Source organism: Brevibacterium salitolerans (genome assembly GCF_039531405.1).
GTDB lineage: Bacteria > Actinomycetota > Actinomycetes > Actinomycetales > Brevibacteriaceae > Brevibacterium > Brevibacterium salitolerans.
Map to the genome: position 1 here is coordinate 158,145 of NZ_BAAAPZ010000019.1, position 57,671 is coordinate 215,815.

Sequence of the window (57,671 nt, forward strand, 5' to 3'; positions counted from 1 at the left end):
CGGGCGCCTCGCGCTGCGCCTGCAGCCGGCGCGAGCGCTCAGACGGCGGGCCACACCGGGTGGATCGGACGGTCCACGGCGCCTGCGCAGTCGTCCTCGGCCCCGGAGCCGGAACCGGGGACCAGCGGACCCTCCGGCGTCACGGCGGGAGCCTCGACGTCCTCGCCGCGCACCTGCGCCGCCCGCTCGAGCGCAAGGTCGACGAGACCGCGGACGAAGACGGGACGGGTGCCCACGGACCCGGCGCGCACGAAGCCCAGGCCCAGACGCTCGGCGGTGGCCCGCGCCTCGGTGTCGAGGTCGAACGCGACCTCCATGTGGTCGGAGACGAAGCCGATCGGCACGAGCATGACGGACGTCACGCCCTCGGCGGCGAGCTCCTCCATCCTGTCGTTGACATCAGGCTCCGACCACGGGACGTGCGGAGCACCGGACCGGGAGCAGAAGACGAGTTCGTGCGGGAGCACGTCGCGCTCACCCAGCTGAGCGGAGACCCAGTCGATGAGCTGGCGGTGCTGTGCCTCGTAGCCGAGCGTGCGCTTCTCCGACGCCCGCTGCATGGCCTCCGGGATGGAGTGGGTGACGTAGAGGATACGCTGCGTCCGCGGATCGAGGCCGCCGGTGAGCTCCTCGAGCTCGTCGAGGCCCTCGCGCACGCACTCCAGCTCGGCCTCCGCGAAGCCGGGATGGTTGTAGTACTGCCGCACCTTCTCGAAGCTGACGTCCAGCCCCTCCGCACCCAGCTCCGTGCGGACCCTCGCGAAGTCCTCCCGGTACTGACGGTCGGAGGAGTACGAGGAGTAGGCGGAGGTGACGATCGCCAGGAGGCGCGAGGATCCGCTCTCCGCCGCCGTCTCCCGCGCCACGTCGCTGAGGAACGGCCGCCAGTTGCGGTTGCCCCAGAGGACGGGGGTGCTGATCCCCCGCGCGCGCAGCTCCGCTTCCAGGGCGGAGCGCAGAGCGCGGTTCTGGTCGTTGATGGGGGACCTCCCGCCGAACCCGTAGTAGTGCTCACCCACCTCCACGAGCCGCTCGTCCGGGATGCCGCGGCCGGCCGTCACGTTCTGGAGGAAGGGGAGCACGTCCTCGTCTTTCTCGGGTCCGCCGAAGGACATGAGGAGGAGGGCGTCGAAGGGTGCAAGCTCTGAAGTCACGCCCTCCAGGGTATCGGCTCGCCCGGCCGGGCCCTGCGGGGCACCCGTGTGGCAGGAGCCGCGGTCTCACTCTGCGATCGCGATTTACGCGACTCGCCCGGAGATGTGCCGCGGACTCGCACCGGGACGTGACACGATCGTACGAGATGTCTCTCGAGGAGGAAGCCCTGATGACCGAGCTGAGCCTGCGCGGCCTGGAGGAGGACGAGTCGGCACTGGTCCTCGAGGATGCCACGGGGTCCGCGTACCGCCTCCCCATCGACGACGCGCTCGTCGTGGCCGTCCGCGGCGCCCACCGCCGGCAGGCCTCGACCGTGCGCAGCGACGAGCCCCTGCGCCCCCGCGACATCCAGGCCATGATCCGGCAGGGGATGACCGCCCAGGAGATCGCGCAGGAGACGGGCGAGGATCTCGAGCACATCCGGGTCTACGAGGGCCCGGTCCTGGCCGAGCGCGGGCACATCGCCCATCAGGCCGGTCGCGTGCTCGTCCGGCCGGAGACGGACGCCGCTGCGCCGACCCCGCTCGCGGACCTCGCCCTGGAGCGCCTCAAGCTGCGCGAGGTGGACCCGGAGACGCTGAGCTGGGACGCATGGCGGCGCGCGGACGGAACCTGGCAGGTCGAGCTCTCCTTCGAGGCGGGCTCGCGCCTGCGCACCGCCAGCTGGTCGTACTCCCGCGGGTCCGTGCACGCCCTCGACGACGAGGCGCGCTGGCTCTCGGACGCGGGCCCGACCGACTCCGGCCCCATCCCCGGCTACGGCACCGGCGAGGAGCGCAAGGCACGCGCGGCCGAACCCGCGCCGGCCGCACCCGCACGCGACCACCAGACGGAGACGGGGCGCATCCTTGAGAGCCTGCGCCGCCGCAGGGGCGTGACGGCCTCGCAGCACACCGGCGAGATTCCCCTGCCCGGACGCGGCGGCCCGGACGAGGCCGCCCCGCACGGCCGCCGCAGGCAGACAGGCCACCTCACCGCACACGACGGAGAGGCGGCACCGCACGGTGCTGATTCCGGGCCCGCCGCGGACGCAGGACCCACTCCGGGCGGAGGCGGCCTCAGACTCGTGGGCGACGACCGCGACCAGTCCATCGACGGCGCGCACTCGGCCCCCAGCGCGCCCGGCGAGGCGCTCGACGCGGAGATCGTGGCCGTCCCGGCCCCGCACGGCGCACGCACCCCCGGACAGCGTCATCCCGATCAGCACACGGCCCCCATCGGCACGCCGGATTTCGACGACCCGGAGTACGCAGGCACCCTCCCGCCCGCACCGGTGCCCGGATCCGGAGACACGGCCCCGCACGGCGGGGACGCGGTCGAGGCCGGGCCCGGACCCGACCATCCTTCACTGCTCGAGGTGGACGAGGTGGAGCCCGCCGCGGAGCCGGACCCGGCGGACGCCGGTGACGCTCACGACCCGGCCTCGCTGTTCCCCGCTCCCGGGGGCGAGGAAACTCCCTCCCCCAGGCCCGCGCCGGAGTCCGGCGGCAGGCGCCGCGGCCGCGCCTCGGTGCCCAGCTGGGACGAGATCATGTTCGGCGGTCGCGGCAAGGACTGAGACGCCTCCTCGCCGGCTCGCACCGGCACAGCAGGAGTCGCCTGCGCGAGCAGCCGCTACAGCCGCACGCGCACGTCGTCCTCGCGGACGAGGCCCTCGTCATGGGTGACGAGCACCATCCCGCGGTCCGCGAGGGCGTCGTCCAGATCACGCATGACGGCGCGTGCCGTGGGCTTGTCGAGGTGGGCGGTGGGCTCGTCGAGGATCACCACGTCCGCGCCCACCAGGAGCGTGCGCGCCACGGCGAGCCGTTGCCGCTGACCGCCGGAGAGACGTGCGCCGCCCGCTCCCACCTGCGCGTCCAGACCCGCATCGGCCAGCAGCTCCCCCAGGCCCGCGCGCCGCAGCGCGGCCTCCATCTCCGCGTCCGCCGGAGCGTCGTCGCGGTCACGGGCGATGAGCAGGTTCCCGCGCAGGGTGGAGTCGAAGACGTGGGCCTCCTGCGGGCACCACGCCAGCCGTCCCGCCAGATCCTGCGGGCCCAGCGGCGCGGCATCCGCCCCGTTGACGCGCACCCGCCCGCTCACCGGGTCGAGGAACCGCATGAGCGCGCTCACGAGCGTCGTCTTGCCGGAGCCCGAGGCCCCGGTGACCGCGGTCCGGCCCGGCACCGGGAAGTCCGCGGTGAGTGCCAACACCGCCGGCTCCGCCGCTCCCGGCCAGCGGAGGGTGAGCGCCTCGACGGAGAGCGCGCGGATCTCGGCCGGGGCCTCTGCGGCGGGGCGGGACGGCCCCGCGGCGTCGACGGACTCGGGAGCGGCGAGGTCGTCCTCGTGCATGCCTGCGAGCACCGTCCGCAGCGCCGGCCACTGCTGGACGGCGCTGAGCGCGTCCAGCAGGGCGTCGATGAGGCCGAGCGGGAGCAGCACCGCCACGGCGAGCAGCTCGCCGCTCAGAGCCCCGCTTCCCGTGGACGGGGCGAGCGCGGCCACGGAGAGGACCGCGGCGGCGATCATCACGGCGGTGACGACGGCCTCGCCCGCACCGCGGGCACGGAGGGCACCGCGCTCGGCGCGGGCCGCCGCCTCGTCCGCCTCCGCGAGCTCCTGCGCGGGCGCGCGCCAGGCCCCGTCCGGCAGAAGGTCCTCGCGTGCGCCCAGCAGCGCGGAGAGCCGGGCGAGCACCGTGCTGCGCGCACCGACGCGCACGGAGCTAGCCCGCCTGTCGGACAGCAGCGTCACGCCCGCACCCGCCACCAGGGCCGTGAGCACCGCTGACAGCGTGATCGAGCCGGCGGCGGGATGGAGGGAGAAGAGCACCGCGACGGCTGCCGTGCTCACCACGACCGCGACGAGAGGCGGCAGGACGACGCGCGGCACGAGGTCGCGCACGTCGTCGACGTCCGCGATGAGCGAGCGGAGGGCACCCTCGCCGCGGGACACCCGGCGGTCCGCCACTCCCCTGCGGGCCAGTCCCTGCCAGAGCCGCACACGCAGGCGGGTGAGGGCGCTCAGCACGGCGTCGTGCAGGCACAGGCGCTGGGCGTAGGCGAGGACGGCGCGGGAGAGCCCGAAGAACCGCACGCCCACGATCGCCACGAGCAGGTACATGATGGGAGGCTGCGAGGCCGCCCGCACGATCAGCCACGCGGAGACGCCGGTGAGCGCGGCCCCCGCCGCCACGGAGGCCGCCCCGAGCAGCACGGCGAGGAGGAACCGCGGGGAGAGGGGGTCCACCGCCTGCACCAGGCGGCGCAGCACCGTGCGGAGGGGAACCGGGGGCGCGCTCTCGCCCTCCCGCTCCGCCTCCGCCTGCGGGGACGGAGCGGCGTCTGCGGCCGGGGCGGCATCATCGGCCACACCCTCAGCCGCGCTCTCGGTCACCGCCGCTACGTCTCCGCCCGCAGCAGGGCGCTCCGCCCCGAGCACGCCGTCCTCCAGGTGCACCCGGTCCTCGGCCAGCGCCGTGAGACCGGCGTCATGCGTGGCGACGACGACGGCGACCTCGCGAGCCAGCGCACCGATCTCCGCCCGGACCCGCGTGGCACGCGCGGCGTCGAGATGGGCCGTGGGCTCGTCGAGGAGGACCAGGCGCGCCCCGGCCATGACGGCGGCGCGCGCACGGGCGAGGGCCAGCCGACGCTGCTCGCCGGGGCTCAGGGCCTCGCAGGCCCGTGTCCCCTGCCCGCCGTGCAGGTCCTCGAGGCAGGCGAAGCGCAGGCACTCCTCCACCGCGTCCCGGCGCAGACGCGGGTCCTCGCGCAGACGGGCGGGCAGGTGCATCGCCACCTCCGCCTCCACCGTCTCCGCCGCGAAGGCCGGGCGCTGCGGGGCGAAGGCCACGGGGCGCACCGCCTCGACCTCGCCGCTCACCCGGGTCCCGTCCTCGGCGCGCACCAGACCGGCGAGGAGGCCGAGCACCGTGGACTTGCCGGAGCCCGAGGCTCCCGTCACCGCCAGCAGGCCGGTCGCGCCCCAGCTGAGGGAGGTCCCGCGCAGCGTCGGCGCACCGCGGCCGGGGTGGGCGACGGTGACGTCTCCGAGCCGCAGGGTCAGCCCCTCCGGCGGCGCGGCCGGTCCCGGCGCGGTCGGGGCGTCGAGGAGCGTGCGGACGCGGTCGTATGCGGCGAGCCCGTTCTCCGTGGAGTGGAAGGCCGCGCCCAGGCGGCGGAGGGGAAGGTAGCACTCGGGCGCGAGGATGAGCGCGAGGAGTCCCGCCTCCAGGTCCAGGGACCCGTGCACCAGGCGCACTCCCACGAACACCGCGACGAGGGCGACGGAGAGCGTGGCGATGAGTTCGAGGGCGAGCGCGGAGAGGAAGGCCGTGCGCAGGGTCGTCATGGTGGTGTCCCGGTAGCGCTGCGACACCTCCCGCAGGGCCCGCGTCTGTGCGGGCAGCCGGCCCAGCCCCACGAGCACCGGCACGCCGCGCGCCAGTTCGACGAGGTGTCCGGAGAAGCGGTCGAGCGCGGCGGTGGCGGCACCGATCCGCTCCGCGGTGTGCTGGCCGATGAGGATCATGAACACGGGCACGAGCGGGATCGTGAGGACGATGACGAGTGCGCTCACCCAGTCGGCGGCCAGTATCCGCGCTCCCACGAGCAGCGGCACCACCGCGCTGGCCGTGAGGGCGGGCACGACCGCCGTGAAGTAGTCGTCGATCTCGTCGAGGGAGCGCGTGGCGGTGAGGGCGAGCGCGCCCTGCGTGCCCGGCAGATCGCGGCCCGAGCCGGCGAACGCGCGCATGACGAACAGGCTGCGCAGCCGGGTCTTCGCGCCCACCGAGCTCCGCGCGCCGGCCCACTGGCCCGCCCACGCCGCCAGGGCCTGGCAGAGCGCTCCGGCCAGACCTGTGAGCACGGCGCTGCGCACCTCCGCCCCCTGCATCGCCGCGACGATCCCGCGGGCCACGCCGTCGGCCACGAGCACCAGGCCCGCGGCGCGCAGGGCGGCGACCGCGCAGGATGCCCACAGGCCCCACCGGCCGGCAGCGGTGGCCAGGGCCGGGCGCAGCGGACTCCGCTGCGCCCGGGTGGGCTCCTGCTCAGGAGCAGTGCGCATCAGGAGACGCGACCGCGGATCGCGACCGGCACCTCGTGCGCGGGCGGGATGTGCTCGACCGTGAGCCTCCGCGCCCAGACGGTGTAGCTCCAGATCTGGTACGCAAGCACCACGGGCACGGCCACTGCGGCGACCCAGAACATCACCCCAAGGGTGTAGCCCGAGGACGAGGCCGTGTGGATCGTGAGATCGTGCGCCGGATCGAGGGTCGAGGGCAGCACCACGGGGAAGACCGCGGCGAAGATCGCGCTCACACCGGCGGCGAGGAAGAGGCCCTGTGCCACGAAGGCAGGCTTCTCCGCCCCACGGCGCAGCTGCACCCACGAGACGACGGCGGCGAGGACGGCGGCCGCGGTGCACACCCAGCTGAGCGCGTCACCGCGCTCGGCCTGCACCAGCAGCACCCAGGCGACCAGGGGCAGGAGCAGGAGCGGACCGGCGACCACGGCGGTGCGGCGGGCACGGGCACGCACCGGCCCGTCCGTCTTGAGGGTGAGGTAGAGCAGACCGTGGAGGAGCGAGAAGCCCACGACCGCCAGACCGCCCACCACCGCGGGGACCGTGAGCCAGGCGAAGGCCCCGCCCACGTTGTCGCCGTTGGCGTTGAGCGGCAGGCCCGTGGTCGTGAGCGCCAGCATCGCCCCCACGCAGAACGCGGCCACGAGCGAACCGAGGGACAGCGCCCAGGTCCAGCCGTCGACCCAGCGCTGGGAGTGCCCGCCCTTGCCGCGGTACTCGATCGCCACGGCGCGGAAGATCAGCCCCAGCAGCGCCAGCGTGAGCGGCAGGTAGAGCGCGGAGAAGAGGCTCGCGTACCAGAGAGGGAACGCCGCGAAGGTCGCGCCGCCCGCGGTGAGCAGCCACACCTCGTTGCCGTCCCACACGGGGCCGATCGTGTTGAGCAGGAGCCTGCGCTCCTTCTCGTTCCTGGCGAACCCCTTCATGAGCATGCCCACGCCCAGGTCGAAGCCCTCGAGGAAGAGGTAGCCGAGCCAGAGGACGGCGATGAGGACGAACCAGATCACCGGAAGCGCTTCAGTCATGTCAGTGCCTTTCCACTCTCACTCGTCGCAGTCAGTACGCGAACGCCAGGACGTCCGAGTCCTCGTCGTCCGCGCCGCCGGAGAGGCGGGCCCGGGAATCGGTGCGCCGGCTGCCCAGCTCCGGCATCGCGGACACCACTCCCCCGCGGGCGTAGCGGATGATGAGCCTGAGCTCGAACACCATGAGGACGCCGTAGACCAGGGTGAGGCTGATGAGCGAGAACAGCAGCTCGCCAGGGCTCACCGAGGGCGAGACGGCCGCGGCGGTGTAGAGGAACACCCCGTCGATGCCGCTGGCGTCCGGATTGGGGGCGACCACGAAGGGCTGCCTGCCCATCTCCGTGAAGATCCAGCCCGCGGAGTTCGCGATGAAGGGCGCCGCGATCCCCCAGAGGGCCAGCCGGGAGAGGAAGGCCGACCGCGGCACCGTCCCCTTCCGGGTGACCACGAGCGCGAAGGCCGCGGCCGCCGCCGCGAGCGCGCCGAACCCGATCATGAGCCGGAAGCCCCAGTACGTGACGAACATGGACGGCTGGTAGTCGATCTCCGCGCCGGAGCGGTCGCCGTACATCTCACCTTCCGGCAGATGCGTGCCGTACTTCTCCTGGTACTCGGGGATGAGGGAGTTCACACCCGGGACCTCGGTGGAGAAGTCGCCCTTCGCGAGGAACGAGAGGACGCCCGGGACCTCGATGACGGGGGTGACGTCCGCGCAGTCGTTCGAGTCGAGATTGCCCACCGTGAGGACGGAGAACTCGGTGCCGTCGTGGCAGGCCGCCTCGGCCGAGGCCATCTTCATGGGCTGCTGCTCGTACATGAGCTTGGCCTGGATGTCGCCGGTGACCGCCACCGCGGCGAAGGCGAACACCGCGAACCAGGCGCCCAGCCGCAGCGACCGGAACCACACGGTGTGGTCCGCCTCGTCACGGCCCGGCACATCCGGCGCGGTGCCGACGATCACCCGGCCGTTCTCGTCGACCGTGTCGATGCCGTCCTTCCGCCGCCGCCACAGGTGGTGCCAGGCGATCCCGAGGAGGAACGCCGCCCCCACGGACACCGCGCCTGCGAGGGTGTGCCCGTAGGCGGCCAGCGCCGTGTTGTTGGTGAGAACGGCCCACACGTCCGTCATCACCGGCCGGCCGTCGACGAGCTCCACACCCACCGGATGCTGCATCCAGGAGTTGGCGACGATGATGAAGTACGCGGAGAACCAGGAGCCCACGACGGCGGCCCACAGCACGCCCAGATGGAGCCTGGGCCGCAGCCGGTCCCAGCCGAAGATCCACAGGCCGAGGAAGGTCGACTCGAGGAAGAAGGCGAGCAGGGCCTCCATCGCCAGCGGCGCGCCGAACACGTCGCCCACGAAGCGGGAGTACTCGCTCCAGGCCATGCCGAACTGGAACTCCTGGACGATGCCGGTGGCGACGCCCATGATGAAGTTGATGAGGTAGAGCTTGCCCCAGAACTTGGTGGCCCGCAGCCATGCCTCGTTCCCGGTGCGCATCCACAGCGTCTGCATGACCGCGACGAGCAGCCCGAGCCCCAGTGTGAGCGGGACCATCCAGAAGTGGTAGACGGTGGTGATGCCGAACTGCCAGCGGGCTATCAGCACAGGGTCGAACTCCACATCGACCTCCTAGCTCTTCAGCGCGGCGCGCGCCGCGGCGGATGGGTTTCTACGCTCCGTAGAATACGCCTCGCGAAGGAAAGTCCGACCCCCTCCGCGCTTTCGATACGGAGCCGTCTCAGCAGGCGGACGCACAGCCGTCCGCGGTTCCGCCCGCGTCTCACTACGACTGGTAGAATCCGCAGGAGATCGATTCGCCACCCTCAAGAGGAGAACGTGTTGGAGAGTTTGGGAGAGCTGGAGCGGGACGTCATGGACGCCCTCTGGTCGGCCGCTGACGGCGGCCTCTCCGCAGCCGGCCTCAGGGACGTGCTCGCCGATCGCGGGCTCGCGCTGACCACCGTGCACACCGTGCTCACCCGCCTGGAGAAGAAGGGCTTCGTCAACCGCGACCGCGGCACGCGCCCGCACCTCTACTCCGCGGCGTCGAGCAAGGAGGAGCACGTCACGGACCTCCTCTCCGAGGTCCTCGACCAGGCCGGCGACCGCCGCGCCGTGCTCGCGCGGTTCCTGGGCACGGTCTCGCTCTCGGACAGCGCGTTCCTCCGCGGGGTCCTCGACAGCCGCCTCCGCGGCACCCGCTGAGAGCCTCGGGCACGGCAGGCACTGAGCCGCCGTGCCTGCGCTCCCCATGGCTGCGGAGATCCCATGACAGCGATCGGAATCGCAATGGCGGCGCTCGCCGTGCTGCTGGCGTGGCCCGCGCCCACCGCGCTCGCCCGTCGCCAGAGCGGCCGCGCGGACGTGGATCCGGTCGCCTCCATCCTCCTCTGGCAGGCGATCGGGCTCGCCGGCGGCCTCTCCCTCATCTCGTCCTGCCTGGCCTTCGCCCTCGCCCCGCTCGTGGGTGACGCGGAGACTGGACCGGACGCACTCGACTGGTGGCGCTGGCCCCTGCTCGCCGTGGGGGTGATCCTCCTCTGCGCGCTGCTCCTCTCCCTTCTCCGGGAGGCGCGCGCCGCCGTGCGCGCGCGGGTGCGCCACCGCGACATGCTCGCTCTGGTCTCGGAGTCGAGCCCCGGGGAACCCGGCATGCGCATCATCGACACGGACCACGCCGTCGCCTACTGCCTCGCCGGGCGCGGGGGCACCACCGTCGTGTCCACCGGCCTCATCCAGCTCCTCGACGCGGACGAGCGGGCAGCGGTGATCGCCCATGAGCGCGAGCACCTGCGCGTGCGGCACGACCTCCTCGCGCTGCCCTTCGCCTCGTGGAACCGCATGCTGCCGTTCCTGCCCGTCACCCGGACCGCACTGGAGTCCGTGAGCTCGCTCATCGAGATCATGGCCGACGACGCCGCACGGGCCGAGGTCTCCGCCGACGCCCTGCGCACCGCGCTGGCCAAGACCGCGGACAGTGCCGACGCCCCCGCCGGCCGCGCGCCGATGACCGGGCACGACCCACGTCTCACCGCGGTGCGGGAGCAGCGCCTGCGCCTGGACGCCTCCGCACTCCCGGACCCCCGGAGGCTGCGGGTGAAGGCCGCCGTGATCGCCTCCTCCATGCTGCTCGTGCCGCCGGCCGTGCTGGTGGGCACCGTCGTCTACAGCTGAGCCCGGTCCTCCCGGCGCGCTGTCCCGGTGCTCAGGCGTCGATGCGCTCCACGTCGAGTTCGGCGGCCCCGTTGATGAGGAACTCCTTGCGCGGGGCCACCTCGGATCCCATGAGCAGGGCGAAGGTCTGCTCGGCGCGCTCCGCGTCCGCCATCGTCACCCGGCGCAGGGTCCGCATCCCGGGGTCCATCGTCGTCTCCGCGAGCTGGTCCGCGTCCATCTCCCCCAGTCCCTTGTAGCGCTGCGGCTCCCTGTACGTCTTCTTCTGCTTCGTCAGCTTCTTCAGCAGTGCGGTGAGCTCCGCCTCGGTGTAGGTGTAGGTGACGTCGTTGGGCTTGCCGCGGTTGACCACCTCCACGCGGTGCAGCGGCGGCACGGCGGCGAACACCCTGCCGGCCTCCACGAGCGGGCGCATGTAGCGGAAGAAGAGGGTGAGGAGCAGCGTGCGGATGTGCGCGCCGTCCACGTCCGCGTCCGTCATGATGATGACCTTGCCGTAGCGCACGGACTCGAGGTCGAAGCTGCGCCCCGAGCCCGCGCCGATCACCTGTGTGAGAGCCGCGCACTCCGCGTTCGCGAGCATGTCCGCCACCGAGGCCTTCTGGACGTTGAGGATCTTGCCCCGGATGGGCAGGAGCGCCTGGTACTCGGAGTCCCGCGCCGCCTTGGCGGTGCCCATCGCGGAGTCCCCCTCGACGATGAACAGCTCCGTGGACTCCGGTTCGCTCACGCGGCAGTCGTAGAGCTTGGCGGGCAGGGAGGAGGATTCCAGCGCGGTCTTGCGCCGCTGGTTCTCGCGATGCGTCCGGGCGCTGATCCGCGCCTTCATCTCGGAGACGACCTTCTCCAGCAGCTGCGCCGCCTGGCCCTTGACCGGACGCTGGGTCGACTCCAGGAGCGCGGTGAGCTCGCGGTCGACGGTCTTCGCCACGATCTGCCGCACCGCCGCGGTCCCCAGCACCTCCTTCGTCTGGCCCTCGAACTGCGGCTCGGCGAGACGCACCGTCACCACCGCCGTGAGGCCGGAGAGCACATCGTCCTTCTCGACCTTGTCCTTGCCCGCCTTGAGCTTGCGCGCGTTCGCCTCCACCGCCTTGCGGAGGGTGCGCAGCAGCGACTGCTCGAACCCGGTGACGTGGGTGCCGCCCTTGGGCGTGGCGATGATGTTGACGAAGCTGCGGACCTTCGTCTCGTAGCCGGTCCCCCAGCGCAGGGCGATGTCCACGCCCACCCTGCGCTCGACGTCCTCGGACACCATGCGGCCGTCCGCACCCAGCACCGGCACCGTCTCCGTGAAGGTGCCCTCGCCCGCCAGCCGCCACACGTCCGTGATCTGCGGGTCGACGGCCAGGTGGTCGACGAACTCGGAGATGCCGCCGGCGTAGCGGAACTCCTCGGTCCGCTCCGGGATCGGCTCACCGGCCTCGTCGCGCGCCACGCCCCTGCGATCACGGATCGTGAGCCCGAGGCCGGGGACGAGGAACGCGGTCTGCCGCGCACGGTCCACGAGGTCCGTGTAGGAGAACTGCGCCTCCGGGAGGAAGATCTGCTCATCCGCCCAGTACTGGACCCGGGTGCCGGTGAGGCCCCGCTTGGCCTTGCCGACCACCTCGGGGGCGGTGGGTTCGGTGAAGGGGGTGAACGGGCTGTGCGGGCCCGTGCCCGCACTGTCGTCGAAGCGTCCCGGCTCGCCGCGCCGGAAGGACATGCGGTGCACCTTGCCCCCGCGGGTCACCTCCACGTCCAGGCGTGCGGAGAGGGCGTTGACGACGGAGGCGCCCACGCCGTGGAGTCCGCCCGAGGCCGCATAGGAGCCGCCGCCGAACTTGCCGCCGGCGTGGAGCTTCGTCATGACGACCTCCACACCGGACAGGCCCGTCTTGGGCTCCACGTCGACGGGGATGCCGCGGCCGGAGTCCGTGACGGCCACGGAGCCGTCGGCCTCCAGCACGATCTCGATGGAGTCGCCGTAGCCGCCCAGCGCCTCGTCGACGGAGTTGTCGATGATCTCCCACAGACAGTGCATGAGGCCGCGGGAGTCCGTGGAGCCGATGTACATGCCGGGACGCTTGCGGACCGCCTCGAGCCCCGAGAGCACGGAGAGGTGCCTGGCGTCGTAGCTCTCATCGTTCTTTCCTGCCACGGATGCTCCTTCTCGACGGTGATCCGACGCGTCATTCTATTCCTCCTCCGTCCATCCACCGGTCTCCCACGCCGTGAGCACGGCCATCCGGCGCCTTCGCCTAAGCTGGCACTGTGACTCCGCACTCCCCCGCCTCCGGACCGCGCACGCGCACACCCGCGCGCAGATGCCGAACTGCACTGGGCGCCGCGGCCGCGGCCCTGGCCTTCGGGCTGGCGGGATGCGGGACCTCCGGCGGCGAGGACTCCTCCGCCGCACCTGCTCCCACGGCGGAAGCGGCCGGGACCTCGCCCGGCACGGAAGGGACGGCTCCCGGTCCGGCGGACGCCTCGCCGAGCACCGCCGCGGAGGAGTTCTCCGGGCTCATCGTCGCCGTCGATCCCGGGCACAACGGCGGGAACGCCGAGGACGCCGCGACCATCGGCGCACAGGTGCCGGACGGGCGCGGCGGGACGAAGGCCTGCAACACGGTGGGCACCTCGACGGACGACGGCTACGCCGAGCACCGCTTCACCTGGGAGCTCGCCACGGTGCTCACGGAGCGGCTGGAGGACGCCGGGGCGGAGGTCGTGCTGAGCCGGGACTCCGACGACGGGGTGGGCCCCTGCGTGGACGAGCGCGGCGCGTTCGCGGCAGAGGAGGAGGCCGACGTGCTCGTGAGCCTCCACGCCAACGGTTCGGAGGATCGCAGCGCGTCCGGCTTCCACGTCATCGCCGCCGCGGACGGTGCCGCGGCGGACGACGAGGCCGTCGCGGCCTCCCAGGACCTCGCCGGCTCGCTCGTCACGGAGCTGGAGCAGCAGGGGCTGGACCGGAACCCCGCCTACGGCCGCGTGGTGGAGCGGTCCGACCTCGCCACCCTCAACCACGCCGCAGTGCCGGCGGTGATGCTGGAGGCCGGTGAGATGCGCAATGCGGACGACGCGGAGCTGCTGGCCTCGTCCGAGGGACAGGACCGGATCGCCGAGGCGATCGTGCGGACCGTGAGCCGGCTCGGCTGAGGCACGAGACGTCCCGGCCGGGGCACGGCCGTTCCCCGCTCGCGTGCCGGAGCGGTGCTCACGTAGGCTCGGAGCCCTCATCCCCCAGTCGTCCGAGAGGTGCCCCATGTCCGCTCAGTTCTCCGTCCCCCAGGCAGGCGCACCCTGCTGGTTCGACCTCACCACCCCGGACCTGGAGGCCTCCTCCGCCTTCTACTCCGCGCTGCTGGGCTGGGAGTTCTCCGGGACCGGTCCGATGGGCATGGGCAGCGCCGCCGTGCGCGACGGCGCCCGGGTGGCGGGCCTGAGCCCGCAGCCGGAGGGGCAGAGCGCCCCGGCCTTCTGGACGCTCTACTTCCGCATCGGGGACTTCGAGGACTTCATGGAGGGCCTCGAGTCCGCCGGCGGCCGCCCGCTCATGGCGATCCCGGAGTTCGACGAGGACGCGAGCGTGGCACTCGCCGTCGATCCCGCCGGCACCGCCTTCGGCGTCCTGGAGTACGCGGACGCACGCGGGATGGGGGCCTACGGCGTCCCCGGGGCGGTGGGCTGGGCCGAGCTCTTCACCAAGGACGCGGCCGCCGTGGACTTCTACCGGACGGTCTTCGGCTGGCGGGTGAGCGCCCTGTCGCAGACCGAGGAACAGGACTACCGCGCCTTCGGTCTGGGCGCCGCCGGTGGAGAGGACTCCCCGCTCCCCGCCGAGGCGCGGCTGGGCGGCATCCTCGACGCCTCGGCGCTGGAAGTGCCTGCCCACTGGGAGGCCCACTTCGTCGTCCAGGACGTCGACGCGGCCGCCGAGCGCGTCGTGGAGCTGGGAGGCGATGTGCTCGCCGCCCCGCACGACTCCCTCCACGGCCGCGTGGGGCGGTTCGTCGATCCGCAGCACGCCGCCTTCACCCTCGTGACCCTCTGAGCCCAGCGCATGGCCTGGGCGCTCAGCTCAGCCGGCCCTGTCCAGAACCCGCAGCGCGAGGTCGCACCTGTCAGTGACGATTCCGTCCGCGCCGGCGCGGACGAGCGCGCGCATGCGCTCGGGCTCGTTCACCGTCCACACGTGGACGTCGACGCCCGCCCGGTGCGCAGCTGAGACGACGGCGGGGGTGAAGACGCGCAGCCGGCCCGCCCGCTCAGGGATCTGCAGTGCGTCGAGGCCGCGCAGCGCACGGCTAAGACCACGCTGCGAGCCCGCGGTCGCCGCGAGGAGGAGCGCCGCCGTCCGCGCCTCCCCGGGAGAGGTGGCGGGCCGCCGGCCGCCGGCGACGGAGGACGCGGCCCGGAGGGCGATGCGCCGGCGCCGCTCGGAGAAGCTCGTGAGCAGGCAGCGGCGCCAGTGCGGCCCCACGAGCGCCCCGGCGGGTGCGGCAGCGGCATCGGCCTTGACGTCGATGTTGAAGCGCAGCCGCGGGAACTCCTCCAGCGCCCGGCCGAGCGTCAGCAGACCGCCGCGCGGGGCCATGAGGGCCGCCAGCTCCTCGTACGTGACCTCCGCGAGCTTCCGCGGATCCCCCGTGAGGCGCTCGAGGCTGTCGTCGTGGAAGAGCACGACGGTGCCGTCGAGGGTGAGGTGGCAGTCCGACTCCACCCAGAGGGCACCGGCGTGCTCCGCAGCGGCCACGGCAGCGGCGGAGTTCTCCACCACGCCGTCCGCGGCCATGTCCGCGGTGACGAGCCCGCGGTGCGCGAGCACCTGCGGGCCGTCACCGTGCAGATAGGGATGGGGCATGGGATCCTCCACGGGTGCGGGCGGAGAGGCTCCGGAGCTGCTCACGAACCCGACCGCCTGCGCATCTCCAAGAGGCCTGAATGCGCCGGCCCGCCGGTGCGGTGCATCCGGCGGGTCGGACTCCGGCTTCCGGTCGTCAGTCCAGGTAGTCGCGCAGCACCTGCGAGCGGGACGGGTGACGCAGCTTCGCCATCGTCTTCGACTCGATCTGGCGGATGCGCTCACGGGTGACGCCGTAGACCTTGCCGATCTCGTCCAGGGTCTTGGGCTGGCCGTCGTTGAGGCCGAACCGCATCGACACCACCCCGGCCTCACGTTCGGACAGGGTGTCCAGCACGGAGTGCAGCTGCTCCTGCAGCAGCGTGAAGCTCACGGAGTCCGCGGGGACCACGGCCTCGGAGTCCTCGATGAGGTCACCGAACTCGGAGTCTCCGTCCTCGCCCAGCGGGGTGTGCAGCGAGATGGGCTCGCGGCCGTACTTCTGCACCTCCACGACGCGCTCCGGCGTCATGTCGAGCTCCTTGGCCAGCTCCTCCGGCGAGGGCTCGCGGCCCAGATCCTGCAGCATCTGCCGCTGGACGCGCGCGAGCTTGTTGATGACCTCCACCATGTGGACCGGGATGCGGATGGTCCGGGCCTGATCGGCCATGGCCCGCGTGATGGCCTGACGGATCCACCACGTGGCATAGGTGGAGAACTTGAAGCCCTTGGTGTAGTCGAACTTCTCGACGGCGCGGATGAGGCCCAGGTTGCCCTCCTGGATGAGGTCGAGGAACAGCATGCCGCGGCCGGTGTAGCGCTTCGCGAGGGAGACGACCAGACGGAGGTTGGCCTCGAGCAGGTGGTTCTTGGCGATCCTGCCGTCGTGGACGATCCACTGGTACTCGCGGACCAGCTTGGGGTCCGTCGTCTCACCCTGGCTGAGCAGGTAGTCCGCGTACATGCCGGCCTCGATCCGCTTCGCGAGGTCGACCTCCTCCGCGGCGTTGAGCAGTGCGACCTTGCCGATCTGCTTGAGGTAGTCCTTGACGGGATCCGCCGTGGCACCGGCGGAGACGACCTGCTGTGCCGGCTGGTCGTCGTCGTCGGTGGCGGAGACGACGAAGCCGCCCGCCTCCTTGACGATCTCGTCCTTCTGCTCCTCCTCCGCGTTCTTGGTCTCCGTCTGCTCGTCCGGGTCGACGTCCTGCGCCTGCGCCTCGTCCAGGGTCGTCGCGGTCAGCCCCAGGGTCTCCTCCTCGCCGGGACCCTGCGCCGCGGTCGTCTTCTTCTTGGCGGCGGGCTTCTTCGCCGCGGCGGCCTTGGGCGCCGTCTTCTTGGCGGCGGTCTTCTTCGCAGTGCTCGCCTTCTTCGCCGGGGCCGAAGCGGTCGCCTTCTTCGCCGTCGACTTCCGGGCGGCGGTCGTCGCGGACGACTTCGTCGTCGCAGCAGCGGTCTCCGTCTGCGTCTGCGCGCTCGAGGCGGCAGTGCTCGACTTTTCCGTATCCTTTGTGGGCACGTGAGGACCTTTCGGCTGAGGGCTTAGGGTACGACCAGGCCCGAGGGCACCAGTAAGACCCATGTCAAACTGCACGGCGGGCACACCACCGGCATCATGTTCGACTGGGTCAACGCCCGATCATTGCACGCTATTCCCCCTCTTGACAAACGCACTCGGCCCAGGATGCCGCAGGCGGAGCGGGAATGCGCTCATTCCCGCTGCGCCCACACCGGCGGGAGACCGGCGCGCACTGCACGCAGAACCAGCTGGGCGAGGCGATGGTCGCCGTCCGTCTCCAGCGCGGCCAGAGCATAGTGCTCTGCGAAGCGCATGCGCACCCTCGACCACTCGAACCAGGCCAACAGGGCGCACAGTCCCGGCCGCGCCTCGGCACCGATGTACGGCAGGCAGCCGCGCAGCCAGTCCACGGCCTCCGCGAGCGCCCACAGCCGCGGCGGCCGGGGGCAGAAGCCCACGAGCTCCTGTGCCGCCCCCGGCAGCGCGCCGGCCCGTCTCGCATGGGCGAGGAACCCGTCCTCCTCCGCCTCCGCGAGCGCGGCGGCGGAGAACCCGGGGTGGTCGCCGCTCAGCAGCATCTGCACCCAGTCCCGGTCCGGAAGCCGCGGGAGGAACCGGTCCAGGGCGAGGACCGCCGCGGGCTCCGGCAGTGCGAACGGCTCGGGCCGCTCGTGCGCCTCCGCCCGCCGCTGCGCACGCTCCGTCAGCGTCCGGGCGGTGCGCAGGAGCGCTCGCGCGGCCTCCTCGTCGTCCGTCCCCGCACGCAGCCGTTCGATCTCCGCCGCGTGCGCGGGGCGTGCCTCCGGCGCACGCACGCAGTCCTCGAAGCTCTCCGCCGCCCGCGAACCCTCGGCGATCATCCCCACGACCGCGGGAGTCTCCCGGGCCCGGGCCAGCGGCGTCCCGCCGTGCTCGCCCACCCGCCCGCACATCTCCTCCCCCGCCCAGAGCGGCTGCACCACGTCGAATCCCCGCGCCGCGAGGCCGTCGCAGACGAAGCTGAGCCCGTCGAGGAGGGCACGCGCGGCGGCGGTGTCCGCCGTGAGCGCGTCGAGCCCGGTGTGGTGGACCGCCACCGGCGCGCTGAAGAGGACCGGGAAGACGGTGTCCGCGCCGTCGGCGAGGTCCAGCGGTCGCAGCATGGTCTCGAGCGCGGCCTCGTCCAGACGCGCGGCGCGCTCGTGGTCGAAGTCCATGCGCAGGCTCGCACCCAGCGCACCGCTGCCTAAGGCGGTGCTCTGCGCCGTGACGAGGACGAGGGAGTCCTGCGGGAGATAGCCGATGAGGTGGGGGACGAGTCCGATGAGACCGGGACCGTGGGTGAGTGTGTATGTGTGCATGGGGCCACCCCACTCCGCTCCGCACGGGGGCACCAGCCCCTCCCGCGCGCTGTGGACGGGAGAGCACCCGTCCACAGGAATCGGTGCGTACGGAGGGACACGGTCTCCGCCCTCCTGTGACCTCCGGCGGCACCCGCCGGCTGCCGCCGGGTCACGGGCGTCCCGCCGCCCCCGCGGTCCGGGCGCGCGGACTACCCTGATCCGATGGCGCAGAAACGCACCCGCACCCCCGGCACTCCGTCAACAGGACCGTTCCCCATCGACACCGGCACGGCCTCCTTCGATCCCGTCCCCGGAGCCCCCGGCTCCTTCGTCCTCACCGTCAACGGTGTCCCCTCCTCTCCCTACTCCGCCGCGGACCCGCGCCGGCTCGACTTCGAGTACATGCGGTGGGCCGTCGCCGGGATCGACACAGCCCTCCCGGGCTCCACGCTGCGGGCCCTGCACGTGGGCGGGGCCGCCTGCGCCCTGCCGCGCAGGATCGCCGCGGACAGGCCGGGCTCCCGGCAGACCGTCGTGGAGATCGACGCCGCGCTGGTCACCTGGGTGCGCGCGCACCTCGAGCTGCCCCGCTCCCCCGCCGTGGCGGTCCGCGCCGCGGACGGTGCGGCGGAGATCGCCGCGTTCCGGGACGACTCCCTCGATCTCCTCGTCCGGGACGCGTTCGCCGGAGACGCGACTCCCGCGGCGCTGCAGAGCCCGGAGTGGTTCTCCTCCGTCGCACGGGTGCTCAGGGCCGAGGGCCTGTACGCGTCCAACGTGGCCGACCGGGCCGGCCGCAGCGCGCTGCGGGAGGAGCTGCGCGCGCTAACCGGGCACTTCGCGCACGTGTGCGCCCTGAGCGGCGGCCGGCTCGCGGGGCGGCCCGGTGGGAACGTGATGGTCTTCGCCTCACACCGTCCGCTCGACCCCCGGGAGCTCACGCGACGCGCGCGGGCGGAGGGCTGCGCGGTCCCCGTGGCGCACAGCCGGACAGAGCTGCTCTCCGCCTGCGGTCTCCCGCTTTGACGGACACGGCATAATGGAATGCCCCCGTGAGAGACGAAAGGCCCCATGAGCGAGACACGCGAACGCGCACACGAACAGGCGCAGATCGACATCCTCTACCGACGGCTCGACGAGCTGCGCGCGGAGACCGCACAGTCCCTGTCGACCGTCCGCCGGTCCAATGTGGGAGGCCATCACCAGAACCGCTCCGAGCGCGACGCCTTCGCCACGCTCTACGAGGACGCCCTCATCCGCTACCAGTCCGCGGAGGAGGGGCTGTGCTTCGGCAGGATCGACCAGACGGACGGCATCACCACGTACATCGGCCGGATCGGGCTCTCCGCGGCTGACCGCTCACAGCTCCTCATGGACTGGCGCGCCCCCGCGTCCGAACCCTTCTACCGCGCGACGGCGGCCTCCCCCGGCGGGCTGACCCGGCGGCGGCACATCGCCACCCGGGGCCGCACCGTCACCGGCGTGGAGGACGACGTCCTCGACCTCAGCGGCCTGAGCGAGGACGAGCAGGCAGGCCTGCAGGGGGAAGGCGCGCTCATGGCCGCGCTGGGCGCCAGGCGCACGGGTCGGATGGGGGACATCGTCGCGACCATCCAGGGCGAGCAGGACCAGATCATCCGGCAGGACATCGCGGGCACGCTCGTGGTCCAGGGCGGGCCCGGCACGGGCAAGACCGCGGTCGCCCTCCACCGCGCCGCGTATCTCCTCTACCGTCACCGCGACCGGATCGCCAAGTCCGGCGTGCTCCTCGTGGGCCCCTCCCCCGTGTTCCTGCGGTACATCGAGAGGGTGCTGCCCTCGCTGGGCGAGACCGGCGCGGTCCTCCTCACACCCGGCCAGCTCATGCCGGGGGTCGAGACCTCGCTGCGTGACTCCGCCGGCACTGCGGCGGTGAAGGGGGACCTGCGGATGGTCGAGGTGCTGCGGCGCATGGTCCGCTCCTATCAGCGTGTGCCGCACGAGGACCAGCGGCTGCAGGTGGGGCCCTACACCATCCCGCTCCGGGCTGCGGACGTCCGCAGCGCCAGGGACCGCGCGCGGCGTGCGGACCGCACCCACAACGAGGCGCGCACCGTCTTCGCCACCACGCTGCTGCGCACCCTGGCCGACGACCTCGCGCGCGCACACGGCGCGGACTCCGCCGGGGAGCGCCTGCCCGAGCTCCAGGACGACCTCCGGCACGCGCGTGAGGTGCGCGTGGCGGTCAACCTCTGCTGGCTCCCGCTCACCCCGCGCGGCGTCCTCGACGCGATGCTCTCCAAGCCCCACCGCCTCGCCCAGGCCGCCCGCGGGATCCTCACCGAGGCCGAGGTCGAGGCCCTGCTGCGGACGCCCGGCGCACCGCTCACGGTCGAGGACGTGCCGCTCCTGGACGAGATCGCCGAACTGGTGGGCGAGAGCGAAGAGACACCTGCCCGGACGGAGGACCCGGAGGTCGAGTACGCCCGTGACGTCACGCAGATGATGGGCACCGCGGACATGGTGAGCGCCGAGCAGCTCGCCGCGCGCTACTCGGAGGCGGGCGCGGCGATGACGGTGAACGAGCGCGCCGCCGAGGACCGCGAGTGGACCTTCGGACACCTCGTGGTGGACGAGGCGCAGGAGCTCAGCCCCATGCAGCTGCGCCAGCTCTTCCGGAGGGTGCCCAGCAAGTCGGCCACACTGGTGGGCGATCTCGCGCAGGCCGCCGCCATGGACTCCGAACGCACGTGGGCACAGATCCTCGAACCGCACGTGGGCGACCGCTTCCGCCTCGAGCAGCTCACCGTCTCCTATCGCACGCCGGCCTCCATCATGGGGCCGGCGAATGCCCTGCTGCGTGCGCACTTCCCGCAGCTCGCCCTGCCCGAGGCCGTGCGCACGGGCGAGCACCCGCCTACGGTGCTGCGCTGCGCCGACACGACCGAGCTGTTCGCCCGGCTGCCCCGCACCGTCGCCGCGGAGGCTCGCGCCGTGGGCTCCGGGCGGCTCGGCGTGATCGTCCCGGCCGCACTCATGGAGCTCGCCGAACACGCGCTCTCCGAGGCCGGCGGCGGCGCCGGTGCGGACGAGCTGCTCGACGACCTGGGCTGGGGCCCGCAGGCCATCGACCACAGGATCGCCGTGCTCACTCCCTACGAGTCGAAGGGCCTGGAGTTCGACGGGGTCGTCGTGGTGGAGCCGGCGGCGATCGCACCCGTGGATCCGGAGACGGGCTCCGCCGAGGCCGGGGTGGGCGAGCTCTACGTCGCTCTCACCCGCGCCACCTCGCGGCTGGCGATCCTGGGCTCGCAGCCCTCGGTGCTGGACGCGCACTTCACCGAGGACGCGCGCACGGGCGCGGCCGCTGAATGAGGACCGCCGGCGGCGTCGGCTTCCCCTCCGATGCCGCCGGCGGCGGGCGTGCCTTGAGCACGCGAGTTCATCTTACACACATTCCGGAGAGAACACGCAAGCCTCTCGGGGCTACTTCCGCAGGCGCCGATAGGCGCGGCCGGACAGCGGCAGGAACACCGCCGTGAGCAGCAGCGGCCACAGCACCGCAGCGAACACGGCGTGCTCGGCGAGCCAGCCGCCAGTCACCCCGGTGGGGCTGCCGAAGAGCTCCCGCGCCGCCGTCGCGGTCGCGGAGACGGGATTCCATTCCGCGACCGCCCCGAGCCACGCGGGCATGAGCTCCGGGGCGGCGAACACGGTGGAGAGGAAGCCCACCGGCCACACGAGCACCTGGACGAGCATCTCCGCGCCCTGCCGGCGGCCGAGCGTGAGCCCCAGGAAGGTCCCCACCCACAGCAGCGCGAACCGCAGCCACAGCAGGAGCAGCACCGCGCCGCACGCGGCGGCCGGGGAACCGGTGATCCGCCAGCCCAGCAGGAGACCGCCGGCGACGAGGATCGCGAGTTCGACGGCGGAGTTCGCCATGTCCGCGCCCACCCGCCCCAGTGAGACCGCCGCATCCCGCAGCGGCATCGAGCGGAAGCGGTCCGTGATGCCCTTCCTCGCGTCCGCCGCCATCGCGGTCATGGTCGACTCGATGCCGAACATCATCGCGAGCGCCATCATCCCCGGCAGCAGGAACTGGACGTACTCCCCGCCTCCCGGCAGGCGCATGGAGCCGCCGAAGATGAAGGCGAACATGAGCAGCAGCATGATCGTGAACAGCAGTCCGAAGACGGGTGTGGCCGGCTGCCTGGCCCAGTGAGCCAGCTCGCGCTGGGTGAGGATCCAGCCTCCGCGCAGGATCCCGGTGGTCCGGGCGGGTGCGGGCCCCGTCCTCGGCGGGATCCCGATCGTGGTGTGCGGGCTCATGCGTCCTCCTTCTCCGTGAGGGCGAGGAAGACCTCGTCCAGTGTGGGCCTGCGCAGTGCGATGTCCTCGGGGACGAGGCCGGCGGCGTCGAGCCTGCGCACCGCCTCGCCGAGGTCCGCGGTGCCGTGCGGTGCCGCGAGCGCGACCCGCGCCGAGGCCGCATCCACCTCGGGGCCGGGCCGGTCCGCGCCGGCCAGGGCCGCGCCGATCGCCTCCGCGGCGGCGGCGTCGACCGCCGCGATCTCGATCCTGTCCCCGCCCCGCTGCCGTTTGAGCTGACCCGGGGTGCCCTCCGCGATGACCCGGCCGTCCTGCATGATCGAGATCCGGTGGGCCAGCCTGTCCGCCTCCTCGAGGTGCTGGGTCGTGAGCAGCACGGTCGTGCCGCGGGAGGCGATCGCGGCGACCGCCTCCCAGACGTCCGCGCGCCCGCGCGGATCGAGTCCCACCGTGGGCTCGTCCAGGAAGAGGACGTCCGGATCGAGGATCATGCCCGCCGCGATGTCGAGCCGGCGCCGCATGCCTCCCGAGTAGGAGGACACGGGCCTCCCGGCCGCCTCACGGAGCCCGAACGCCTCGAGCAGCTCCTCCGCCCGCGCCCCGGCCTCGGCTCTGCGGAGCCCGAGCAGGCGGCCGAACATCACGAGGTTCTGCCTGCCGCCCAGGATCTCGTCCACGGCGGGGTGCTGCCCGATGAGGCCGATCCGACGGCGCACCGCCGCCAGCTCCCTCCGCAGATCCGCCCCCGCGACCTCGACGGTGCCCGCTTCCGGCTCGATGAGAGTGCTCAGCACACCCACGGCCGTCGACTTCCCCGCGCCGTTGGGCCCCAGCAGTCCGTGGACGGTGCCGCTCTCCGCCTCCAGCCGGAACCCGTCCAGCGCCGTCACCGTCCCGTACCGCTTGCGCAGGCTGCTCGCGCGGATGGCGAGTTCACCTGCCCGCCCTCCGCGCCGCCCCGGCGCCTCCGTCCGTCCTCGCATGTCGCGCCCCGCCCTCCATTAACTGTTTACAGTGTACGGTCTTTTCGGTTCGAAACACCGTACACCCATCGAAGTAGACTGTCCACATGGATTCCGAAGAGATCTCAGGCACGGAGGCGGCCCCCGGCGGCGCGAAGGCCACAGACACGGTGCTGCGCCTGCTCTGGCGTGCGCGGCTGGGCGAGAAGGCCGGGCGCCGGGGGCCCCGCCGGAAGGTGAGCGTCGACCAGATCGTCGACGCGGGCATCGCCCTCGCCGATGCGGACGGCCTCGCCTCCTTCTCGATGCGCCGGGTGGCGGAGCGGGTGGGCCTCTCACCCATGTCCCTCTACTCCTACGTCCCGGACCGGTCCTCGCTCATCGGCCTCATGATCGATCAGACGGTGGGACGCACCCCGCTCCCGGAGCACACCGGCACGCTGCGGGAACGGCTCCGCGCCCTCTCCCGCCTGCTGTGGGACGAGTACCACCGGCATCCGTGGCTGCTGGACGCACAGAGCCACCGGCCGTGGATCGGCCCCCACGTCTCGGCGCGCTACGAGTGGCAGCTGTGTGCGCTGGAGGGCTGCGGGCTCGACGACCTCGCGATGGACCACACGGTCTCGCTCCTCGCCTCGCACGCCGCCGCCAGCGCGCAGGACGCGCTGCGCGCGCGGCACCTCGAGGAGTCCAGCGGGACGAGCGACCTGGAGTGGTGGAGCGCGAACGCCCCCGTGCTCGCCGAGGTCATGCCCCCGGGCGCGTTCCCGGTCTCCGGCCGCGTGGGCAGCGCCGTGGGCGAGGCCTACCAGGCCGTGACGAACACTACCGCCGTCTACGAGTTCGGTCTCGAGGTCATCCTCGACGGGATCGAGACCCGCGTCCGCCGTGGACGCGGCGGGAGCTGAGACGCCGCCGTCGCCCGCGCGGACTCAGCCGTCCGCCGCCTGCTCCTTGTCCCGGCGCAGGGAGGCGATGGCCTCCTCGAAGTCCTCGAGCGAGTCGAAGCCCTGGTAGACGCTCGCGAACCGGAGGTAGGCGACCTGGTCCAGCGAGCGCAGGGGCTCGAGGATCGCCAGGCCCACCTCATCGGCGTCGATCTCCGCAACACCGTAGCCGCGGATCCTTTCCTCGACCGTCTGCGCGAGCTTGGCGAGGTCGTCGTCGCCCACGGGCCTGCCCTGACAGGCCTTGCGCACGCCGGTGACGATCTTCTGCCGCGAGAACTCCTCGGACACGCCGGAGCGCTTGATGACGGAGAGGCTGGTCGCCTCCATGGTGGTGAAGCGGCGGCCGCAGCTGGGGCACTGACGGCGGCGCCGGATGGACGAGCCGTCCTCGGCGGTCCGGGAGTCGACGACCCGGGAGTCCGGGTTCCGGCAGAAGGGGCAGTGCATGGCGCTCAGACCTCCCCGGCCTCGAGACGGATGCGCACGGCCTCGCCGTGCGCCGGCAGGTCCTCGGCCTCGGCGAGGGCGATGATCCGCTCCCCCACCTCGCGCAGCGCGGCGGCCGAGTAGTCGATCACCTGGCTCACGCGCAGGAACGACGACACGCCCAGGCAGTCGCCGAAGGCGGCCGTGCCCAGGGTGGGGAGCACGTGGTTGGAGCCCGCCATGTAGTCCCCCAGCGCCACCGGTGAGTGCGGGCCGATGAACACGGCACCGCCGTTGACGATCCTGCCGGCGACCGCCGCGGCATCCGCGACGTGGAGCTCCACGTGCTCGCCGGCGTAGGCGTTGACGACGGCGATGCCCGCCTCCTGCGAGTCCACGAGGACGATCCCGGACTGCGCCCCGGAGAGGCTCTCCGCGATCCGCTCCGCATGCCGTGCACGCGCCCCCTGTGCGCCGAGCTCCGCGTCCACCGCCGCGGCCAGCGGCTCCGAGTCCGTCACGAGGACGGCGGCGGCGAGCGGATCGTGTTCGGCCTGGCTGATGAGGTCCGCGGCGACGAAGGCGGGATCGGCCGTGTCGTCGGCGAGGACGATGATCTCCGTGGGACCCGCGACGGCGTCGATCCCCACGTGCTCCCGCACGAGCGCCTTGGCCGCCGCCACGTAGGCGTTGCCCGGGCCGGTGATGATGTCCACGGGCTCGAGGCCGTCGCCGGCGGGACCGTCGAAGCCGTAGGCGAAGGCGCCGATCGCCTGCGCGCCGCCGATCCCCCACACCTCGTCGACGCCCAGCAGGTGGGCGGCGGCGAGCACGGTGGCGTGCGGCAGGCCGGTGTCCGGCTGCGGGGGCGAGGCAATCGCGACGGAGCCCACACCCGCCACCTGCGCCGGCACGGCGTTCATCACCACCGAGGACGGGTAGACCGCACGGCCGCCGGGCACGTAGAGGCCCACGCGCTCTGCCGGGAGGTGACGGGTCGTCACGACCGCACCGTCGGCGAGCTCCGTCCTCACTGCGCCGGGGAGGTCCGCCCGCGCGACCGTGCGCACGCGGCGGATGGTCTCCTCGAGGGCGGCGCGGACGCCCGGGTCGAGAGCCTCCGCCGCCGCCGCGAGCTCCTCGGCGGCCACCCGGAACCGCTCCGGCGCGCTGCCGTCGAACCGGGCCGCGGCCTCGGCCACGGCCGCCCTGCCGCGCGCGCGGATGTCCGCCAGCAGCGGACGGACCGCCTCCAGCGGAGCGCCGGAGCCCGCGTCCGCGCGGGGCAGACGGGTCCGGAGGGTGCGCTTGTCGAGGGCGGAGCCTCGGAGATCGACGAGGTGCGTGCTGGCGAGGGTAGTCACGTGCCCATCCTAGTCCCGTGGCGTCTCAGTCCACGTCTCAGCGCAGGCAGGCCGGCCCCAGCAGGGCCTTGAGATCCCCGGAGAGGCTGGGGCTCTGCTCGACGCGGAAGCGGCGGCCCAGCCGCATGACGGTCCGCCTGCCCGGCTCCACGAGCGTGAGCTCCACCTCCGCGTGGCCCTTGTGCGCCTCGAGGATCCGGCCCAGCTCCGTGATCGTCCGCTCCGTGCTCTGCGTGCGCGGCATGGAGATATGCAGCGGCCTGTCCGCGGGATCCGTCACGTCCGGGATCGTCATGGACTGGACCATCATCGTGGTGGGGCGGTCGTCGGAGGTGCGCACGCGCCCGCTCACGGCGACCACGAGGTCCGTGGCCAGCAGGCTCGCGACCGGTTCGTAGGCGTCGCCGAAGAACATCACCTCGATCGAGGCGTCGAGGTCCTCGATCTCCACGATGGCGTACGGCCGGCCGTTCTTCTTGGAGACCTTGCGCTGCACGGCGGTGATCATGCCGCAGATCTTCACCTGGCTGCCGTCCGGCCGCCCGCGCTCCGGATCCACGAGGTCCGCGATGGAGATGTCCGCCTCCGCCGCCAGCACGCCCTCCAGGCCGTTGAGCGGATGGTCCGAGACGTAGAGGCCGATCATCTCGCGTTCGAAGGCGAGCTTCTCCTTCTTCTCCCACTCCGGACGGTCCGGCACCGGCACGGAGAAGGAGGGGGCTGCTTCGTCCTCGCCGCCGAGGCCGGCGAACAGGTCGAACTGGCCGTGGGCCTCCTGCCGCTTCACGCCGATGACGGCGTCGACCGCCTCCTCGTGGATCTCCACGAGCGCGCGCCGGGAGTCCCCCAGCGAGTCGAAGGCCCCGGCCTTGATGAGCGACTCGACGGTGCGCTTGTTGCACACCTGGGCCGGCACCTTATCGAGGAAGTCCGAGAAGTCCGTGTAGGCGCCCTTCTCCTCGCGCGCGCTCACGATGCCCTCGACGACGTTGTGTCCCACGTTGCGCACGGCACCCATGCCGAAGCGGATGTCCGTGCCGACCGGGGTGAAGTTCGCGTGGGAGTCGTTGACGTCCGGCGGCAGCACCGTGATGCCCAGCCTGCGGCACTCGTTGAGGTAGATCGCGAGCTTGTCCTTGTTGTCGCCTACCGAGGTGAGGAGGGCGGCCATGTACTCGGCCGGGTAGTGGGCCTTGAGGTAGGCCGTCCAGTAGGAGACCACGCCGTAGGCCGCGGAGTGGGCCTTGTTGAAGGCGTAGTCGGAGAACGGCAGGAGGATGTCCCAGAGCGCCTGCGCGGCCTCCTCGGAGTAGCCGCGCTCCTTCATGCCGCTGAAGAAGCCCACCTGCTGCTTGTCCAGCTCGGCCTTCTTCTTCTTGCCCATCGCACGGCGGAGAATGTCCGCCTGTCCCAGCGAGTAGCCGGCGACCTTCTGCGCGATCGCCATCACCTGCTCCTGGTAGATGATGAGGCCGTAGGTGGTGTCGAGGATCTCCTTGAGCGGCTCCTCGAGCTCCGGGTGAATCGGAGTGACCTCCTGGCGGCCGTTCTTGCGCAGGGCGTAGTTGGTGTGCGAGTCCGCACCCATGGGGCCGGGCCGGTACAGCGCCAGCGTCGCGGAGATGTCCTCGAAGTTGTCCGGCTGCATGAGCCGCAGCAGCGACTGCAGACCGGTGCCGTCGAGCTGGAACACGCCCAGGGTGTCGCCGCGGCCGAGGAGGCGGTAGGACTCCTCGTCGTCGAGGGCGAGGTGTTCGAGGTCGAGCTCGAAGTCGCGGTTGACCTTGATGTTCTCGATCGCGTCCGAGATGATCGTGAGGTTCCGCAGCCCCAGGAAGTCCATCTTGATGAGGCCGAGGCCCTCGGACGTGGGGTAGTCGAACTGCGTGATGACCTGGCCGTCCTGGAAGCGGCGCATGATCGGGATGACGTTGATGATGGGCTCGGATGACATGATGACGCCCGCCGCGTGCACGCCCCACTGCCGCTTCAGGCCCTCGAGGCCCTTGGCGGTCTCGAAGACCTCGCGCGCCTCCGGGTCCCGCTCGAGCAGCTCCCGGAACTCCCCGGCCTCCCCGTAGCGCTTGGCCTCGGGGTTCTCGATGTTGGCCAGCGGGATGTCCTTGGCCATCTCCGCCGGCGGCAGCGCCTTCGTCAGCTGCTCGCCCATGCTGAACGGCTTCCCCAGCACGCGCGCGGAGTCCTTGAGCGCCTGCTTCGTCTTGATGGTGCCGTAGGTGACGATCATCGAGACGTAGTCGGCGCCGTACTTCCGGGTCACGTACTCGATGACCTCGCCGCGGCGGCGATCGTCGAAGTCCACGTCGAAGTCGGGCATGGACACGCGGTCCGGGTTGAGGAAGCGCTCGAAGAAGAGGCCGTGCTGCAGCGGGTCCAGGTCGGTGATGCGCATGGCGTAGGCGACCATGGAGCCGGCGCCGGAGCCGCGGCCCGGCCCCACGCGGATGCCGTTGTCCTTCGACCAGTTGATGAAGTCCGCGACGACGAGGAAGTAGCCGGGGAAGCCCATCGAGATGATGATGTCCAGCTCGTAGTCCGCCTGCTTGCGGACGGCGTCCGGGATGCCTCCCGGATACCGGTAGTGCAGCCCCTTGTCGACCTCCTTGATGAGCCAGGAGGTCTCGTCCTCCCCCTCCGGGGTGGGGAACTTCGGCATGTAGTTCGCGCTGGTGTCGAACGACACCTCGCACATCTCCGCGATCCTCAGCGTGTTGTCGCAGGCGTCGGGCATCTCCGAGAAGAGCGCGCGCATCTCCGCCGCGGACTTCAGGTAGTAGCCGGAGCCGGAGAAGGCGAACCGGGAACCGCCCTGGTCGTAGGTGGGCTCGATGAGCTTGGAGCCGGACTGGATGGCGAGCAGCGCCTCGTGCGCCTTCGCGTCCGACTCGTGCGTGTAGTGGAGGTCGTTGGTCGCGACGCGCGGGAGGTCGAGCTCCTTCGCCAGCCGCAGCAGGTCCTTCGTCACCCGCTTCTCGATGGAGAGGCCGTGGTCCATGAACTCCGCGAAGTAGAACTCCGGCCCGAAGATCTCCCGATACTCGCCGGCGGCCCGCTTCGCCTCCTCGTACTGCCCCAGGCGCAGCCGTGTCTGCACCTCTCCGGACGGGCAGCCGGTCGTCGCGATGAGGCCCTCGGAGTGCTCGCTCAGCAGCTCCCGGTCGATGCGGGGCCACTTGCCGAACACGGAGTCCAGGGACGCCTTCGAGGAGGCGGTGAAGAGGTTGCGCATGCCGGTGTTGTTCCGGCTGAGGATCGTCATGTGCGTGTAGGCGCCGCCGCCGGAGACGTCGTCGGGCTTCTGCGACTCGTCCGTGCGCCACTTCACGCGGGTCTTGTCGCCGCGCGCCGTGCCCGGGGTGACATAGGCCTCCACGCCGATGATCGGCTTGATCCCGGCCTTGGTCGCCTGGGACCAGAAGTCGAAGGCGCCGAACAGGTACCCGTGGTCCGTGATGGCCAGCGCGGGCATGTTCTGGGCGTTGACCGCCTCCATGAGGTCGCCGAGGCGCGCGGCCCCGTCCAGCATGGAGTACTCGGTGTGCGTGTGCAGGTGGACGAAGCTGTCGCTCATGGTTCTCCTCTCAGCCCTGCGCCGAACGCAGCGTCTCCAGTGCGTGTGCGAGGTCCGCGGGGTAGTCGCTGGAGAACTCCACCCACTCCCCCGTCTCCGGGTGGGTGAAGGCCAGGTGGACGGCGTGGAGCCACTGCCGGTCGAGACCCAGCCTGCCCGCGAGGACGGGATCCGCCCCGTAGGGCAGGTCGCCGCAGCAGGGGTGCTTGGTGGCGGACATGTGCACGCGGATCTGATGGGTGCGGCCCGTCTCCAGGTTCACCTCCACGAGGCTCGCCGAACGGTGCGCCTCCAGCACCTCGTAGTGGGTGACGGCGTGCTTGCCGTCGGACCGGACCGCGTACAGCCCGTCGCGCCGCGGGTTCCTGCCGATGGGGGCCTCGATCGTGCCCACCACCGGATCGGGCAGCCCCTGGACGAGGGCGTGGTAGGTCTTGGAGACCGTGCGCTGCTTGAAGGCCCGCTTGAGCACCGAGTAGGCGTGCTCGCCCTTGGCCACCACCATGACGCCGGAGGTGCCCACGTCCAGCCGGTGCACGATGCCCTGCCGCTCGGCCGCGCCCGAGGTCGCGATCCGGTGACCGGCGGCGGCGAGCCCGCCGATGACGGTGGGCCCGTGCCACCCCGCGGCGGAGTGGGCGGCGACGCCCACGGGCTTGTCCACGACGATGATGGCCTCGTCCTCGAAGAGGATCCGCATGCCCGGCACCGGCTCCGCGACGATCTCGAGCGGCTTCTCCGGCTCGGGCATCTCCACGTCGAGGCGGCTGCCGGAGGTCACGCGATCCGACTTCCCCACCACGCTGCCGTCCATCGCGACTCCCCCCGCCTGCGCGATCTCCGCGGCCTTGGAGCGGGAGAGGCCCAGCGCCCGCGAGAGCGCGGAGTCGACCCGCTCCCCGTCGAGGCCCTCAGGGACGAGCAGTGAGCGGACCGTCATGGGGTCTCCTTCTCTTGTCGGTCGTGGTCGGCTGACTGGGGCGGGATCTCCGCAGGCCGGGGCGGATTCTCCACCGGCTCCTCCGCAGAGCCGGCGCGCTCGCTCTCGCGCGTGCCGTCCAGGGACACGCCGCGGATCTGGGTGATGATGATGAAGCACGCGGCACCGGTGATGGCGATGTCCGCCACATTGCAGATGAAGAAGTAGAGGTCGATGAAGTCGACCACCGCACCGTGGAACACGGCCGGCGGCCGCACCAGCCGGTCGATGAGGTTGCCGGTGAGCCCGCCCAGCAGGAGGCCCAGCGCCCATGCCCAGGTCCGGGAGCCGAGCTTCCGGCCCACCCAGGCCACGGCGCAGAACGCGATCACCGCGATGAGGGTGAAGACCCAGGTGAAGCCGGATCCCATCCCCAGCGCCGCGCCGTCGTTGAAGATCAGGGTGAACCCCGCCAGGTCTCCGATCACGGGCACCGGGACCTGGGGCTCCAGCACGGCGAGGGCGATCTGCTTCGTCGCCTGGTCCACGAGCACCACCCCTGCGGCGATCGCCCATAGCAGCAGCCGCAACTTCCTCCGGGTCCGGCCAGCAGCGGTCATCGAGGTCCTTCCGTCCAGGTTCCCGGGTACCGCAGCACCACGAGCCGATCAGTGCGCCCAGGCGCGTCGACACCACAGTCTACGCATGCCCGCACGACGCGAGGTCCCGGCACCCTGAACCGGGTGCCGGGACCTCGCGGTGTCCGCGCGCGGTCGCCGGACGGCTCGCGTCCGGCTCCCCGCGATCAGATGGAGCGGCCGCCCAGCGTCTCAGGTGCGAGCGAACCGGAGTTCTCCAGGTCGCGCAGCTGATCGTTGAGGTAGCTCTTGAGGCGGGTGCGGTACTGGCGCTCGAAGTTCTCCAGCTTGTCGATCTCGCGCTCGAGCGAGGACTTCTGGGTCTCGAGGGCGGTGAGCACCTCGTCGCGCTTGCTCTCCGCCTCGCCGACGATCTGCGAGGCACGCGCCTCGGCCTCGGCGATGAGCTCGTCGCGCTTGCGCTCGCCCTCTGCCACGTGCTCGTCGTGGACGCGCTGCGCCAGGGCGATGAGGCCGTGGGAGTCGGTGCCGGAGGGTGCACCGGCGAGCGACTCGTCCGCAGCGGGTGCGGCGGGAGTCTCGACCGCCGCGGGAGCCTCTGCGGCCGGCGCCTGCGGGGCGACCAGCGGCGAGGCAGGCGCCTGCGGGGCCTCCTCGACCGGCTCTGCGGGTGCGCCCCAGGCGGGGGCGGACTCCTGCTCCGGCACTGCGGCGGGCATCGCCTGCGTGGCCTGCGGATCCTCCACCGGCACCGCCGGTGCCGCGGCCGGCGCGGCGGACGCACCCGACTCCAGCTCGGAGACCCGGGCCTCCGCGGCGGAGAGCTGCTGCTTCAGCTCGTCGTTCTCCTGGTACAGGCGGCGCAGTTCGACGACGACTTCGTCCAGGAAGTCATCGACCTCGTCCTGGTCGTACCCGTCGCGGAACTTGACATGCTGGAACCGCTTGTTCACTACGTCTTCAGGCGTGAGCGCCATGAGGCCAACCTCTTGCTCGACAACAAATCAGCGATCCGGGCGCGCCGGACTCGATGTCACGATACCGCATCATTTGGCCGGATGCGTCATGCGCGACAGGAAAACCCGCCCCGAACAGGGACGATCCTCACATTCAGGCCACCACGCGAGCCACGTTGAAGAGGATCTGCGCGAGGAACTGCACGCCGATGAACACGACGATGAAGCCCAGATCCAGGGCGACGCCGCCCAGCCGCAGCGGCGGGATGACCTTGCGCACCAGGCGCACCGGCGGGTCCGTGAGAGTGTAGACGAACTCACAGACGACCAGGAGGAATCCGGTGGGACGCCAGTCCCGGGAGAACACCTGGATGAGGTCGAGGACCACGCGTGCGAGGAGGACCCACACGTAGAGGCTGAGGAGGTAGCCGGCGAGGACGAACAGTGTGCTGAGCACGTGTACCGCTTTCGATGGGAGTGCAGGGAACCGCGCGGGACGCGCTCACCGGTTCGCGACGCCGGCTGGGCCTCAGCTCTGGTTGAAGAAGCTCGCCTGGGCGTCCGGACCCGCCTCCGCCTCCGCGGTCACCGTCACCTGCTCCGGGCTGAGCAGGAAGACGTTGCCGGTGATCTTCTCGATCGAGCCGTGCAGTCCGAAGATGAGACCGGCGGAGAAGTCCACGAGGCGCTTGGAGTTCGCGTCGTCCATTGCGGACAGGTCCATGATAACCGGCACACCGTCACGGAACGCCTGGCCGATCGCCTTCGCGTCGTTGTAGCTGCGCGGGTGGATGGTGCGGATGGTGTGGAGCGCCTCCGGTGCGGCGGTCTCGACGGGGCGGACCGAGGTGCGGATGGGCGACACGGTGGCCGCCGGCGTCTCTTCGTACATCTCCGGCTCCCCTGCGTGTGTGTGGGACTCCGCCGCGGGGGCGAAGTCGTCCTCCGGAAGGTACTCCGCGTACTCCTCCTGGTGCGCACCGCGGCGCGGCTCGTCGTGGACGGGACGCATGTCGTCCTCATCCTCGACGAAGCCGAGGTAGCTGGCGAACTTGCGCATTGCTGACATCTCGTCTCCTGACGTCTGCGGGCGGGCGCTCTCCCGCACGGTTTCCCTTGTGTCTGAAAAGCTACCCGAGCACCGCGGCGCACCCGCTCAGGCGCGCGGGGCGTGTCGCGGGCCCGGTCCGTCCGCGGACGCGGCACCCGCTCCTCAGTCCAGCCAGGCGAGCCCCGCGAATCTCCCCGTCACCCCGTCGCGCCGGTACGAGTAGAGATCCTCGGAGGCGTACGTGCATGCGCTGGACCAGTGGGCGATGCGCACCCCGTGGCGATGCAGCTGCTCGGCCGTTCCCGCTGCCACGTCGAGCGCGGGCGTCCCGGTGAGCGACACCGCCGCGGTCACGGGTTCGACTGCGGCCACCTCCGCACGCAGCGCGGCGGGGACCTCGTAGCGGCGGCTCGAGATCGAGGGGCCGATGACGGCGCTGAGCTCGGTCGCACCCAGGTCCCGCATCGCCTCGACCACGCGCGCGATCACCCCGGCGGCCATGCCCGCACGGCCGGCATGGGCGACTCCCGCCACGCCGGCGGCCGGGTCCGCGAGGAGCACCGGCGTGCAGTCTGCGACGAGGACCGCGAGGCCCACCCCGGGCACGCGCGTGACCTGGGCGTCCGCGGACACGGCGTCCGTCTCCTCACCGCCCTGGGCGGTGAGCGCGGCCGCATCCTCCGCGGTCACCTCGTGCACGTGGGTGCCGTGGACCTGCGACACGTAGGAGACCCGCGACAGGCCGAGCGCGGAGCCCAGCAGGCTCCGGTTGGCGGCGACCGCCGCGGGGTCGTCGCCCACGTGGCGGGCGAGGTTGAGCGAGCCGTGGGGGCCGGTGCTGTAGCCGCCGTGGCGGTCGGTGAGCGCGAACTGGGCGCGGCCGCCGGACCCCGCGGCGCCGACGGCGAGTCTGCTCAGCAGCACGGCCGCACGCTCACTGCAGGAACTCGGGGATGTCCAGGTCCGAGTGGTCGTAGCGGGAGGGCTTCTCCTCCGGCAGCGACTGCGGGAGATCCCGCACCGGGGCGGCGGCCGGCGGGGCGGGCGGAGCCTGCGGCGCGGCCTCCTGCGAGCGCACCGGCTCCTCGGCACGCGCAGGCTCCTCCGCGGCGACCACGGCAGGCTGCTCCCGCCGGCCGCCGAAGGGCTCCGCGCTGTCCGACTCCGGCACGTCGAAGCCGGCGGCGATGACCGTGATGCGGCACTCGTCGCCCAGATTGTCGTCGATCACCGCACCGAAGATGATGTTCGCCTCCGGGTGCGCGGCCTCCTGCACGAGGCGCGCGGCCTCGTTGACCTCGAAGAGACCGAGGTCCGAGCCGCCCTGCACGTAGAACAGGACGCCGTGGGCGCCCTCGATGCTGGCCTCCAGCAGGGGCGAGGCGATCGCGGCCTCCGCCGCCTGGACGGCCCGGTCGTCCCCGGTCGCGGAGCCGATCCCCATGAGCGCGGTGCCCGCGCCCTGCATCACGGACTTCACGTCCGCGAAGTCGAGGTTGATGATGCCGGGGACCGCGATGACGTCCGTGATGCCCTGCACGCCGGAGCGCAGCACCTCGTCCGCGGAGTTGAAGGCCTCCAGCACGGACACGTTGCGATCCGAGATGGACAGCAGGCGGTCGTTCGGGATGACGATGAGCGTGTCGACCTCTTCGCGCAGCGCGCGGATACCGGCCTCCGCCTGCGCCGAGCGCCGGCGGCCCTCGAAGGTGAAGGGCCGGGTGACGACGCCGATCGTCAGCGCGCCCAGCCCCTTGGCGATGCGGGCCACGACGGGCGCAGCACCCGTGCCCGTGCCGCCGCCCTCGCCGGCGGTGACGAACACCATGTCCGCCCCGTCGAGGGCCTCGCGGATGGCGTCCTCGGAGTCCTCCGCCGCCTTCCGCCCGATCTCCGGATCCGCACCGGCGCCCAGGCCGCGGGTGAGCTCGCGGCCGATCTCGAGCTTGAGATCCGCCTCCGAGAGCAGCAGCGCCTGGGCGTCTGTGTTGATCGCGATGAACTCGACGCCGCGCAGGCCCACCTCGATCATCCGCTGGACGGCATTCACACCGCCGCCGCCGCAGCCGGCGACCTTGATGTCTGCACCTGAGCTCTGGAATTCAGCCACGTCGGTTCCTCTTTCGACCCTGTAAGGATGGGCGTAGTACTTGTCTGGCTCGACGCTATTGCCCAAAGGCGGTATGCGCAACGACGAAGCCGGGTGTGTCGTGTGTGGGTATGAGGGGCTTCTCAGCCGTCCTCGGTCGGTGTGTTCCCGGCCGCAGGTGCTCCGGTCGCATCCGCGGTCAGGACCCGTCCTCGGCCGGTGCGTTCCCGGCCGCAGGTGCATCAGGCGCGGAGACGTCCACCCGCCGCGCACCGTCCGCCAGGAGGTACCCGGCGATCCGGGCCTTCCTCTCCGCCTCGGAGGCGTCGCCGAACACCACCTCCGCGGTGGCGCCGTCGCCGTCCTCGAGCGCGATCACCGCCGTGAGGACGCCGCTGCGGCCCTCGGCCCGCAGCTGGGTCACCTGGCCCGGCAGCGCGCCGCCGGCCTCGGCCATGAGCGCGGCCGCCTGCACCGCTGCCGCCGAGGGGTCCGCGGTGCGCGCGACCGTGAGCGCCGGCAGGCCGTCGGCCTCGAGCTGCGATGCCGGCACGGTGTCGATCCGCACGCCGTCGGCATCGTAGCGCGCAGCGGCGGCACCGTCCGCCACGCCGATCACCGGCACCCGGTCCTCGATCTCCACGGCGATGCTGCGCGGACCGCTGTAGGCCACGCGGACGGCGGCCGCCGTGGGGTTGGCCGCCCGCAGCTCCTCGCCCAGGCTCCCCGTGCGCACCTGCGGCAGCGGCACGCCCAGGACCGCGGCCTCGGCCTCCTGCGCGACCGCGTCCGGATCCGTGATCCCGCCGCCGGTCACGGTGACGCTCTCGACCTTGAGCAGCGGAGAGAACCAGGCGGTGGCCGCGGCCGCGAGCAGCGCCAGGACGACGCCGCCGGCGGTGAGCCAGCGCACCAGGCGCGTGCGGTTCCGCCGGCTGCGGACCTCCGAGAGGTCCGCCGTGTCGTCCCGGCCCGGACGGGCGGGCGCGGTGCCCACCGGGCCGCTCACGCCTGCTCCAGGGCCTCGACGATCTCCGGTCCGAGCACCGTGACGTCGCCTGCGCCGATCGTGAGGACGACGTCGCCGGGCCGCACACGGTCGAGGAGGTGCGGCACCACCTCCGTGAAGGCGGGCAGGAACGCCGTCTGCGCGTGGGGCACCTCGGCGGCGACGATCGCCCCCGTCACCCCGGGGATCGGGTCCTCCCGCGCCGGGTAGACGTCGAGGACGACCACGTCGTCGGCGAGGCCGAGCGCCTCGCCGAACTCCTGCCGGAAACTCTGCGTGCGCGAGAAGAGGTGCGGCTGGAACACCGCGTGCACCCGCCCGCCCGCGGGGACGACCCTGCGGGCGGCGCTGAGCACGGCGCGCAGCTCCGTCGGATGGTGTGCGTAGTCGTCGTAGACGCGCACGCCTGCGGCCTCGCCCTTGAGCTCGAACCTGCGCCGGGTGCCGTGGAAGCCCGCCAGGCCCTGCGCCGCCGCTGCCGGGTCGAAGCCCAGCGCGGCGGCGGCCGCCACTGCGGCGGCGGCGTTGCGCGCGTTGTAGTCGCCCGGCTGCTGCAGCTCCACCGGCACCGTGGCGCCGTCGAGCTCGATCGCGAACCGCTGTGCGGCGCCCGCGTCGCCGGCGGCCTCGCCGGTGTCGCGCAGAATGGCCGCCGTGCGGACCCCGGCCGGCGCACCGCCGGACGCGGAGAACCCGTAGCCCACCACGTCCGCCCCCGCGGCCGCGGCATGGGCGGCGACACCGGCCGCGCCCGGGTCGTCGAGGCAGACGACGAGCGTGCCGCCGGTGGCCCGCACCTTGTCCGCGAACGCCTCGAAGGCGGCCGTGACGGCCTCCGGGGAGCCGTAGTGGTCGAGGTGGTCGGCCTCGACGTTGGTGATGATCCCGACGGCCGGCTCGTACAGGAGGAAGGAGCCGTCCGATTCGTCCGCCTCCGCGACGAACACGTCGCCGGAGCCCTCGTGGGCATTGGCGCCGGTGGAGGTGAGCACCCCGCCGATCACGAAGGAAGGGTCCGCCGCGCAGGCCTGCAGCGCCACGGTCGCCATGGAGGTGGTCGTGGTCTTGCCGTGCGTGCCGGCCACCGCGAGCGTCCGCCTGCCCACCATGAGCGCGCCGAGGGCCGCGGAGCGGTGGATGATGCGCAGGCCCCGCTCCCTGGCCGCGACGAGCTCCGGGTTCTCGTGCCTGATCGCCGAGGACACGACGACGGTGTCCGCCTCCTCCACGGCGGAGGCGTCATGGCCGATCCGGACGGTGGCGCCCAGCGCCCGGAGCCCCGTGACCACGGCCGAGTCGCGGGCATCGCTGCCGCTCACTCTCATGCCGCGGGCGAGCATCACACGGGCGATCCCGGACATGCCGGCGCCGCCGATGCCGATGAAGTGGACCCGGCCCAGCTCCCGCGCCGGGAGGATGGTCCGGGCGATGGATGCGGTGTTCTGCTCAGTGGTCATGCGGTCTCCTCACCGGTGCGGTAGAACCGCTCGTGCTTGGTCCAGCGGTCGGGGCCGTAGGCACGGCCGGGGTGCGGCACACCGGCCGCCCGGTACGCCATCGCGGTCATGGTGCGCGCCGCCGCGGTGGGGAAGCGCATCCGCTCCGCCGCGACCCGCATCCGCTCCAGCCGCTCCGGGTCCAGGATCAGCGGCAGGAGCTCGCCGCGCACCCAGTCGGAGGTGAATGCGGCGTTCTCCACCAGCAGGGCCGCGCCGGCCTCCACGGCGCCGGCCGCGTTCAGGCGCTGCTCGCCGTTGCCGATCGCCAGCGGCACGTAGACGGCCGGCACCCATGCGACGGACACCTCCGCGACGGTGCCGGCGCCGGCACGGCAGACCAGCAGGTCCGCGGCCAGGTAGGCGTTCTCCATCCCGTCCACGTAGTCGCGCACGTGGTAGTGCGGGTGCGCGGCGGCAGCGGTCCGGAGCTCCTCCCCCTTGCCCGCACCCGTGATGTGCAGCACCTGGAGGCCCGCGTCCGTGAGCTCCTGCATGGCACCGAGCATGGCGGAGTTCAGCGCGGCCGCGCCCAGCGAGCCTCCCGTCACCACCAGCGTGGCGCGGTCGGCCTCGAGTCCCAGCCGGGCGCGCGCAGCCTTCCGCTGTGCGGGCTCGTCCCGGTCCAGCGCCTCGATCTCCGTGCGCATGGGCATCCCCACCTGGGTGCCCTTGAGCGGGGTCCCGGCGAAGCAGTAGCCCACCCGGTCCTCGGTCGTGAGAGCCGCACCCACGCGGTTGGCCAGCCCCGGCTTCGCGTTCGCCTCGTGGACGACGATGGGGGTGCCGGTGCGGCGAGCGGCGAGATAGGCCGGGGTGGAGACGTAGCCGCCCACGCCCACGACCACGTCGACCGAGCGCTCGTCGAGCATCCGCGCCACCTCGGCCACCGCGCGGCGGAACCGGCCGGGGAACCGCAGCGCATCGCCGTTCGGCCGCCGCGGCATGGGCACCTTGTCGATGGTGAGGAGCTCGAAGCCGGCCTCGGGGACCAGACGGGTCTCCAGCCCCTCCGGGGTGCCCAGCACGGCGATGCGGGCGTCCGGGTCCTGGAACCGGACGTCACCGGCGATCGCCAGCAGCGGGGACACGTGGCCGGCGGTTCCGCCCCCGGCCAGCAGTACGGACAGACTCATGGTGCAGTGGTCTCCTTGGATGTGCGGGATGACGAGGAGGTGCGTGCCGCTTCCGGGACGCGGCGTCCGCGCAGGCGCAGGGCCTCCGCGACGCCGGGCTCGTCCCTGGCGAAGGACAGCACCACGCCGATCATGATGAGGTTGGCGACGAGGGAGGACCCGCCCGCGGACACGAAGGGCAGCGGCACGCCGATGACGGGCAGCAGGGTGGCCACGACGGCGATGTTCACGGTCGCCTGGCCGATCAGCCACATGAACACCGCGGCCACGAGCACCCGCACCTGCGCGTGCGGGGTCCGCAGCGCCATGCGGAGCAGGCCCGCCGCGAGCACCACGAAGAGGGCGATGACGATGAGCGAGCCCAGCAGGCCGAGCTCCTCCCCGATGATCGCGAAGATGAAGTCGTTGTGGGCCTCCGGCAGCCACGCCCACTTCTCGCGGCTGGCTCCCAGACCCACGCCGAACCAGCCGCCCGAGGCCAGCGCGTAGGTGCCGTGCGCGGACTGCCAGTGCGAGGAGAGGTAGTCGTCCGAACCCGCCTCCGCGTGCCCGGCCATCATCGCCGCGACGCGCTGCATGCGGTTGGCGTTCGTCACGACGAGGAGCGCTGCCGCGCCCGCCCCGGCCACGCACGTGCCCACCGTCGCCATGACCGGGAGATCCGCCACGAACAGCGCACCGAGGTAGAGGGCGAAGACGATGATGGCGGTGCCGAGGTCGCCGCCGGCCATGATGAGGCCGCCCGCCGCGCCGAAGCCCAGGAGGGAGAGCCCCCAGGTGGACCAGGGCCGTTCCCGCGCCCCCGGCCGGGACAGCACGGCGGCGAGCCAGAGAGCAAAGGCCACCTTGAGGAACTCCGAGGGCTGGACGATGGCCGGTCCCAGGGCGACCCAGTTCTGGTTGCCGCCCTCCGCGCGGGCCAGCGGGGTGAGGACGAGCGACTGCAGACCGAGCGCGGCGGGGAAGGCGAACCACGCCAGCGGTCGCCACCAGCCTCCCGGCACCCGGGAGAGGCCGAACGCCAGCACCAGCCCGGCGAGGGCGAACAGCGCCTGACGGGCGAAGATCGCGTAGGACGAGCCCGCGCCGCCCTGGTAGGCGGTGATCGAGGAGGCGGAGAGCACCATGAGGAGGCCGAAGCCGGTGAGCGCGAGCACACTCGCGACGATGAGCACGTAGTTCGCCGCGGGGTTGGCCAGGGCGCGCCGGAGCCCGGTGAGAGGCCCCACCCGCTCCGGCGCGGAGCCGCCGCCGGCCGCTGTTCGCTCCCGCACACCGGCTCCGGCACTCACGGCGCGTCCGTCTCCGCAGCGGGCCGTGCGCGGTCCGTCTCCGCCGCCCCGTGGGCCGCGGCCCACGCCTGCGCCGCCTCCGTGAAGAGGTCGCCGCGCGTGGCATAGCTGAGGAACTGGTCCATGCTCGCGGCCGCCGGTGCCAGCAGCACGGCGTCGCCGAAGCCCGCGAGCTCGCCGGCCGCCGCCACGGCCGCCTCCATCACCGGGGCCCCGCGCCGCTGTGCGGACAGGCCGGCGGAGACGTCCGCGGCCAGGTCCACCTCACGCACCGGCACGTCCGGCGCGTGCTGCGCGAGCGCGGCGCGCAGGGCGCCGCGGTCCTCGCCGATCAGCACGACCCCGCGCAGGCGCGCGGCGGCCTCGGCGACGAGCGCGGAGACGTCCGCGCCCTTGAGCAGTCCGCCGGCGATCCAGACGACCGAGTCGCGGGCGGCCAGCGCAGCGGCTGCGGCGTGGGGGTTGGTCGCCTTGGAGTCGTCCACCCAGGTCACACCCGCGGCCTCGGCGACGACGGCGGAGCGGTGCGCGCCGGGCGCGTGCTGGCGCAGGCCCTCCCGGACGGCGGACGGTTCCACCCCCACGGAGCGGGCCAGCGCGGCCGCCGCGAGGGCGTCCGCGATGTGGTGCGGTCCGGGGGCGTCCGTCCCCACTGCGGCGCCCACGTCCGCGAGGTCAGCGATCTCCGCGGCAGCCGAGTAGCGGGCCGGGATGAAGGCACGGTCGACGAGCAGGTCCTCGACGAGGCCGAACTCGCCCGGCCCGGGGGTGCCCAGCGTGAAGCCCACCGCACGGGCGCCGGCGACCACCTCGGCCTGCTCCACGAGCGCGCGGGTGGCCGGATCGTCCACGTTGTACACACAGGCCCGGTGCACGCCGTGGTAGGCGCGCCCCTTGTCCGCACGGTAGGCGTCCGCGCCGCCGTGCCAGTCGAGGTGATCGTCGGCGAGGTTGAGGACCACGGCCGCGTGCGCACCCATCGAGAGCTCCCAGTGGAGCTGGAAGCTCGACAGCTCGATCGCCAGCACCTCCAGCTCCGGATCCAGGACGGCCTCGAGCAGGGGGTCGCCGATGTTCCCGCAGGCCCGGGCGCGCAGGCCCGCGGCGGTGAGCATGGAGGCGAGCATGGTGGTGGTCGTCGTCTTGCCGTTGGTGCCGGTGACGACGAGCCAGCGGGCATCGTTGGTCCCGCGCACGCGCCAGGCGAGCTCGACCTCGCCGATCACGGGGATGCCCGCGGCGCGCGCGCCGGCGAGCACCGGGGAGTCCGGACGCCAGCCCGGTGAGGTGACGACGAGGTCGAACGCCGCGTCCCCGGCCAGCGGCGGCAGGCCGGCGACGTGCTCCGGTCCGCGGCGGATGTCGACGTCGAAGACGGAGAGGATCCGCTCGCGCTCGGTCTCGTCCCGTTCCGCGTCGCCGTCGACCACCGTCACGGCCGCACCGCGTTCGGCCAGGTGCACGGCGGCGGGGAAGCCACTCACGCCGAGGCCGGTCACGAGGATCCGCAGACCCTCCAGGGAGGACGAGGGACCGGCCAGCGCGGCCGGGATCCGCTCGGCGTCGGGGTACTCGAGGGGCGGGATCTGCTCAGCCAATGTGCGACAGCCATTCCGCGTAGAAGACGGCCACGGCGCCGATCACGCACAGCAGCGCGATGATCCAGAAGCGCACGACGATCGTCACCTCCGCCCAGCCCTTGAGCTCGAAGTGGTGCTGCAGCGGGGCCATCCGGAAGACCCGCTTGCCCGTGAGCTTGAACGAGGCCACCTGGATGATGACGGAGAGGGTGATGACGACGAACAGGCCGCCCATGAGGACGAGCAGGAGCTCGGTGCGGGACATGATCGCGAGTCCGGCGAAGGCGCCGCCCAGGGCCAGGGAACCCGTGTCGCCCATGAAGATCTTGGCCGGCGAGGTGTTCCACCACAGGAAGCCCAGGCAGGCCGCGGCCATCGCCGCGCCGACCATCGCCAGGTCGCGGGGGTCCCGGACCTCGTAGCAGCCCGCGGCCGGGGTGGTCTGGAGCCCGCAGTTCTGCACCGACTGCCAGAGCGTGAGCACGATGTAGCCGGCGAAGGCCACGGCGGCGGAGCCCGCCGCGAGGCCGTCGAGGCCGTCCGTGAGGTTCACCGCGTTGGAGACCGCCGTGACGATGAGGTTCGCCCAGACGATGAAGAGGACGAAGCCCACGCCCGCGCCGGCGAAGGCGAGGTCGAGCGGCAGGTCCCGGATGAAGGAGACCGCGGTGGAGGCCGGGGTGAGGCCGTCCGCGTTGGGGAAGAGGAGGGCGAGCACCGCGAACACGATGCCCACGAAGCCCTGGCCCACGATCTTCTGCCAGGCGCGCAGACCCAGCGAGCGCTGGTGGGAGATCTTGATGTAGTCGTCGCAGAAGCCCACCGCGCCGAGGCCGACGACCAGCCAGAGGACGAGGAGGCCCGAGGGCGTGGGCGCGGACCCCGTGAAGAGGTGGCCGAGCCCGTAGCCGAGGACCGCCGCGGCGATGATGACCACGCCGCCCATGGTGGGCGTGCCGCGCTTGGTCTCGTGCGACTTGGGCCCGTCGTCGCGGATGAACTGACCGTAGCCGCGGGCCACGAGGACTTTGATGAAGGCCGGGGTTCCCACGAGTGCGACGACGAGGGAGACGACTGCGGCGAGGATGACGGCGATCATGCGCTCTGGCTCACTCCTGCGATCTCATCGCCCAGGAACCGGAGCCCCGAGTCGCGTGAGGACTTGAACAGCACGATGTCCCCGGGGCGCAGCTCCGCGCGGAGCACCTCCCGGGCCTCGGAGAGGGTCGGGACGAAGACGGCCTCGCTCCCCCAGGAGCCCTCGAGCTCCGCCGCCTGGAAGACGGGGCGCGCGCCCTCGCCCACCACCACCGTGCGGCCGATGTTGAGGCGGACCACGAGCTCGCCGATGTCCGCGTGCGCCTGCCGGGACTCGTCCCCGAGCTCCAGCATCTCGCCGATCACGGCGACGGTGCGCCGCGGCGGGTTCTCCTCGTCGCCGCGGCCCATCGCCGCGAGCGTCTTCAGCGCCTGCCGCATGGAGTCCGGATTGGCGTTGTAGGCGTCGTTGAGCACGGTGATGCCGCTCACGGAGTCCACGAGCTCCATCCGCCAGCGGCTGGCGGCCGAGGAGGTCCGCAGAGTGGTGACGATGCTCTTGTCGCCCACCCCGCACACATGGGCCACGGCGGCCGCGGCCAGGGCGTTGGACACATGGTGCTCGCCCAGCAGGGCGAGGTCGACGTGCGCGGGCTCCGCGCCGGGCAGGGTGAGATCGAAGCTGGGCCTGCCGGAGGCGCCCACCTTGACATCCGCGGCGCTCACGACCGGTGCCGGACCACCGGCGACCTCGGTGCGCCCGGACGCGGAGAACCAGACGACCTCGACGCCGTCGGCCAGCACCTGCGTCATCTCGCGGACGTAGGGGTCGTCGGCGTTGAGGACGGCCGTGCCGCCCGGTGCCAGCGCCTGCACGAGCTCGGACTTGGCGCGCGCCGTGTTCTCGATGGAGCCGAACACCCCGGAGTGCGCGGTGCCCACCATGAGCTCCACGGCGACGTCGGGCCGCACGAGCGAGGTGAGATAGGCGAGGTTGCCGATCGAGCGGGCACCCATCTCAAGGACGAGGAAGCGCGTGGACTCCACGGCGCGCAGGGCCGTGAGCGGCACCCCCACCTCGTTGTTGTACGAGTTGGGCGGCCACACCGTCTCCCCCGCGGCGGAGAGCATGTCCGCCGCGAGGTCCTTGACCGTGGTCTTGCCCGCCGAGCCCGTGATCGCGACGACGGTGAGGTCGCCCGAGGCGCGCAGCGCCTCGACGCTGAGCGAGGCGAGCCTGCCCAGCGCCTCCGTCGCGTCGCTCACCAGCAGCGTGGGCAGGTGCGTGCCGTCCACGGAGGGCACCGCCTCGGCGATGATGAGCGCCGCGCCCTGCTCCAGGGCCGCCGGCGCGAAGTCGAGGCCGTCCGCGTGCTCACCGCGGCGGGCCACGTAGATGTCGCCCGGGCCCACCTCCCGGGAGTCGGTCGTGACCCCGGCGGAGAGGATGCGGTCCGGTTCGATGCCGTGCAGCTCCCCGGAGAGGGCTGCGGCGATGTCTTGTGCGGAGAATGCCTTCATATCAATCCTGAACTCTACCGTGGGCGCTGCCCAGGCCCGCTGAGGCGAGGGCGTCGCGTGTCCTCGCGCGGTCGTCGAACGGGTGGACGGTGCCGGCGATCTCCTGGCCCGTCTCGTGGCCCTTCCCGGCCACCAGCAGGGTCCCCTCAGCGCCGGCGAGGGAGACGGCCAGGTCGATCGCCGCGCCCCGCGGGGCGCATTCGCGGATAGCCTCGGGACGCACCCGGGCGCTGCCGTCCGCGAGCGCCTCGCGGGCGCCGGCGAGGACGGCCGCGCGGATCGCCGCGGGATCCTCGGAGCGCGGGTTGTCGTCCGTGACGATCACCGCGTCCGCCCGCTGTGCGGCCACGCGGCCCATGAGCGGGCGCTTGCCGCTGTCGCGGTCGCCCCCGGCGCCCACCACCACGACCAGCGGGCTGCCCGTGTCCTGGAGCCCGGTGAGCACCTTGTCGAGCGCGTCCGGGGTGTGCGAGTAGTCGACGACCGCGAGCGGGTGGGCCGGACTCACCTGCTCCATCCGGCCGGGGACGGTGACCGTGAGACCGGAGGCCGCCGAGGCCAGCTCCTCGGTGCCCACACCCGCCGCGTGCAGCATCGCCAGGGCGAGTGCGGTGTTCGTCACGTTGAATGCCCCGGGCAGGGGCGCACGGGCGCGCAGCCGGGAGCCGTCCGCGAGGCGGAGTTCGAACTCCCCCGGTGCCTCCCCCCGCAGCACGAGGTGGTCCGGGGAGACGCCTGGGTCGTCGGACAGGGTGGCGACGGGGACCTCGGCGGCCCGGGCCATGCGCGCACCCCACTCGTCCTCGACGACGACCACGCCGGCCCGGGAGTGCGCGGGGGTGAACAGCCGCGCCTTGGCGGAGAAGTAGTCCTCCATCGTGGGGTGGAAGTCCAGATGGTCCTGGCTGAGGTTGGTGAAACCGGCCACGGCGAAGCGGGCCCCGTCCACCCGGTGCTGCGCGAGCGCATGGGAGGAGACCTCCATCGAGCAGGCCTGGACGCCGGCGGCCCGCATCTGCGCGAAGAGGCTGTGCAGCTCCGGCGCCTCCGGCGTGGTGCGCACGCTCGGCACGGACACCCCGGCGACCTCCGTCGCGACGGTGCCGATGAGGCCGGTGGTGCGGCCGAGGGCGCGCAGGAGGGCGTCGAGGATGAAGACGGTCGTGGTCTTGCCGTTGGTGCCGGTCACCCCCAGGAGCAGCGGCGAGTCCGGGTGCGCGTCCGTCCCGTAGACCTGGGCGGCGAGTCCGCCCAGCACTGACCGCGGGTTCTCGACGACGAGCACGGTGACGTCGCCGGAGGCCAGCCGCTCCGCGCTCAGCGAGCGGATCCGTGCGAGTCCGGCCTCGTCCGTGAGCACCGCGGGCACACCCCGTGCCAGCACCTCGGCCGCGAACTCCGCGCCGTGGACCCGGGCACCGGGCAGCGCGGCCCAGAGGTCGCCGGGGCCGGCGGTCCGCGAGTCGTGGGAGACTCCGACGAGCTCGGGGTCGCCCTGCCCCAGCAGTCTGGCGGCGGGCGGGAGTCGCAGGTGGGAGAGTCTCATCGTGTCCTTACGGTCTTGTGGATCGGTCGGAGGGGGCAGGGTACTGCGGCCGGTCGGGTCGCAGGCTGCCGGGCGGCGGGGTCAGTCCTCCCACTCCACCGGGGTGTCGGAGGGGGAACCCGTCGAGGGCGGCACGTGGAGGTGGCGCAAGGTGAACCCGGCCACGTCGGAGAACACCGGGGCTGCGGAGGTGCCGCCGTAGTACCCCTCCTGGGGGCGCTGCAGCGTCACGGAGACCGCGATCCTCGGGTCGTCCACGGGCGCGACGCCCACGAACGAGGACGTGTAGCCATCGTAGCCGCCGGAGTCCGAGGGCGCCTGCGCCGTACCGGTCTTGCCGGCCGCGCGGTAGCCGCCGATCTCCGCATTGCCGGCGGTGCCGTCGACGACCACGTGCTCGAGCATGTCCAGGACGCTCGCGGCGGTCTCCTCGGACACCACGCGCCGGTCCTCCCGGCGCTCCGTCGGGACGACCCGGCCCGAGGAGTCCACCGTGCCGTCGACGAGGCGCGGGGCGGCCATGACCCCGCCGTTGGCCACCGCGGCCATCGCGGAGGTCGTCTGGATGGCGTTGGCGGACACGCCCTGGCCGAACATCACGGTGTAGGCGGTGCGGCCGTCCCAGTCCTCGACGGGGTGCAGGATGCCGGAGTTCTCCCCCGGGAAGGGGATGCCGGAGCTCTGCCCGAACCCGAAGCGCTCGAGGTAGTCGTGGCGCTGCTGCGGTGTGAGGGCCTCCCCGGCCATGAGCGTGCCGGTGTTCGAGGACTGCGCGAGGATGCCTGCGAGGGTGAGGTTCTCGTCCTCGTGGGGGCTCGAGTCGCGGAACTCCTCGCCGTTGGCGGCCTTCCACGTGTCCGGGACCACGAACTCGTCCTCGGGGGTGGCCAGGCCCTCCTCGAGCAGTCCGGCCACCGTGACCATCTTGGAGGTGGAGCCCGGCTCGAACGCCGCGCTGAACACCCGGGAGCCGCGGTCCGGGGCATCCGCGCCGCCGGGGTTGTTGGGGTCCACGCTGGGCGCCTCCGCGGCGGCGAGGATCCTGCCGGTGCCCACCTCCGTGATGACGACGGTGCCCCATTCCGCCTTGTGCTCCTTGACGGCGGAGGCGATCGCCTCCTGCGCGTAGTGGTGGATCGTGGAGTCGATGGTGAGCCTGATCCCGGTGCCGTCGACGGCCGGGGTGGTGCTGTTGTCGCCCAGCGGGATGCGTTCGCCGCGGGCGCCCCTCTCGTACTGCTGCTCGCCGTCGCGGCCGCGGAGCATCTCGTCGTAGGACAGCTCGAGGCCGGCGAGTGCGGCGCCGTCGGAGCCGACGAAGCCCACGAGGCTGCCGGCGACGCCGCCGGCCGGGTAGGAGCGGATGGTGTACTCCTCGAAGGAGATGCCGGTGATGCCCAGCTCCTCGATCTGCGCCCGCACCTCACTCGTGAGGCCGGTCGCCACCACGTTCCAGCGGGCCTCGCCGTCGAGTTCGGGGAAGAGCAGGCCGGCGTCCGTGTCCAGCACCTTCGCGAGATCCTGCGCAGCCCCCCAGGCCCCCACGAGCTCCGGCTCCGCGTCCTCGTCCGCACCCGCGGGGGTCCGCTCGTACTGCTGGACGTTCTGCTGATCCACGACGAGCCGGTAGCGTGCCGCGTTGCCCGCGAGCAGCGTGCCGTCGGAGGCCTGGATCTCCCCCCGGTCCGCCGGCAGCGCGACGGTGACGAGGCGCCCGGACAGGGCCTTCGCCGCGGCCTGCTTGGTGTCGATGCCCTGGATCGCGACGAGGTTGCCCACCACGACGAGGAGGACGATCACGGCGAGCCCGGCCACGAAGCGGAGCCGTCCGGCGGCGGAGAGGCGCCACTTCGTGCGTGCGGCCGTCGTTCTCGGCATCGTTCCCCCTCGCTCCCGGCACTGCTGTCATCTGCGCGGCCCGTCCGCGGGCCGCAGGCTCATCGCTGCGGCTCCTCCTGCCCCGGCGCGACGAACTCCCGCTCGCCGCCGCCCACCACGGGCAGCCGCTCGTCCGAGCGTAGGTTGGGCTTGACGTCTTCGCGCGCATCGGCGCGCGGACCGGGGATCCTCTCAGGAACTTCCCGCTCCGGATCCGCGGCGGGCCCCGGTTCGGTGTGCGTGATCTCACCCGTCCGCTCGTCGAGGAACGCCGGGGACTGATCGCGCACGAGGCCGCGCTCCTCCGCGGTCTCGGCCACGTTCTGCGGGCTCTCCCGGTAGGAGATGTCCTCCACGAGGCGGTCGCGCTCCTCCTGGAGCGCCTCCTGCTGCTGGGTGAGGCTCTCCACCTTGAATGTCGTGTGGGAGACGATGATATTGCCGACCAGGATGAGGACGACGCCCACCAGCACGATCAGCGCCCCCCAGACCACCACCGGGATCCGCGGGCGGGACACCTGGGGAAGGACGAGGGAGAGCCGGCGCGCGGTGCGCCGGACGAAGCGTTCGGGCGCCGGATGCGCCGGGGCCGTGCTCCAGGACTCGGCGGTGCTCATCGCCGCCCCCTTCCTCCGGCCGCCCGCGCGGGCGCCGGTGTGGATCCGATCTTCTGCACCGCGCGCAGCCGTACGCTGGCCGAGCGCGGGTTCCGCTCGATCTCCGCGGCGTCGGCCTTCTCCGCGCCCCGGGTCAGCGGTGCGAGCCAGGCGCGCATCTCCTCGGGCACCACCGGCAGCTCCGGCGGCGCCTGATCGGTGAGGCCCGCGGCGAACACCCGCTTGACGATGACGTCCTCGAGGGACTGGTAGGACTCCACGACGGCGGTGCCGCCCACGTGGAGGGCGGACAGCGCCGCCGGCAGTGCGGTCGAGAGCGAGTCGAGCTCCCGATTCACCTCGATCCGCAGGGCCTGGAAGGTGCGCTTGGCCGGGTGGGAGCGCTTCCGCTGTGCGGCGCCGCCCTTCCGCCGGCCGCCCGGACCGTCCCCCACCACCCGTTCGAGCAGGCCGGCGAGCTGGTCCGAGGTCTCCCAGGGACGCTCCTCACGGTCCGCGACGACGGCGCGGGCGATCCGCCTCGCCTCACGCTCCTCCCCGTACTCGCGGAGGATCCGTGCGATCTCCGCCTCCGGATAGGTGTTGAGCACCTCCGCCGCGGTGAGGCCCGCGGACTGGTCCATGCGCATGTCCAGGGGCGCGGGGCGCGAGTAGGAGAAGCCGCGCTCGTCCTCGTCCAGCTGCAGGGAGGAGACCCCCAGGTCGAGGAGGATCGAGCTGATCTCCGAGAGACCGAGGTGCGCGAGGACCTCCTCGAGCTCGTCGTCGACCGCGTGGACGCCGGTGAACCTCTCGCCGAACGGCTCCAGCCGGGCCCGCGCCCGGCTCAGCGCCTCCTGGTCGCGGTCGAGGCCGATCACCCGCGCATCTGGGAACGCGGCGAGGATGCCCTCGGTGTGGCCGCCCATGCCCAGGGTGCCGTCGACGACGACCGGCACGGATCCGGCCGCCCGCGCGGCCTCCACGCCCACGCCCACGAGTTCCACGCAGCGCTCCAGCAGCACCGGAGTGTGTGCGAACTGTTCCACGGCTCCTCCTCCAGCGGGTCCGACCGCCGTGCCCGGAGGCGGCGGTCCACGTACTCATGCGTCCCTCTTGCCTGCTCAGCTGCCTGTGCGGCTCCCGCTGCGGGGAGAGCACCGCGGCGCTGGGTCCAGAACCCCGCCCGCCTGGCCCTGGCGCCGGGGAAGCGCGTCAGGACCCGTGTGCGACTGCGGAACCGGGGAAGTGCCCCGCAGTCCGGGCGGGCGAGGATCTCGATCCAGCGCCGAGGACTCAGATGACCCCAGGGATCACCTCGTCCGCTCTGTCCGCGAAGCCCTGCTCCGTCTCCGCCAGGTACGCCTCCCACGTGGGGGCGTCCCAGATCTCGGCACGGTTGCCCATGCCGATCACGGCGACGTCGCGGTCGAGTCCGGCGTACTGCCGGAGCGTGAGCGGAACAGTGATCCGGCTCTGCTTGTCCGGAGTCTCGGCCGACGCCCCGGAGAGGAAGACACGCAGGTAGTCGCGTGCCTCCTTGCTCGTCATGGGCGCCGCCCGCATCTGCTCGTGCACGCTCTCGAACTCCTGCATGGAGAACACGGACAGGCATCTCTCCTGTCCGCGCGTGAGCACCAGGCCGGACTCGAGCTCGTCGCGGAACTTCGCGGGAAGGATGAGACGGCCCTTGTCGTCCAGACGCTGCATGTGCGTGCCGAGGAACACGGTGTCTCACCCCTCTCGGATCCCCTGGGGGCTCCGATGGCTCCCACTGTACTCCACTGACCTCCACAGTTTGACCTACTCACCCCATAGATGACCAGCAGAAGAATATTTCCGCAGGTCAGATAGGTGGAGGAAAGTGGATGCGATTTCCCTGAACACCTTCCGTCGGCGCGTCACCCGGGAGGGTCCGCGCCGCCGCCGCATCCTCGGCCGCTGCGCGCCCCGACCTCCCCGCAGGCTTCTCACCTGGGGGTATGCCCGTCTCCCCCGATGAGGAGCGCACTGCGGACGCCGCCGGGGAGGCAGGTGGAGGCGGCAGTGGAGGGAAGTGGGGAGGTGAGTGGGGAGGGCCGTGGGGAGGAAGGTGGAGGAGGCGGTGGAGGCGGGTGGGGAGGCGAGTGGGGAGCCGGGTCGCGGATCACAGGTGGAGCGCATCGGTCGAGTGCGCGACAATGGGGCGCATGACCGCGCTCGGCAGTGAACACATCACGCACATCCAGTCCATCGCCCAGCAGGCGCGCACCGCCATGAACAAGGTGCTCGACGGCAAGGACCACGCAGTCCGCACCGCGCTCCTCACCCTCTTCTCCGGCGGGCACCTGCTGCTCGAGGACGTGCCGGGCGTGGGCAAGACCCTGCTCGCCAAGGCGCTGGGCCGCGCCGTGGGCGGCAGCGTGCGCCGCGTGCAGTTCACACCGGACCTGCTGCCCTCCGACGTGGTGGGTGTGAACATGTTCAACCAGGAGAAGCAGGCGTTCGAGTTCCGGCCCGGACCCGTCTTCGCCAACGTCGTCATCGCGGACGAGATCAACCGCGCCTCCCCCAAGACCCAGTCCGCCATGCTCGAGTGCATGGCGGAGAACCAGGTGAGCGTGGACGGCACGACCTACCGCATGCCGCAGCCGTTCATGGTCGTCGCGACGCAGAACCCCGTGGACATGGAGGGCACCTACGCCCTGCCGGAGGCGCAGCGGGACCGCTTCACGGCCCGCATCTCCCTCGGCTACCCCTCGGCGGAGGCGGAGGCGGCGATGCTCGACCACCACGTCGAGTCCGACCCGCTCGCCTCCACGCCGGCCGTCACCACGCTGCAGGAGGTCACCCACGCGCGCGACCTCATCCGGCACGTGGAGGCCACGCGGGAGCTGCGCGACTACATCGTCGCGCTCATGGACGCGACCCGGAAGGACCCCTCGATCGCCCTGGGGGCGTCCCCGCGTGCGGGCGTCCACCTCCTCCGCACCTCCAAGGTCCTCGCGGTCCTGGCCGGCCGCGCCTACGTCACACCGGACGACGTGCAGCAGCTCGCCGTGGACGTGCTCAGCCACCGGATCGTCCCCCGCGAGGGCGACGATCCCCAGCTGGCCGCCTCTCTCGCGGCGGACGTGCTGCGCCGGGTGCCGGTCGCGGGACGCTGATGCGTCCCACCGCCTCCGGCCTCGTCTTCCTCCTGCTGGGCGCCGCGCTCGCCGTCGCTGCCTACCGCTTCGCGCTGCCCGGAATGCTGCCCGTGGCGATCCTGCTCGTGGGCCTCGTCGTGGTCTCCGGCCTCATCGCCGGGCTCACCGCCGCGCGTCTCGGCGTCGAGCTCGTGCCGCGCATGCGCCGCGTCGAGGGAGAGAACCTCACGGCGGTGGGCGCACAGGCGCGCTTCGACGCGCACGTGTCCAATCGCACACCGCTGCCGGTGGGCTCCTTCTCGCTCCAGCTCACCCCCGAGGACGGGTTCGGACCCGCGCGCACGCTCACGGTCCCCGGACTGGCCGCCCGCGCGGACGTCGTGCTGCCGGTGACGGCGGTGCCCACCCGTCGCGGCACGAGCGGGATCGCCGGCACCCGGCTGAGGCTGGAGGGACCCTTCGGCCTCGTCGCGCTCACGCGCGATGCGCGTGCGGCGCTCCCCGTCGCGGTGGCTGTGCCGGATCAGCACCTGCCCGTCCGCTCACGCACCCGGACCAGCGCGGACCAGTCCGACTCCGACCGGCTGCACCGGGGCACCTCGACCCTCGACTTCCACACGCGGGAGTACTCCCCCGGCGACGACGTGCGCCACATCCACTGGGCCTCGACCGCCCGCTACGGCACCCTCATGATCCGCGAGCACGCCCATGAGGAGCATCCCTCCGCCCTGGTCCTCCTCGACACGCTGGGGGCGGATCCCAGCGGGCACGGAGCGGACATCGCAGTGACCGCCGCCGCCGCGGTCGCACTCCACCACCTCGGCGACGGCGTGGCCGTGCTGCTGGCCTCCGGCCCCGCCCTCGTCCGGGCCGAGGGGGCCAGAGGGCGGGATTCGGTGCGGCTCGCGTCCGCACACCACCCGGCCGGCGCGGAGGTGCCGGGCGTGCCCGTGCTGCCCCCGGGCACGCGCCACGCCTCGATCTGCACACTGAGCTCGGCGCGCGCGGAGGCGCTGGCCGGCGAGCTGCCCGGGAACATGCCGCGCTCACTGTTCGTCGTCGAGGAGCTCGGCGAGATCCCGGTGAGCCTGGAGACCGCACTGTTCGGCGGAGAGCTCACTCTCCCCGCCCAGTGGAGGAACGGAGCGATCCGATGAGCACGCAGACCCCTCCCCGGACCACGGCCGGCGCCTCCGCCCCCACCACCGGCCCACCGGCGCACGCGCAGGATGCCGAACCCTCGCCGTGGGTGCTCGCCGGCTGCACCACGGCCGCCATGCTGCTCGCGGCGCTGAGCCTCAGCGCCGTCTTCGCGGACTGGAGCTGGCTCGTCCCCACCGCCGTCATGATCGTCGTGATCGCCGTGGCCGGTGCGCTGCTGCGCTCCGTCTCCGCCATCCGGGCCACCGGCTCCGCCGTCCTGGTGCAGTTCCTGCTCGCCGGGGTCCTCTCCCTGTACCTGGCGGTCCCGGCCGCGATGCCGTTCGGCGTCCCCACACCGGCCGCCGTCATGGAGCTGTTCGGACAGCTGGGGCAGGGCGTCGACGACATCTACGCGACGACCGCACCCGCACCGTCCACGCCCGGCTTCACCGCGATCCTCGTGGTGGGCTTCGGGCTCATCACGATCCTCGTCGACGGACTCGTGAGCGATCTGCGTGCGCCCAAGGTGGGCGGCATCCTCCTGCTCCTCGTCTGGATCATCCCCGTGCTGCTGGCGGACGCCCAGCTGCGCTGGTACCACTTCGCCTCCGTCGCCGCGGCGTTCCTGCTCCTCATGCTCTCGCGGTACCTCAGCACGTCCGTACGCCGCGCCGCCGCCTACTCCGTGATCGCAGGCGCGCTCGCACTCGCACTGGGTGCGGCGCTGCCGCTGGTGCTGCCGCCGGTGGCGCACCGGCCGGACCGCCCGCTCAGCCAGTCGCAGGACATCAGCGTCGTGAATCCGTTCCTCGACCTGCGCAACGACCTCTCCCAGACGGAGGAGGGTCCCGTCCTCGAGTACACCACGGACGATCCGCTCGCCCCGCCGGTGCGGCTCACGAGCGTGAGCGTGTTCGACGGCAGCACCTGGGCCCCGGAGCCGTTCGACATCGACCCGTTCGCCGTGGCCGCGGACGGCCTGCCGCGACCGCCGGGGCTGGCTTCGGACACCCCCACTCAGGAGCGCACGGCGCAGGTGCGGGTGGTGGGCCTCGACGGCCAGCACCTCCCCGCCCCCTACGCCCCGGCGTCCGTGAGCGGGCTGGAGCGCCGCTGGATCTACGATCCGAAGACGCTCACCGTCGTGGGCAACGGCGTCCTCACGACGGACGCGGAGTACGAGGTGGACTACCTCTCCGCCGAACCCACCGCGGAGCAGCTCGCGGCGGCGGCTCCCGTGGACGTCGAGGACTTCGAGACCGAACTGGCGCTGCCGGACGATCTCCCCGCGGTCGTGACGGACACCGCCGACGAGGTGACCGCAGGAGCGGCGAACCAGTGGGAGGCGGCGGTCGCCCTGCAGGACTGGTTCCGCAGCGGCGAGTTCGAGTACTCCCTCGACGCCCCCGCCGAGGCCTCCGGCGACGCGCTCGAGGACTTCCTCGCCGACCGCCGCGGCTACTGCGTGCAGTTCTCCGGGGCGATGACGGCGATGGCGCGCTCGCTCGGCATCCCCGCCCGGATCGGCGTGGGCTTCACCGCCGGGACGCCGCAGGGCGACGGCGCGTACTCCGTGTCCCTGCAGGAGGCCCACGCCTGGCCGGAGCTGTACTTCGAGGGCGCGGGCTGGGTCCGCTTCGAGCCCACCCCCGGCGGACCGGCGGGCGATCCGCCGCCCTGGGCGATGTCCGAGGGGAGCCAGGAGGACGAGGAGGCGGAGGAGACGGCCGAACCCACCGAGGCCCCCGCCGACGAGGAGACCGAGGCTCCCGCCGAGACGCCTGCACCCGCCGAGGAGGAGGCCCAGGACCAGGGAGCTGCCGAGTCCGCGCAGGAGGACGCCCTGTCCCCCGCCGCGCTCCAGGGCCTGCTGGCGGCAGGGGGCGTCGTGGTGCTTCTCCTGCTCCTGGCCGTGCCGGCGCTCCTGCGGCTGGTCCAGCGCAGACTCCGGCTGACCGGGCGCGCGGGCACGTCCTCCCGCGCGCACAGCGGTGCAGGGGGCGAGGACGGGGACCTCGCACGTGCCGAGGGCACGTGGACGGAGCTCGCCGCCCTCACGGTGGACCACGGTCTCCGCTGGGACCGTGCGCTCACCCTGCGCGCGCAGGAGGAGCGGCTGGCCACGGATCTGGACGCGGAATCCCGGCAGCGCCTCGCACAGGTCGTCGGCACGCTCGAGGCCGCACGCTACGCCGGTGCGGCGGCACCGGTGCTGGTGGGCACGGCAGCAGGTGCCGAGGCGAGCGGTGCTCCTGAGGCAGATGCGTCTCCCGGCTCACGCCGTGCGCGACGGCTGCCGGACGCCGCGGAACTGTCCGCACTGGTGCGGGAGATCCGCCGCGGCCTGGGCCGCAGCCAGGGACGCGCCGCCGGCCTCCGCGCCGTGCTCCTCCCCCGCAGCCTCTGGAAGCGGCCGCGGCCGTGAGCCGCGCAGACGGGAGCGGCACCGGTGCCGCTCCCGTCTGCTCCTGCCACATGGGAAAGGCCCTCCGCGCCGTGCGCGGAGGGCCGAACAGCTTCAGGGGCGGGAGTTCCTCACTCGCCGCGGCGGCGGCGCTCCCAGCGGTCCTCCATGCGGTCCATGAAGCCGCCGCCCGCGGGCGCGCTGCCCCGCGGCGGGGTGCGGGGGGCACCCCCGGGGCCGTCGTCCTTCGCGGAACCGGCGGCGGGGTCCGTCTTCAGCGCCCAGAAACCGCCTGCCACCATGATGACGAAGCCCACGATGCCCAGCGGCCAGATGCCCGCCCAGATGCCGCCGAGAGCCACTGCGATCCCGACCACCACACCCAGGACCCCCACGACCACGCGTGAGGCGGAGAGGCCGCCGCCCACACCGGCGGACGGCGCGTCGGCGATGCTGCTCGCGAACCTCGGGTCCTCACTGCGCAGCTGCTTCTCGAGCTGCTCCAGAAGCTGCTGCTCATGGTCTGAGAGAGCCATCGCGTTCTCCTTGTCCGTCCGCTGTTCCCGGCAGCTTCCATCATAGTCGCCCGGGCGGGTCCGCGCCCACCCGGTGCGCACGTGGACGCCCACCTCCCACCGGCTGAGAAGCGCCTTCACACGCTGCCCCCAGCAACGCCGGCGGCGGGCCGTCTATTCCCTCCGAACGGCCTCGGCCGGAGCGTTCCCCAGGTGCTCGCGCAGGTGCGTCCTCCTCACTCCGGCTCCTGCGACCGGCGCAGGAGCGAGGCGGGGGTGAGCGCCGTCTTCCCGAACCTCCGGCGGACCTCGTCGAGGGCCAGCTGCGCCTCCCGCCGCTCCGCGTCCTGTCCGGCCACGGGCGCGGAGGCCTCTCCCCCGTCCTCCGGCGCGGCCGCCTCGGGGTCGAAGAGGGAGCCCTGCCTGCCGGACTCCGCGAGGGGTATGAGGTCGTGCGTGCGCAGTCCGAGGAGGCGCACGCCGGAGGAGTGCTGCTCGCGCAGGGAGCGCAGCGCCGGGCGTAGGGCCCGGTGGAGGTCCGCGGCGAGATCCGTGGGCACCGGCAGCGTGACGGACCGGGAGAAGGTGGTGAAGTCGCCGAGCCGGTACTTGAGCCCCGCGCCGCGCGCCGCCCAGCCGTCCGCCCGCAGGCGGCCGGCGACGGTGTCCGCGAGCCGGAGCAGCTCCGTCTCGAGCTCCTCGATCCGCCACACGTCCGCGGGGAAGGTGTGTTCGGCGCTCACCGAGTGGTCCTTGGCCTCGTGGCGCAGGGGACGCCGGTCGATCCCGTGGGAGAAGTCGTGGAGCATGAGCCCGTGGGAGCCGAGCACGCGGCCCGCCCACGCCCTCTCGGCGTCCGCGAGCTCCCCGATCGTCGCGATGCCGTAGCGGGACAGGGTCTGCAGCGTGGCCGCCCCCACTCCGGGCAGCGCCTCCACCGGCATGGGGCGGAGGAAGTCGTCGACCTGCGCCTGCGGCACCACCAGCAGCCCGTCCGGCTTCGCCCGGGCCGAGGCCAGCTTCGCGACGACCTTCGTCGAGGCCACCCCCACCGAGGCGGTGAGTCCGGTCTCCGCCTCGATGCGCTCGCGCAGACCGGCGGCGATGACCGCCGGAGAGCCCAGCCGGCGCAGCGCCGAGGAGACGTCCAGGTAGCCCTCGTCGACGCTCACCTGGGCGAAGTCCTCGGTCACCTCCGCGACGAGGTCGAAGACCCGTGCGGAGTAGGCGCTGTAGAGCCCGCGCGAGGGCGGGATGAAGACCGCGCGGGGGCACAGCGCCTCCGCGCGCCCGATGGGCATCGCCGCGTGCACGCCGTACTCGCGCGCCTCGTAGCTCGCGGACACGACGACTCCGCGGCCGCCCCTGCCGCCCACCACCACCGGCCTGCCGCGCAGCTCCGGGCGGGTGAGGAGCTCCACCGCCACGAAGAACGCGTCCATGTCGAGGTGGAGGATGACGCAGCCGGAGTCGTCGTCCCCCAGCAGTCCCAGATCGCCGCCACCGCGCGCCAGCTGCTTCCTGCTCACTCCCACCCCCGCGCTGTACCCTGGTGGGCATGATAGCCCGCACTTCCCGCACCGTGATCGTCACGCGCGCCGCCGCCTCCGCCGCGGTCGCCTCCGTCCTGCTCCTCACCGGCTGCGAGTCCGCCGGCTCCGGGCAGGACGCCGGCGCCGACGGCACGGAGTCCGCAGCCGCGGAGCAGACCGCCGGGTCCACCGAGGCCGCGGCGACGGAGGAGCCCACGGAGCCCGCTGCGATGACGACCTCCGGCGCGCTCGTCGATGACTTCCCCGCCGCTGTCAAGCCCCTCGAGGACGCGGAGATCGTCTACTCCTCCGTGGAGCCCGGGGAGGAGGGCGAGGCGGTGAAGCTCAACCTCACGATGCGCACGGAGATGTCCGAGTCGGACGTGCTGAAGTTCTACGCGAAGACCCTCGAGGAGGCGGGCTTCGAGCCGACAGCCGACGCCTCCTCGGCGGACGGCATCACGAAGCAGACCTATCACGCGGACGAGGCGAGCCAGCTGCTCGCGGTGACGATCAACGCCGATCCCAACACCGA

46 protein-coding genes (1 of these 46 only partly in view) are annotated in these 57,671 nt (G+C 72.6%); 12 read left to right on the forward strand and 34 right to left on the reverse strand.

Annotated features, from left to right (window positions below; genetic code table 11):
- Positions 1–38 precede the first annotated feature (38 nt).
- Positions 39–1,115, reverse strand: coding sequence for a ferrochelatase (locus ABD240_RS16275; RefSeq protein WP_425547065.1), 1,077 nt, complete (start codon positions 1,113–1,115; stop codon positions 39–41).
- Between the two features lie 209 nt (positions 1,116–1,324).
- On the opposite strand from ABD240_RS16275, the gene sepH reads away from it, so the two are divergent.
- Positions 1,325–2,713, forward strand: coding sequence for a septation protein SepH (gene sepH / locus ABD240_RS16280; protein ID WP_344338573.1), 1,389 nt, complete (start codon positions 1,325–1,327; stop codon positions 2,711–2,713).
- 56 nt (positions 2,714–2,769) lie between these two features.
- On the opposite strand, the gene cydC is transcribed toward sepH, so the two are convergent.
- From cydC to ABD240_RS16295, 3 genes are read right to left on the reverse strand one after another with little or no spacing between them, the layout of a single operon-like run.
- Entirely contained in the window at positions 2,770–6,213 is a 3,444-nt protein-coding gene (gene cydC, locus ABD240_RS16285; RefSeq protein ID WP_344338575.1) for a thiol reductant ABC exporter subunit CydC, read from the reverse strand.
- The gene (gene cydB / locus ABD240_RS16290; protein ID WP_291799072.1) at positions 6,213–7,256 is read right to left on the reverse strand and encodes a cytochrome d ubiquinol oxidase subunit II; all 1,044 of its coding nucleotides are present in this window, start codon (positions 7,254–7,256) and stop codon (positions 6,213–6,215) included. Before cydB ends, cydC begins: the two co-directional genes overlap by 1 nt.
- 31 nt (positions 7,257–7,287) lie before the next feature.
- Positions 7,288–8,817 carry a cytochrome ubiquinol oxidase subunit I gene (locus ABD240_RS16295; RefSeq protein WP_425547066.1) on the reverse strand — a complete coding sequence of 510 codons (1,530 nt, stop codon included), beginning with the start codon at positions 8,815–8,817 and terminating at the stop codon, positions 7,288–7,290.
- 285 nt (positions 8,818–9,102) lie between these two features.
- Here ABD240_RS16295 and ABD240_RS16300 point away from each other — a divergent pair, with 285 nt between their 5' ends.
- Both ABD240_RS16300 and ABD240_RS16305 read left to right on the forward strand, forming a co-directional pair.
- A complete protein-coding gene (locus ABD240_RS16300; protein ID WP_291799094.1) occupies positions 9,103–9,468 on the forward strand; it encodes a BlaI/MecI/CopY family transcriptional regulator in 366 nt (121 codons plus the stop codon).
- A gap of 63 nt (positions 9,469–9,531) precedes the next feature.
- On the forward strand, positions 9,532–10,437 hold the full coding sequence (locus ABD240_RS16305) for a M56 family metallopeptidase (RefSeq protein ID WP_344338579.1): 906 nt from the start codon (positions 9,532–9,534) through the stop codon (positions 10,435–10,437).
- Between the two features lie 31 nt (positions 10,438–10,468).
- On the opposite strand, the gene ABD240_RS16310 is transcribed toward ABD240_RS16305, so the two are convergent.
- On the reverse strand, positions 10,469–12,580 hold the full coding sequence (locus ABD240_RS16310) for a DNA gyrase/topoisomerase IV subunit B (protein ID WP_291799061.1): 2,112 nt from the start codon (positions 12,578–12,580) through the stop codon (positions 10,469–10,471).
- Positions 12,581–12,693: 113 nt separating this feature from the next.
- Between ABD240_RS16310 and ABD240_RS16315 the strand changes: the two genes are divergently transcribed.
- Both ABD240_RS16315 and ABD240_RS16320 read left to right on the forward strand, forming a co-directional pair.
- Positions 12,694–13,581, forward strand: a complete 888-nt coding sequence (locus tag ABD240_RS16315; RefSeq protein ID WP_344338581.1) for an N-acetylmuramoyl-L-alanine amidase — start codon at positions 12,694–12,696, stop codon at positions 13,579–13,581.
- 106 nt (positions 13,582–13,687) lie between these two features.
- Complete coding sequence (locus ABD240_RS16320) at positions 13,688–14,476, forward strand: VOC family protein (RefSeq protein ID WP_344338583.1); 789 nt, start codon at positions 13,688–13,690, stop codon at positions 14,474–14,476.
- Positions 14,477–14,503: 27 nt separating this feature from the next.
- On the opposite strand, the gene ABD240_RS16325 is transcribed toward ABD240_RS16320, so the two are convergent.
- From ABD240_RS16325 to ABD240_RS16335, 3 genes are all read right to left on the reverse strand, one after another.
- Positions 14,504–15,286, reverse strand: coding sequence for a glycerophosphodiester phosphodiesterase family protein (locus tag ABD240_RS16325; RefSeq protein ID WP_291799052.1), 783 nt, complete (start codon positions 15,284–15,286; stop codon positions 14,504–14,506).
- 136 nt (positions 15,287–15,422) lie between these two features.
- Entirely contained in the window at positions 15,423–16,847 is a 1,425-nt protein-coding gene (locus ABD240_RS16330; RefSeq protein ID WP_425547059.1) for an RNA polymerase sigma factor, read from the reverse strand.
- A 128-nt stretch (positions 16,848–16,975) separates the two neighbouring features.
- Complete coding sequence (locus ABD240_RS16335; RefSeq protein ID WP_344338587.1) at positions 16,976–18,124, reverse strand: DUF4192 family protein; 1,149 nt, start codon at positions 18,122–18,124, stop codon at positions 16,976–16,978.
- A gap of 204 nt (positions 18,125–18,328) precedes the next feature.
- Between ABD240_RS16335 and ABD240_RS16340 the strand changes: the two genes are divergently transcribed.
- Positions 18,329–19,132 (forward strand): spermidine synthase, encoded by an 804-nt coding sequence (locus ABD240_RS16340; RefSeq protein ID WP_291794861.1) that lies wholly within the window; start codon positions 18,329–18,331, stop codon positions 19,130–19,132.
- Positions 19,133–19,177: 45 nt separating this feature from the next.
- On the forward strand, positions 19,178–21,460 hold the full coding sequence (locus ABD240_RS16345) for a HelD family protein (protein WP_344338590.1): 2,283 nt from the start codon (positions 19,178–19,180) through the stop codon (positions 21,458–21,460).
- A 111-nt stretch (positions 21,461–21,571) separates the two neighbouring features.
- Here ABD240_RS16345 and ABD240_RS16350 read toward each other — a convergent pair whose 3' ends face one another.
- The gene (locus tag ABD240_RS16350; RefSeq protein ID WP_344338592.1) at positions 21,572–22,414 is read right to left on the reverse strand and encodes an ABC transporter permease; all 843 of its coding nucleotides are present in this window, start codon (positions 22,412–22,414) and stop codon (positions 21,572–21,574) included.
- Entirely contained in the window at positions 22,411–23,397 is a 987-nt protein-coding gene (locus tag ABD240_RS16355) for an ATP-binding cassette domain-containing protein (RefSeq protein WP_344338594.1), read from the reverse strand. Before ABD240_RS16355 ends, ABD240_RS16350 begins: the two co-directional genes overlap by 4 nt.
- Before the next feature lie 86 nt (positions 23,398–23,483).
- Here ABD240_RS16355 and ABD240_RS16360 point away from each other — a divergent pair, with 86 nt between their 5' ends.
- Complete coding sequence (locus ABD240_RS16360) at positions 23,484–24,284, forward strand: TetR/AcrR family transcriptional regulator (RefSeq protein WP_291794782.1); 801 nt, start codon at positions 23,484–23,486, stop codon at positions 24,282–24,284.
- Between the two features lie 24 nt (positions 24,285–24,308).
- On the opposite strand, the gene nrdR is transcribed toward ABD240_RS16360, so the two are convergent.
- The 22 genes from nrdR to mraZ form a co-directional block, all read right to left on the reverse strand.
- Positions 24,309–24,773 (reverse strand): transcriptional regulator NrdR, encoded by a 465-nt coding sequence (gene nrdR / locus ABD240_RS16365; protein ID WP_291794783.1) that lies wholly within the window; start codon positions 24,771–24,773, stop codon positions 24,309–24,311.
- A 5-nt stretch (positions 24,774–24,778) separates the two neighbouring features.
- Positions 24,779–26,116: a histidinol dehydrogenase gene (hisD, locus tag ABD240_RS16370; RefSeq protein ID WP_344338598.1), complete on the reverse strand. Its 1,338-nt coding sequence runs from the start codon at positions 26,114–26,116 to the stop codon at positions 24,779–24,781.
- A gap of 37 nt (positions 26,117–26,153) precedes the next feature.
- A complete protein-coding gene (gene dnaE, locus ABD240_RS16375; RefSeq protein WP_344338600.1) occupies positions 26,154–29,708 on the reverse strand; it encodes a DNA polymerase III subunit alpha in 3,555 nt (1,184 codons plus the stop codon).
- A gap of 10 nt (positions 29,709–29,718) precedes the next feature.
- Positions 29,719–30,648, reverse strand: a complete 930-nt coding sequence (locus ABD240_RS16380; RefSeq protein ID WP_344338602.1) for an RluA family pseudouridine synthase — start codon at positions 30,646–30,648, stop codon at positions 29,719–29,721.
- Positions 30,645–31,247 carry a signal peptidase II gene (locus tag ABD240_RS16385; RefSeq protein ID WP_344338604.1) on the reverse strand — a complete coding sequence of 201 codons (603 nt, stop codon included), beginning with the start codon at positions 31,245–31,247 and terminating at the stop codon, positions 30,645–30,647. Before ABD240_RS16385 ends, ABD240_RS16380 begins: the two co-directional genes overlap by 4 nt.
- A gap of 185 nt (positions 31,248–31,432) precedes the next feature.
- Positions 31,433–32,203 carry a DivIVA domain-containing protein gene (locus ABD240_RS16390; protein ID WP_344338606.1) on the reverse strand — a complete coding sequence of 257 codons (771 nt, stop codon included), beginning with the start codon at positions 32,201–32,203 and terminating at the stop codon, positions 31,433–31,435.
- A 133-nt stretch (positions 32,204–32,336) separates the two neighbouring features.
- A complete protein-coding gene (locus tag ABD240_RS16395; protein WP_291794789.1) occupies positions 32,337–32,639 on the reverse strand; it encodes a YggT family protein in 303 nt (100 codons plus the stop codon).
- Positions 32,640–32,711: 72 nt separating this feature from the next.
- Entirely contained in the window at positions 32,712–33,251 is a 540-nt protein-coding gene (locus ABD240_RS16400; protein WP_291794790.1) for a cell division protein SepF, read from the reverse strand.
- 144 nt (positions 33,252–33,395) lie between these two features.
- Positions 33,396–34,157, reverse strand: a complete 762-nt coding sequence (gene pgeF, locus ABD240_RS16405; RefSeq protein WP_291794791.1) for a peptidoglycan editing factor PgeF — start codon at positions 34,155–34,157, stop codon at positions 33,396–33,398.
- 10 nt (positions 34,158–34,167) lie between these two features.
- Positions 34,168–35,343, reverse strand: coding sequence for a cell division protein FtsZ (gene ftsZ, locus ABD240_RS16410; protein WP_344338609.1), 1,176 nt, complete (start codon positions 35,341–35,343; stop codon positions 34,168–34,170).
- 178 nt (positions 35,344–35,521) lie between these two features.
- The gene (locus ABD240_RS16415) at positions 35,522–36,331 is read right to left on the reverse strand and encodes a hypothetical protein (protein ID WP_291794793.1); all 810 of its coding nucleotides are present in this window, start codon (positions 36,329–36,331) and stop codon (positions 35,522–35,524) included.
- Positions 36,328–37,788 carry a UDP-N-acetylmuramate--L-alanine ligase gene (murC, locus tag ABD240_RS16420; protein WP_344338612.1) on the reverse strand — a complete coding sequence of 487 codons (1,461 nt, stop codon included), beginning with the start codon at positions 37,786–37,788 and terminating at the stop codon, positions 36,328–36,330. The genes ABD240_RS16415 and murC overlap by 4 nt, the downstream gene beginning before the upstream one ends.
- Entirely contained in the window at positions 37,785–38,963 is a 1,179-nt protein-coding gene (locus tag ABD240_RS16425) for a UDP-N-acetylglucosamine--N-acetylmuramyl-(pentapeptide) pyrophosphoryl-undecaprenol N-acetylglucosamine transferase (RefSeq protein WP_344338614.1), read from the reverse strand. Before ABD240_RS16425 ends, murC begins: the two co-directional genes overlap by 4 nt.
- Positions 38,960–40,255, reverse strand: coding sequence for an FtsW/RodA/SpoVE family cell cycle protein (locus ABD240_RS16430; RefSeq protein WP_344338617.1), 1,296 nt, complete (start codon positions 40,253–40,255; stop codon positions 38,960–38,962). The genes ABD240_RS16425 and ABD240_RS16430 overlap by 4 nt, the downstream gene beginning before the upstream one ends.
- On the reverse strand, positions 40,252–41,853 hold the full coding sequence (gene murD, locus ABD240_RS16435; protein ID WP_291794797.1) for a UDP-N-acetylmuramoyl-L-alanine--D-glutamate ligase: 1,602 nt from the start codon (positions 41,851–41,853) through the stop codon (positions 40,252–40,254). Before murD ends, ABD240_RS16430 begins: the two co-directional genes overlap by 4 nt.
- Entirely contained in the window at positions 41,846–42,934 is a 1,089-nt protein-coding gene (mraY, locus tag ABD240_RS16440; RefSeq protein WP_291794798.1) for a phospho-N-acetylmuramoyl-pentapeptide-transferase, read from the reverse strand. Before mraY ends, murD begins: the two co-directional genes overlap by 8 nt.
- A complete protein-coding gene (locus tag ABD240_RS16445; protein WP_291794799.1) occupies positions 42,931–44,394 on the reverse strand; it encodes a UDP-N-acetylmuramoyl-tripeptide--D-alanyl-D-alanine ligase in 1,464 nt (487 codons plus the stop codon). The genes mraY and ABD240_RS16445 overlap by 4 nt, the downstream gene beginning before the upstream one ends.
- A 1-nt stretch (position 44,395) precedes the next feature.
- A complete protein-coding gene (locus tag ABD240_RS16450) occupies positions 44,396–45,940 on the reverse strand; it encodes a UDP-N-acetylmuramoyl-L-alanyl-D-glutamate--2,6-diaminopimelate ligase (RefSeq protein WP_291794800.1) in 1,545 nt (514 codons plus the stop codon).
- An 81-nt stretch (positions 45,941–46,021) separates the two neighbouring features.
- Positions 46,022–47,818, reverse strand: coding sequence for a peptidoglycan D,D-transpeptidase FtsI family protein (locus ABD240_RS16455; RefSeq protein ID WP_344338621.1), 1,797 nt, complete (start codon positions 47,816–47,818; stop codon positions 46,022–46,024).
- A 59-nt stretch (positions 47,819–47,877) separates the two neighbouring features.
- Positions 47,878–48,435 carry a cell division protein FtsL gene (gene ftsL / locus ABD240_RS16460; RefSeq protein WP_291793951.1) on the reverse strand — a complete coding sequence of 186 codons (558 nt, stop codon included), beginning with the start codon at positions 48,433–48,435 and terminating at the stop codon, positions 47,878–47,880.
- On the reverse strand, positions 48,432–49,463 hold the full coding sequence (gene rsmH, locus ABD240_RS16465) for a 16S rRNA (cytosine(1402)-N(4))-methyltransferase RsmH (protein ID WP_291793954.1): 1,032 nt from the start codon (positions 49,461–49,463) through the stop codon (positions 48,432–48,434). Before rsmH ends, ftsL begins: the two co-directional genes overlap by 4 nt.
- Positions 49,464–49,710: 247 nt before the next feature.
- Positions 49,711–50,142, reverse strand: a complete 432-nt coding sequence (gene mraZ, locus ABD240_RS16470) for a division/cell wall cluster transcriptional repressor MraZ (RefSeq protein WP_291793959.1) — start codon at positions 50,140–50,142, stop codon at positions 49,711–49,713.
- A gap of 461 nt (positions 50,143–50,603) precedes the next feature.
- Between mraZ and ABD240_RS16475 the strand changes: the two genes are divergently transcribed.
- Genes ABD240_RS16475 through ABD240_RS16485 form a run of 3 tightly spaced genes read left to right on the forward strand, consistent with a single transcriptional unit; the run spans position 50,604 to position 55,110 of the window.
- On the forward strand, positions 50,604–51,560 hold the full coding sequence (locus tag ABD240_RS16475) for an AAA family ATPase (RefSeq protein WP_291795759.1): 957 nt from the start codon (positions 50,604–50,606) through the stop codon (positions 51,558–51,560).
- Positions 51,560–52,699, forward strand: a complete 1,140-nt coding sequence (locus ABD240_RS16480) for a DUF58 domain-containing protein (RefSeq protein ID WP_344338626.1) — start codon at positions 51,560–51,562, stop codon at positions 52,697–52,699. The genes ABD240_RS16475 and ABD240_RS16480 overlap by 1 nt, the downstream gene beginning before the upstream one ends.
- Positions 52,696–55,110: a transglutaminase TgpA family protein gene (locus ABD240_RS16485; protein WP_344338628.1), complete on the forward strand. Its 2,415-nt coding sequence runs from the start codon at positions 52,696–52,698 to the stop codon at positions 55,108–55,110. The genes ABD240_RS16480 and ABD240_RS16485 overlap by 4 nt, the downstream gene beginning before the upstream one ends.
- Positions 55,111–55,220: 110 nt before the next feature.
- Here ABD240_RS16485 and ABD240_RS16490 read toward each other — a convergent pair whose 3' ends face one another.
- On the reverse strand, positions 55,221–55,625 hold the full coding sequence (locus tag ABD240_RS16490) for a DUF3040 domain-containing protein (protein WP_344338630.1): 405 nt from the start codon (positions 55,623–55,625) through the stop codon (positions 55,221–55,223).
- Positions 55,626–55,840: 215 nt separating this feature from the next.
- Complete coding sequence (gene dinB / locus ABD240_RS16495; protein WP_344338632.1) at positions 55,841–57,133, reverse strand: DNA polymerase IV; 1,293 nt, start codon at positions 57,131–57,133, stop codon at positions 55,841–55,843.
- Positions 57,134–57,162: 29 nt separating this feature from the next.
- Here dinB and ABD240_RS16500 point away from each other — a divergent pair, with 29 nt between their 5' ends.
- A protein-coding gene (locus ABD240_RS16500; protein ID WP_344338634.1) for a hypothetical protein crosses the window boundary here: on the forward strand, positions 57,163–57,671 show its 5' portion. The gene runs 43 nt beyond the window's last position; only the first 509 of its 552 coding nucleotides appear in the window; it begins with the start codon at positions 57,163–57,165; its stop codon lies beyond the right edge, outside the window.

What these genes read in the sequence shown, in the direction of transcription:
- ABD240_RS16385 (WP_344338604.1), bottom strand. Translation starts at nt 31,247, where the DNA reads ATGACCGCTGCTGGCCGGACCCGGAGGAAGTTGCGGCTGCTGCTATGG.
- cydB (WP_291799072.1), bottom strand. Translation starts at nt 7,256, where the DNA reads ATGACTGAAGCGCTTCCGGTGATCTGGTTCGTCCTCATCGCCGTCCTC.
- ABD240_RS16345 (WP_344338590.1), top strand. Translation starts at nt 19,178, where the DNA reads ATGAGCGAGACACGCGAACGCGCACACGAACAGGCGCAGATCGACATC.
- ABD240_RS16400 (WP_291794790.1), bottom strand. Translation starts at nt 33,251, where the DNA reads ATGTCAGCAATGCGCAAGTTCGCCAGCTACCTCGGCTTCGTCGAGGAT.
- ABD240_RS16485 (WP_344338628.1), top strand. Translation starts at nt 52,696, where the DNA reads ATGAGCACGCAGACCCCTCCCCGGACCACGGCCGGCGCCTCCGCCCCC.
- ABD240_RS16425 (WP_344338614.1), bottom strand. Translation starts at nt 38,963, where the DNA reads ATGAGTCTGTCCGTACTGCTGGCCGGGGGCGGAACCGCCGGCCACGTG.
- ABD240_RS16335 (WP_344338587.1), bottom strand. Translation starts at nt 18,124, where the DNA reads ATGCACACATACACACTCACCCACGGTCCCGGTCTCATCGGACTCGTC.
- cydC (WP_344338575.1), bottom strand. Translation starts at nt 6,213, where the DNA reads ATGCGCACTGCTCCTGAGCAGGAGCCCACCCGGGCGCAGCGGAGTCCG.
- ABD240_RS16275 (WP_425547065.1), bottom strand. Translation starts at nt 1,115, where the DNA reads ATGTCCTTCGGCGGACCCGAGAAAGACGAGGACGTGCTCCCCTTCCTC.
- ABD240_RS16350 (WP_344338592.1), bottom strand. Translation starts at nt 22,414, where the DNA reads ATGAGCCCGCACACCACGATCGGGATCCCGCCGAGGACGGGGCCCGCA.
- ABD240_RS16325 (WP_291799052.1), bottom strand. Translation starts at nt 15,286, where the DNA reads ATGCCCCATCCCTATCTGCACGGTGACGGCCCGCAGGTGCTCGCGCAC.
- ftsL (WP_291793951.1), bottom strand. Translation starts at nt 48,435, where the DNA reads ATGAGCACCGCCGAGTCCTGGAGCACGGCCCCGGCGCATCCGGCGCCC.
- ABD240_RS16295 (WP_425547066.1), bottom strand. Translation starts at nt 8,817, where the DNA reads ATGGTCCCGCTCACACTGGGGCTCGGGCTGCTCGTCGCGGTCATGCAG.
- murC (WP_344338612.1), bottom strand. Translation starts at nt 37,788, where the DNA reads ATGACCACTGAGCAGAACACCGCATCCATCGCCCGGACCATCCTCCCG.
- mraY (WP_291794798.1), bottom strand. Translation starts at nt 42,934, where the DNA reads ATGATCGCCGTCATCCTCGCCGCAGTCGTCTCCCTCGTCGTCGCACTC.
- ABD240_RS16390 (WP_344338606.1), bottom strand. Translation starts at nt 32,203, where the DNA reads ATGGCGCTCACGCCTGAAGACGTAGTGAACAAGCGGTTCCAGCATGTC.
- ABD240_RS16455 (WP_344338621.1), bottom strand. Translation starts at nt 47,818, where the DNA reads ATGCCGAGAACGACGGCCGCACGCACGAAGTGGCGCCTCTCCGCCGCC.
- ABD240_RS16330 (WP_425547059.1), bottom strand. Translation starts at nt 16,847, where the DNA reads ATGGGTCTTACTGGTGCCCTCGGGCCTGGTCGTACCCTAAGCCCTCAG.
- ABD240_RS16445 (WP_291794799.1), bottom strand. Translation starts at nt 44,394, where the DNA reads ATGAAGGCATTCTCCGCACAAGACATCGCCGCAGCCCTCTCCGGGGAG.
- ABD240_RS16490 (WP_344338630.1), bottom strand. Translation starts at nt 55,625, where the DNA reads ATGGCTCTCTCAGACCATGAGCAGCAGCTTCTGGAGCAGCTCGAGAAG.
- ABD240_RS16450 (WP_291794800.1), bottom strand. Translation starts at nt 45,940, where the DNA reads ATGAGACTCTCCCACCTGCGACTCCCGCCCGCCGCCAGACTGCTGGGG.
- ABD240_RS16475 (WP_291795759.1), top strand. Translation starts at nt 50,604, where the DNA reads ATGACCGCGCTCGGCAGTGAACACATCACGCACATCCAGTCCATCGCC.
- ABD240_RS16360 (WP_291794782.1), top strand. Translation starts at nt 23,484, where the DNA reads ATGGATTCCGAAGAGATCTCAGGCACGGAGGCGGCCCCCGGCGGCGCG.
- sepH (WP_344338573.1), top strand. Translation starts at nt 1,325, where the DNA reads ATGACCGAGCTGAGCCTGCGCGGCCTGGAGGAGGACGAGTCGGCACTG.
- ABD240_RS16340 (WP_291794861.1), top strand. Translation starts at nt 18,329, where the DNA reads ATGGCGCAGAAACGCACCCGCACCCCCGGCACTCCGTCAACAGGACCG.
- ABD240_RS16320 (WP_344338583.1), top strand. Translation starts at nt 13,688, where the DNA reads ATGTCCGCTCAGTTCTCCGTCCCCCAGGCAGGCGCACCCTGCTGGTTC.
- ABD240_RS16480 (WP_344338626.1), top strand. Translation starts at nt 51,560, where the DNA reads ATGCGTCCCACCGCCTCCGGCCTCGTCTTCCTCCTGCTGGGCGCCGCG.
- nrdR (WP_291794783.1), bottom strand. Translation starts at nt 24,773, where the DNA reads ATGCACTGCCCCTTCTGCCGGAACCCGGACTCCCGGGTCGTCGACTCC.
- ABD240_RS16305 (WP_344338579.1), top strand. Translation starts at nt 9,532, where the DNA reads ATGACAGCGATCGGAATCGCAATGGCGGCGCTCGCCGTGCTGCTGGCG.
- dnaE (WP_344338600.1), bottom strand. Translation starts at nt 29,708, where the DNA reads ATGAGCGACAGCTTCGTCCACCTGCACACGCACACCGAGTACTCCATG.
- ABD240_RS16380 (WP_344338602.1), bottom strand. Translation starts at nt 30,648, where the DNA reads ATGACGGTCCGCTCACTGCTCGTCCCTGAGGGCCTCGACGGGGAGCGG.
- ABD240_RS16355 (WP_344338594.1), bottom strand. Translation starts at nt 23,397, where the DNA reads ATGCGAGGACGGACGGAGGCGCCGGGGCGGCGCGGAGGGCGGGCAGGT.